This window comes from Pseudofulvibacter geojedonensis, from assembly GCF_042675745.1.
GTDB classification, from domain to species: Bacteria; Bacteroidota; Bacteroidia; order Flavobacteriales; family Flavobacteriaceae; genus Pseudofulvibacter; species Pseudofulvibacter geojedonensis.
In genome coordinates this window covers 57,672-115,342 of the sequence record NZ_JBHTJM010000010.1, presented here as the reverse complement: position 1 = coordinate 115,342, position 57,671 = coordinate 57,672, and the positions used below count along the sequence as shown (strand labels likewise).

The window sequence follows — 57,671 nt, the reverse complement described above, 5'->3', positions numbered from 1 at the left end:
TCCAGCTGGAGACATGAGCGTTATCTCTTCTAATACCAATTATTGGTGTTGGATAGTAGGTATAATTATTTTAGTAATGTTTTTTATCTTTAACAGAAAGAGAAGTAAAAAACTGAGATAAATATCTATGAACAATAATTTGCTAAATTATTGTTTATGGAGTTTCCCTAACTCAAAAAACACTTTAACTAAATATAATAAATAGTTAACTAATTGTTCATTGAATAAACAAGTGTTTGTTTATAAGTTTGGTATAAACAAAAAACATATAGAACTTATGAAAGCACAGAAAAAAAACTTTACAAAAATGAATTTCCTTGGAGTAGTCTTATTCGCTTTGTTTGCATTAAACACTTCTTTCGCACAAACAAACGAAAAAACTATTAGTGGAACCATTAGTGATTCTTATGGCCCTATAGAAGATGTAAACATCGTACTTAAAGGAACTAAAACAGGCACAACTACCAATGAAAAAGGTGAATTTACTTTTCCAAAAAGTTTAGCCAAAGGAGATATTTTAATTGTTAGTTATTTAGGCTATAAAACACAAAACATAACTATTACAGAAAACACTAAAAGTTTAGTTCTCGTTTTAAAAGATGATTTAATCGAAATTGCTGGCGCTTTAAACAACAACACACCATATAAATCTAAACGAAGCAAATAACATTATATCCTTTATAAATGAAAATAATATTATACATACTATTTATCATTTCCATACTCCAATGCAATGCTCAAACAGCAAATATTAATCATCTTAATTTCAAAAAAGCAGATAGTATTGCATTGGTTTATAAAGGAGAAAAATTAGATAACTTGCCCATTCTAACTCATAACCTAACCTCCAATTTATCTTCAGATACTGAAAAATTCAGAGCTATTTACAAATGGGTTTGTACTAACATAGAGAATGATTATAATCTTTACTACAAAAACAGTTTTAAAAGAGGTAAATACAAAGACAACCCTAACAAACTCCTAGAATGGAATAATGGATTTAGAAGGACTCTTTTCAAAACACTTTTAAAGAAAAAAAGAACCATTTGTACTGGTTATGCCTTTATAGTAAAGCAACTTGCTGAGTTAGCAAATATAGATTGTGTTATTGTAAACGGTTATGGAAAAACTAGCAGCACAAGTAAAACAGATTTGAGTATTCCTAACCATTCTTGGAATGCTGTAAAACTAGATAACAAATGGTATTTGTGCGATGCAACTTGGGCTAGCGGAGTACAAAACCCAGAGACTATGAATTTTGAGTTTCATTACAATGACGGTTTCTTTCTTAGTCCACCAGAATTGTTTGCAATTAATCACCTACCTGAAAACCCAAAATGGTTGCTTACTCAAAAAACACCTCCTGAATTTGTTACATTTTTAAACAACCCAGTTTTATACAACGATGCTTATACTTATTTAACCGACCATGTTTCACCTAAAAAAATGCACCATGAGATTCAACTCAACAAAGAGATTAATTTTAAATATTCATTGAAAAAACAAATACTAAAAGAAAATGTTAAGCTATTAATAGATAACGGATCTAGCAGCAAAAAAATCACTCCTAAATCCGTTAGCATTAAAAACAATATATTAAGTTTTACTCAACCATTTCACAAAAAAGGTTTTTATGATGTTCATTTGTTTTTAGACAATTATATTATTGCTACTTATACGGTTAAGGTTCAAAAAGCAGCTATTTAACTTCCAATCCTAAGTAGAAAAAACACCTAAGATGCAATAACAGAACAGAACCCAAAATTAGTAAACTTATCAGCTTAACTTTCAGATTACTATTTTCTTTATAAAACATATAATATAACAAATACATTCCTGAGCTTGCCACCCCTATTAAAAGCATTAAATGAATCCAAGCTAACCCTTGAGAGTCACTTGTTCCTCCTGCAAACAACTTCACCCCTATATCTTGCAATGAAATTAAAAAGCCTATCAAAAAAGTTTTTACACAAGTATTAATCTTCATCTCCATAACAAAAACCGTAATCACACATATCACAATTGGAGAAAACATAATACTAGATGGTGGTAAAAAATGTCCTAAAGCCACATTAATTAAAATTATAATTAATGAGTAAATAAACCACTTACTCTTCCTTAACATAATCCTTAATAGAAACTTCATCTATCATTACATCAGCCAATACCGCTTTTCCATTTTTCACATAAACCACCGCATAAGTATCGTTTTCTGGTATGCTATCTCTTAGAACCGACATTGATGTTATTTCTGCTTCATACGCTTTATTTTCATCCATGTAGTAACGATCAAACTCATAATCAAAATTCAATTTACCACTAGTAAGGTTATACCAGTTTACTTTCGCTTTTACATAATTATCAGAGTTTGCAAACTCGTTTTTGCTAATTTTATCTATAGTGGCATACCCCAAACTATCTTTCAGCTTTACATAAACATCGTCTCCTCTATTCCAAGTACTATCTTTTGTTTTAATAGAAGTTTCTTGATATCTAAGCGTTATATACTTTCCTCTAAAAGGATCTGTTGGATCTACTGGCCTGGTCTTAAACTTGTATTTCTTTCCTTCTTTTAAAACAGCTTCTTTACCCGCAATCATTTGATATGGGATAAACAATTGCACCAGTGCCAAGCTAATAAAAATTAAAAATATATGTATGGTTTTCATGTTATTTCTTTTTAGCGTTTAACTTCATCATGGTATAATTGGCTACAAAGAACCCTACACCAATTAAAACAAATAATATTCCTCTTATTACAAAGCTTATATTGGTATCGAAAAACCTACAAATAATTAATGTTGATATAATCAATAACCCGTAATTCATTATTGCAAAATGGGTTTTATCAACTCCACGTTTTATAGCCATTACTCCTAATAAGAATAATAACACATTTACCAATATAGTTCCTACAACATTGAACTGAAGTCCGATAAAAAATAGTAACACAAACAAACATCCGATATACAAAAACAGGTTAAAACTTTCCTTTTGAGACTTCAATTTATTCATTACCAACAGCCCGATATTTATCAGTAATAAAACAACAACTATCATAAATTCTTGAGATGAATAGTTAATTGAGGCATTCAATTCTTCCCAAATCCATTTAAAACTTGAAATGAGTAATACTACAATCATACCTATAGACCCTAAAACTGCAAAACCGTTTTTTCTTAAGGAATGATTTTTAAATAGAGGCAACATTCCTATTATATACAAAGAACTAAATAGCAATATATACATAACAAGTAACAACTCCCATTCTTTAACTACAAAAGAACCTAAAACACTTATTAAACTAAGCGGTAGTAACCAGTTACTTACGGCTAACACATTTACCAAGCCTTCTTTTTTATACTTTACTAAATAGAAAGGGATAACAGAAATAATTAATAATAAATACATCCAAGGAGTTTTATTATTCCCTAAGCCAAATTGACAAGCATAATAGGTTGAAAAGATAATCGTTAGTAAATACAAGGCATTAGACCTTAATAAATAAATCAGCGGTAAACACAATGCTATCCAAGTTAACAAGTAAGTGCTAAAATTACCTGGTATATTATATATCTGGCTTATTAAAGCCATACCAGATCCTACAGCAAAGAACAGAAAAACACCCGACGATTCTCGCCAACTAGCGCTTTTCTTTTTAAGGATAGAATACCCACACATAACTTGACCTATCAACAAGGGTATAAATGCTAATAATGTCTTTATATATTTAGGCAAGAAATCCCAATTATGAGCTATAATTAATATAATTCCTAGACCTACTAGAATCGATCCTAAAACCCCAAAAACGGTTAATAATTTATTTGGAGATGAGACTTCTTTACTAGAATAATATTGTTTTATTCTATCTGATATTTCTTGAGTAATTACCTCATCTTTTACTAGTTGAGGCAATTCATTTAAAATCTTTGATTTCATATATTCAAATTTTAATGCCTCGACTAATTGAGCCAAGGCATTAGGTTAGCCAACCACATCAAACAACTTCTTGTTGCTTTAATGCTTTTAAAGATATTACTTATTTTCTTTCTCCTCTTCTTTACTTAAAAACTGTACATCTCTAGTGTTTTTTTGCACCGCTATGGCTGCAAATAAACTTAGTAGAAAAGACATGCCATAAAATCCTTTTTCACTTAATAACAAATCTGCATTCCATAATCCAATTACTAATAACACTATAGAAGCTATGGTAACAAACCAACTTATACCATAATACATTTCTGTAACTGCAATTCCTTCTAATTTATCTCTTACTGCTTTTTGAACTGATATTACAGAAAACAACCCGAATAATAATATAGTAAAATAGTAGCCTTTTTCATTTAACTGCATATCAGCATTCCATAATCCAATACAAAAAGAAACTACACCTATTAATAAGGTTGACCATGATGCTCCTATAAAAGCCGAAGTTGGTTTAGCATTAAATACTTCTTTCTTTTTAACTGCTTTTTTTGTTTCTAAATTCTCTTTTGCTGAAACTGTTGTTTGATAATCCATAATTATTGTTTTTTAGTTAGTAATTATCTGTTATGATTTTTCTCAATCACAGTTCAAAATTGCAACAAAGGAAAAAAACCAGCAACACAAAAAACATTAAAAACTTACGATTTAAAATCATTTAAAACACCAATAAATCAATTATTTTAGATACTTTTACTTTAAAACTTACGATTTAAAATGACAAGATTAAATAGTTTAATTAGAAGCTTAACCGTTGATGAGCAGACACGATTTAAAAATTACCTTCAAAATAAAAACAGAAGAGGTGACACCAAAAACATAGAATTATTTAATCTTCTTCTTAATTCTGAACTATCTAATCAAACAATATTTGAATCCTTATACACTCCAAATAAAAGAGGCGCATATCACGCTCTTAGAAAAAGACTTCATGACTCTTTGATTGAGTTTATAGCTCATGAAAATTTAGAGAATGAAAATTCTCTAGAGTCTGGAATCATTAAATTAATTGTAGCTGCAAGATCTTTATTTTTTAAAAAACAATATAAAACCGCCTATTTAGTTTTAGAAAAGGCTGAAAAACTTGCTCAAGAAAATCTGCTGTATCCATTACTAGCAGAGGTTCATCATACACAAATTCAATATGCATACTGCAATCCTGAGATAAACCTGACTGAACTTATTCAAAATTCTGACCTTAACTTAAAGCAATATATTCTTGAAGAAAAACTCAATCATATATATGCACAGTTACGTTTAATAGTTAATCAAACAAGAGAATCGCAATTACATAGTTTTCCTCAATTGATAGAAAATCAATTAAACAAACACAACATTAGTATTGAAAATGACTTATCTTTTAAATCACTTTATCAATTAAGCACTTTAGCTAGTTTAGCAGCTTATACAACTAAAGATTATAATAGTATAGAGTCCTTTTTAACCAATTGCTATCAAAAAATTAAACAACAGACTAATAGATTTAGTCAGAGTTTTTATCACATTCAGGTTTTATACCAATTAGCCAATATGTATTTTAGAAATAAAAAGTTTCAACAAGCTTTCTCCTTTTTAGATTCAATGCATCAAGAAATGTTATCTAATTCAAAAAAACATTACAAAACATTTCTTTTAAAACATCAAAACCTACTAGCCCTATGCTATAATTATACTAATCAAAACAGTTTGGCCATAGAAATAGCTCAAGACAATATTTCTAAAAAGCACCCAGACTCTGAAATTACTTTAGATGTAAAATTATGCTTAAGCATGTATTATTTTCATAAAGAAGATTTTAAATCTTCTTTAAAAACAATTAATTCTTTATATCATTCTGACAATTGGTATCGTAAAAAAACTAATGAAGAATGGATTATAAAAAAAAACTTAATCGAACTATTAATTCATATTGAATTAGATAATTTTAACCTTGTAGAGTCAAGGCTTCTTAGCTTTAAACGAAAACACTTTTCTTATCTAAAAGAACAGCATCAAAACCGAGTTATTACATTTATTTTATTAATAGAAGAGTACTATTTAATAAACAACAATATAGTTACTACTGAGTTAACAGAAAAAATTAAAACTTCTTTTGAATTTAAAGAAGCTAGACTAGAAGACATCTTTGTTATGAGTTTTTACTCCTGGTTAAAATCTAAAATCACCAACTCTAACACTTACACAACCACCCTTGATATGATAAAAAATTGTTAAAGAACATATTCATATTAAACCTTTTAATAATTGGCTAGTCATAAAAGCAAATAAATTTAAAACTTATAAACATGAAAAAAATATTTGTATTAGCCTTTTTAATTATAAGCTCTACTTCTTTTGCACAAGAAAGAAGAGGCCAACATCATAGAAAAGGAAAAATGGAAATGATGAAAGATCTTTCTCCAGAACAGATGGCTACCTTAAAGACTAAAAAAATGACTTTAGCTTTAGACTTAACAGAGTCTCAACAAAAAAAGATTTATGATTTCAACTTAAAAAATGCTACTGTAAGAAAAGCCAAAATAGAAGCCCACAAAGCAGCTATAAAAAAGAACACTGATAAGAAATTAGCATTAAGTGCTGATGAAAAATACAATCGAGCTAATGAAAGACTCGATCAGCAAATAGCTATGAAAAAAGAGCTGTCTGCAATACTTACAAAAGAACAATTAGAAAAGATGGAGCAAATGAGAGAGAGAAGAAAAATGAGGAAGAAAAAAGCTCATATGAGAAAAAAGTTAGAAAAGTAACTTCTAAAGCACCTGAATAATAGGTGCTTTTCTAGTTAGTAAAAGCTTGAATTCATTTTTTTTACTTACTTTTAGCATCAGAAATTATTAATCCACTATTTAAAAATTATAAATTATGAAAAAGTTCATAGCTGTTTTAGCTTTTTTCACTGTAACTTTATTAAGCACAGACGCTGCTTTTGCTCAAGAAGCTAGACAAAACTTTCAAGCAATTGCTAAGCACAAAACACATGAAATAACTAAACAATTTAAGGTAGACGGAAAAAGTCAGAGAGTTATTTACAATGCTTATATGTTACGTGAACGTAAATTAGCTGCCATGCTAAGAAATAACCCTAATACAGCTGCAGATACTAAAGCTATCGATACTGAATTATACTCAAAATTAAAAACTGTTTTAACTGAAGAGCAAATAAAGAAGTTAAAGCAAATGGATATTGAGAAGCCAAAAACAAAAAAGTAAAAACATTAATTTACTTAACAAAGAAAGCCTTGATAATATCAAGGCTTTCTTTATATATACACTTATTTTTACAATACTTTATTGCAAGCTTCTATAGTTTTATCTAAATCTTCATAAGTCAATGCATCACATAAAAACCATGTTTCGTATGCACTTGGTGCTATATAAACCCCTTCTGCTAATAATGCATGAAAGAAATCTTTAAACTGCTGATTATCTCCAGCTTTTGCTGAATTAAAGTCAACAACAGCTTCTTTGGCAAAATGTACAGATATCATAGAACCTACTTGATTGATTGTAAAATCTATTTCTTTACTTTCTAAAACTTTCCTTAAACCTGCGTGTAAATAGTCTGTCTTCTCTTTTAACCTATTAAATATATCAACATCTGTATTTAACTCTTGTAACATTGCCAACCCTGCAGCCATTGCTAAAGGATTTCCAGACAAGGTTCCAGCTTGATAAACTGGACCTAAGGGAGCTAAAAAGTTCATTATTTCGTTTCTTGCTGCAAAAGCTCCTACAGGTAGTCCACCTCCTATTACTTTTCCAAAACAAACAATATCTGCAGCTACATTAAACAACTCTTGTGCTCCACCTTTAGCCAACCTAAAACCAGTCATTACCTCATCAAAAATCAATAAAATATTATTCGCATCGCAAACATTTCTTAACTCTTGCAAAAAGCCTTCCTTTGGAGGAATACATCCCATATTTCCAGCAACTGGCTCTAATATTATACAAGCTATTTCATTAGTATTAGCCGCTATTATATCTTTTACATTTTCAATATCATTATAATTAGCTAAAAGAGTATCTTGAGCAGTTCCTTTGGTTACACCCGGGCTATTAGGAGAGCCGAATGTAATTGCTCCACTACCTGCTTGGATTAAAAAAGAGTCTGAATGACCATGATAACAACCCGCAAACTTGATTATTTTTTCTTTACCGGTAAAGCCTCTTGCTAAACGAACTGCACTCATACAAGCTTCTGTACCAGAATTAACAAATCGAATCTTATCTATATTTGGCACCATTGAAACAGCTAACCTAGCTATTTCTGTTTCTATTTCTGTTGGTGTACCAAATGAAGTTCCTAATTTTGCTTTTTCTATAATTGCATTAATTACTTTTGAATGCGCATGACCTAAAATCATTGGCCCCCAAGAATTGATATAATCTATTAATTCGTTACCATCTTCATCATACAAATAAGCTCCTTTTGCTTCTTTAATATAAATAGGATCGCCTCCTACTGATTTAAAAGCTCTAACAGGCGAGTTAACTCCTCCTGGAATATACTGAGACGCTTCATGAAACAAAGCACTACTTCTTTTATATGCTATCATTCTATTTTAATTTTATTTCTTGACCTACAGACAATTCTGTAGAGTTTAACCCATTTACTCTCTTTAACACTTCAACTGTAGTATTATTACTTCTTGAAATACTATACAGAGTATCACCTTTTTTAACTATATATATAGACTCATCTACTGCTGATGTCAAATCTTCAATAGAATCTTCTACTACAGTAATATCTTTATCATATTTATGTAAATCATATCGTTCTATTAAACTAATTAACTTAGCAGGATATTTAGAATCTGTAGCATAACCAGCTTTTCTCAATCCTTTTGCCCAGCCCTTATAATCTGTCTTTTTTAATTTGAACAAAGATGCATAACGGCCTCTTGAAGTTAAAAATAATGAATGATCTTTAAACGATTCTCTAGGGTCATGATACTTTCTAAAACACTCTTGTTTTTTATCATCATCATGGTATACTTTTTCTCCATTCCATCCATGACATTTAATACCAAAATGATTGTTTGCTCTTTTGGTTAAATCTCCCTCTCCCGCACCAGACTCTAAAATTCCTTGGGCTAAAGTAATACTAGCTGGTATGCCAAATTGCTTCATTTCATACTGTGCTATTGCTGAATATTGGCTAATATAATTAACTACTTTGTTAGACGAGTTTGGATTGACCCCAATAGCAGGCAAATTAGAATCTTGATTCTTTTCCTGACCATGAGTGTTCGTTTTTGGAGCATTACTAACTTCTGGTTTATTTTCACCATATTTTCGTTGTTCTTCTTTTGATGTAATGACTCTACTAGAACCACAGCTAACCAACAAAACAACTAACAATAAACTGCATATTTTATTCATTTCAACTTGTTTATATATTTATTAATGGCATTCCCTTTTTTAAAAGCAGTTTATTCATTCCTTCAATAGCTTGCAAACCACCCGTATGTATGGCTAAAATACTCCTATTTTTAGGAAAGTATTCTTTTTTTATTAAATCGTATATACCAAACATCATTTTACCGTTATATATAGGATCTAATAATATTCCTGTATCCCGTTTAAACTCATTAATAAAATCTACCAACTCTCTATTGATTTTAGCGTAACCTCCAAAATGATAATCTGTTTGTAATTGCCAATTCGTTTTATTGGTTAATTGAGTAATATCTTTTTTTAAAAAATCTCCTTTTAATGCAGAGAATCCAATTATTTCTTGATTTTCTTTACTTGAATTAATAAGGCCCGCCATAGTCCCTCCAGTACCAACTGGACAACAAACATAATCATATTTTTTATCCTCTGTATCTAGAATTTCTTCGCAACCTTTTATTGCCAAACTATTAGTTCCTCCTTCTGGCAACAAATAAAAGCATCCAAATCTTTTTCTCAAAGTATTTATATAAGCCTGATCTTTTCTTCTTCTATACTCTTCTCTGGTAACAAAATGAAATTGCATTCCGTTTTCTTGTGCTTTTAATAATGTTGGATTATCATGAATTTTACTTTTTAACTCTTCTCCCCTTACAACTCCAATAACATCAATCCCATATAATTTCTTAACAAAAGATGCCGCATAAATATGATTTGAATACGCCCCACCAAATGTCAATACCTTACTAATTTTCAATCGATTAACTTCACATAAATTATACTTCAGTTTTCTAAATTTATTACCCGAAATACCTTTTCCTAGCAAATCATCTCTTTTAACGGACAGACGAACAGTATTCAAATTACCGCGAATTACATTATTTACACCTTTAAAACTCAAATAATCCTTTTTTAATAACTTTTTAACGATTTTAATGAAGAATTCTCATTTTTATGGGTAACAAAATAAATTATAACCACTAACTTAGCAGTATCAATAATGAAGTCTAACCCTAATACTTCAAACTATGTACAAAATTACTCAAACACTTCGCAAAAATAACTTTTTAGTTTTATTTTTTTTATCAACCTTTACTTCTATAGGACAAGTAGGAATAGGAACCACTACACCCAGTACAACTTTAGAGATAGTCGCAAATGGCACTAATGACGGGTTGCTAATACCTCGTGTAAACTCTTTCACTGCCTTAGGAGCAGCACAAAACAGCGCTTTAATATATTTAACGACCACGATTGGAACCAATACACCTGGTTTTTATTTCTGGGATAACGGAGCCAGCATATGGAGACCTTTATTAGACAACTATAAAGGCTGGACAACAGAAGGAAATACAGGAACAAACTCAGCAGTCAATTATATTGGAACTACAGATGGGCAAGCCCTTACTTTTAGAACCAATAACACAGAACGATTTAGAATAGCTAATGCAAATCAAGTACACGCATTGGCTAATGGAACTGCAGCAAGACCTTTTTATTCATGGGAAAATGATGATGATGTAGGAATGTATAAAACTGGTAACGATCAATTATCATTAGCCGCTGGAGGACTTGAATTCCTACGATTACGTGAAGCTGGATCGGATCAATTAGTAGTTAATGAAGGAAGCAACGATATTAATTTTAGAGTTGAATCTAACAACAACCAAAATATGCTTTTAGTAGATTCTGGAGCAGATGCCGTTACTGTTGGATACGCAGGAGCTACCACAGAACAATTTGGATCTATTAATTTTGCTTTAGGTTATGACGCCATTGTAGGAATGAATAACGACACTGTTGGAAATGCAGTTTGGGCCGTAAATATTAATAATAACGGTACGGGAATTATTGGAGCTAGTGACGGAAATAGTGTTTATAACCCAACAGGATCTGGAATTGCAGGATCTGGATTAAGCTTAGGAGTATTTGGTTATGCTGGAGCAGGTAACACTTTAGGAAATATGGCGGCAAGATTTTCTTTAGATAGAGACAATAATGTAAATACTCTTAACAATAGATGTCAAGCAGAAATTGCAGCTTATGACACTACTAACTACGGTGGTAACGCCTATTATGGAGGTTACTTTGAAGGTAATGGTTCTTGGGCGTATGTAGGATTAAATTACGGAGGTACCTATTATAAAATTGCAGGAAACGGTAGCGTTTCTTCTATGATAAAAGATAAAGAAAACAAAGAAAGAGTTATTTATTGCCCTGAAGCTCCAGAAATTACATTGCAAGATTCTGGAAATGGTAAACTAATTAACGGTAAAGCAACTATAAACATAGATGAAGTAGTATCAAGGAATATTACAGTTAATAAAAAACATCCATTGAAAGTTTTTATACAGTTAGAAGGAGATTGTAATGGCGTTTATGTAAATAACAAATCAAATAAAAGTTTTACTGTTAATGAGCTAAAAAACGGAAAATCTAACACTAGTTTTTCATGGTTTATCATTGCAAATAGAGCAGATGAATACGAAAACGGAACATTGATCTCTAAAAATGCTGATGTAAGATTACCTTTTGGACCAGGAATGAAATCTCAACATAGAGCAGCTAAAAAAGAAATGAAAAGAAATATTAATTAATCCGATGAATATTGAATCCTAGGTAATTAAAAACTCAAAAAAGAAGCTATCTTTTTTGGGTTTTTTAATTATTTAACTCAATCGGTCTTTACAAAATCTAATAATTCAACATACAATTTTCGCCAACTACCCCATATAGCAGTCCCACTAAAAGTGTAATTATGTACAACCATTGAAAAAACTCCACCTACTTCTTTTACACTATTTACAATTGGCTGTAATTGATTTAAAGCAGATTTTGCTTCTGTATTTCTAAAAATATAATCTAATACGCAAAACGGATATATTTTTAAAGGTGTTTGCATTTCATAGTCTAAATCATAAAAATAAAAAGGAGTACAAGTTCCTGCTCTAAAACCTACCTCAGACACGTAGCCCATAGTATAATCTGACTGAACCCCTAAATCAATCAGATTCCTATAACTGTGAGGTAACTTTAACTTAGAAAAAGAGTTCCTACTACTTTGCAATGGTTTGTTTAAAATTTTTTCAAACCGCAACTTTTCTTTTTTTAAAATCTCTTTATCATCCAAAGCCAAAAAAGAACCTTTTAACCCTATTTCAAAATAATCACCTACATACTTTATAAGTGTTCTAAAATGTTTATTATTATGATTTATACTTTTATCGTAATTAGAATAATCTGCTAATAAAAAAAAGAAAATAGGCTTAAAACCTCTCTTTTTATGATTATTAATCAACCACTTATAAGTATCGAAAGGATCTTTTCTTAATTTAAACAAAACAGAGCTTCTATTGTACAAATCAACAAACCTAAGTCCCAATAAATCTTTTAACCCACCTCCCAAGGTTCTTATAAAACCTTTATGTGCATATTTATAAGCAACCGGAACGTCTATAATTGGTTGAAATTGAAACTTTCTAGCTGTAAACTCAAAATCATGAAAATATGACTGTAATATTTTTTTGAACTCAAATGCCCATATATCGACTACTGGTTGTTTTAAAAAATGATACCTATAAGCTAAACTCTCTTCTGGAGGAAATCTTCCAAAATCATCAGCAACATATGGCATATATTCTTCATATCTGCTCAACAAATAAAAACTAGCAGCAAAAATATCGAAAGGTATACTGCTCTTTTCTCCTACTCTAAAAAAACATTTAGTAGCATTCCAATTTTCTATTTTTATACTTACATCTGTTAAACCTTCTTCAAACAGTAAATAATGTGACTGAACAAATAATTCTTTTCCTAAAGGTTGTTTAGTATACGACATTTTTAACCCTTGATGTGCTATAAACTCCTCTACAACAGTAGTGAATTTAACCTCAACACCTAGTATTCTTACACAAATATGCTTAAACACATAACTTAATCTAGAAGTAATTTTATGAGTATAAACTAACAACATTACAATAGGTTTTGATCTGCAAAACTAGCATAAGCTTGTTCTGTTATTACTAAATGATCTAACAACTGTATATCTAGAGAATTACTAGCTAATTTAATTTTCTGAGTAATTTCTTTATCTGCCTTGCTTATTTTTAATGTTCCAGACGGATGATTATGAACCAGTATTATAGCCACAGAATTTAGCTCTAAAGCTTTCTTTAGAATTAACCTAATGTCTACCAAAGTACCAGTAATGCCTCCTTTACTCAATTGTATTTTAGACAAAACCTTATTAGAGTTATTTAGATATAACACCCAAAATTCTTCATGTTGCAAATCTCCTAAAACCGGTTGCATTAATTTAAAGACAGACTCACTTGAAGTAATTTTATTCAAGTCTTTTTTACGAGTCTCTCTTGTTCTTCTTCCTATTTCTAAAGCTGCAATAATACTTATAGCCTTTGCTTCTCCTATGCCTTTATATTTCTTTAATTGAGCTACCGATAATTTACTTAAAGCATTCAAATCATGATCTACATCTGCAAGCAATCTTCGACACAATCCTACCGCACTTTCTTCTATATTCCCCGAACCTATAAGTATTGCTAATAATTCTGCATCTGTTAAACCACCTTTTCCTTTCGCTAAAAGTTTTTCTCTAGGCCTGTCTGATTCTGACCAATCTTTTATAGAAAATTGTTTTGACATTTTATTCTAACAATTCTTTAACCTCTTTTAAATCTAAGCCTCCATAGTTTCCTGAACTCATTAAAAGCAATGCTGAATTGTCGAAATCTAAATCAAATAAGCTCTTTTTAAAATCATCTGGATTTGTATATATTTTTAAATCATTTCTTTTAAATGCATCAAATATTTGCTGTATACTTACTTCGCTTAATTTTTTTATAGCAACGGCCTTAGGAGAATAAAAAACATAAGCTTCGTCTGCAGCATCTAATGCATTTTCATATTCTTTTAAAAAATCAGCATTTAAACTACTATAAGTATGCAACTCTAAACAAGCTATTAATTTTCTGTTGCTATACTGTTTTGCTACTGCTTGAGTTGTAGCTTTTACTTTACTTGGAGAATGTGCAAAATCTTTATATGCAACTTTTCCTTTTCCCTCGGCTATTTTTTCTAAACGTTTACTCGCCCCTTTAAACGTACTTATTGCTTCATAAAAATCTTCTTCATCTACCCCCATATGTTGACAAATCCACTTAGCTCCAGCTAGATTACTTAAATTATGTTCCCCAAAAACCTCTATAGGTAATGGTCCTTCATTCGTTTCAATAAACGTTTTTCCATCTTCTATAAAATGTCTTGGCACTTGGTAGGGGTAACGCTTCATGATTTGATCTGAATCTTCAACTACTTTTTTTACTAACTCATCTTCCTCATTATAAACCATAATTGCCCCATTAGACAAGCAAGTTAAGAAGGTTTCAAACTGCTCAATATAATTTTCTATTGTTGGAAACACATTGATATGGTCCCAAGCTATACCACTTAATAATGCAATATTTGGTTTATATAAATGAAACTTTGGCCTTCTATCTATCGGAGAAGATAAATATTCATCTCCTTCTAACACTATAAAATCATTTTCCTCTGTTAAATGTACCATAGTATCAAAACCATCTAATTGCGCTCCAACCATGTAATCTACATCTTTATCATGATAATTCATCACATGCAGAATCATAGATGTTATAGTCGTTTTACCGTGAGACCCCCCAATAACTACTCTAGTTTTATTTTTAGATTGCTCATAAAGAAATTCTGGGTAAGAATAAATTGTTATTCCTAATTCTTGAGCTTTTAACAATTCTGGGTTATCTGCCTTAGCATGCATACCTAAAATAATCGCGTCAATGCTAGTGTTTATTTTCTCAGGAAACCAACCAAATTGTAGAGGCAATAATCCTTTCTTTTCTAACCTAGATTTTGATGGTTCAAAAATAGTATCATCACTTCCTGTTACTTCATATCCTTTTTGATGTAATGCCAAGGCTAAATTGTGCATAGCACTCCCTCCTATAGCTATAAAATGTACGCGCATAGTTGTTTTTCTTACTTAAAAGTAAATATACTAATTTGATTTACGATTTTGGCCTTTTGAATTGTGATTTTTCCTCCTTTGATAAATAGCTTATTTACTCCATAAGAAGTATCATTTTTTTTTCTTTTAATGCAGGTTCTAAATCTGGTTTTTCTCTCAGAGCTTTTTCTATAAAATTATAAGCATTCCTCTTATCTTTTTTATAGCGATAAATTTGTGCTATTCTGTAATTGGCCCAAGAAATTGGCACACCATCTTTAGGAGAATGATTTTTAATATATTCATTCAAACATATCAACCCTTTATCTAAATACATATTGTATTGAGCGCATACTTTTCCTATCTGATAATTCAAATGATTTCTTTTGTGTTTTTCGCTTGCCTTTTCATAGTTGGAAATTGCTTTCTTGGGTTGGTTTGTTTTTTCATACAAACCTGACAATTTATCATATGTATGCAATGACCCTCCTAATTCTATAGCTTTTTTATAATTTTCCTCGGCTATTTGAGGTTTATCATTATATTCGGCAACATAACCTAAAGCAAGATAGCCATCTACCGGAGAGATATGCATTAACTCATTGGCGTATTTTTTAGCTTTTTTTTCACTCCCTCCAACTATTCCAGGAAGACTTATATAAACCTCAACCAATGCCCATCTCACTTCAATATGCTGATTATCTAATTCGGCAGCTTTATGAAGATGCTTTTTTATATCACTCACTAAAGTAAGTGCTTTTAGTTTATTAACTGATTGTGCTTTATAAGCTAAAACCCCGCCATATTTATAATTATAAACTGCGTTATTATTATCTATATCTAGTAATTTTTTATAATACCCTAAAGACACATCCCATTTTTTTTGATATGCTGCAATATCTCCTAAATACTCTTGAGCTTTTATATAGTTAGCATTATCTTCTGAAATCTTTTTAAAAACACTTTTTGCCGCTTCAAGCTTTTTAGATTCGAATAAATGAATAGCTTCTTGAAAATTTTGGGTCCAAGAATATAAGGGTATCAATAATATTATTAGAAATAATCTCATACAAGCAATGAAGTTTTAATTGTAATCAACAAACTGTAACTTTAAGTTATCTATGTCTTTACAATTAGCACAAACTTACTGATTACTTTTTAACTTTAGGAGGATACCCTTCTAAAGCTTTTTGTACCATAGCTCTAAAATGAGCTTTTCGAGCTTCTGGGCTAGCTTTTTCCTTCATGGATTTTGTTACCTGAGCTTGCCAAACCAAGGAATGTTTTTCTCCATCTAAAAAATCGATTAACAATTCTTGATTCAAGTCATTTCCTCCTATAGGTATTCCTCCAGAAACACCAACACCTCCACTTCTTCCGCCGCCACCAACGCCAATACCAATTGAATTATTACTAGGATTTTTATAGGTTTTAGTATGTAAATCTATATAGAAATCTGGAGATTCACTTTTAGAAATACCATTAACTGTAAGCAATGAATCTAACTGAAAATACAACCTTTTTTCATCTAACTCACTCAAACCTGTTTTAATTTCTGAAGCATAATTATATGTTTTATACTTTGTAAAATCTACAGCTTTATTATAATCATAATTAACCTTTACAGGTGCACACGCCACAATTAACAATACAACTATTATCAAACCTTTCTTTATCATAATTCACTCAATTATTTCTACTCAAGATACAAAAAAAGGGAAACCATATATAGTTTCCCTTTAATATTAACTCTTTAGTGTGTTAATTTAACATCTTCCATAAGGTATCTTTCAATTCTTGAATTCCTTTTTGAGCTACAGATGAAATAAACAAATAAGGAACTCCTAGTTTCTCATCTAACTCTTCTTTCATCTCTGCTTGTAATTCATCGTCTAACATATCAGATTTCGATATCGCTACAAAACGATCTTTATCAAGCATTTCAGGGTTATACCTTCTTAATTCATCGACCAATATTTCATACTCTTTTACAATGTCCTTAGCATCGGCAGGAACCATAAATAACAGAGTAGAATTACGCTCAATATGTCTTAAAAAATAATGTCCTAACCCTTTTCCTTCTGCAGCTCCTTCTATAATACCAGGTATATCTGCCATTACAAAAGTTTGGTAATCTCTATGCTTTACTATCCCTAAATTAGGTTTTAAGGTTGTAAACTCATAATCGGCAATTTTAGGCTTCGCTGATGTAATTACAGATAATAATGTTGATTTACCTGCATTAGGAAATCCAACCAAACCAACATCTGCCAAAACTTTCAACTCAAACGTTACATCTTTATGCTCTCCTTCTAAACCTGGCTGTGCATAACGAGGTGTTTGATTTGTAGGAGACTTAAAATGCCAATTTCCTCTACCTCCTTTACCTCCTTTACAAAGAATGACTTCTTCATTATTAGCTGTAATTTCAAATAAAACATTTTGAGTTTCAGTATCTCTAACAACTGTACCTAATGGCACATCTAAAAACACATCTCCACCATCTGCTCCAGTACTTCTACCTTTACTTCCGTTGCCTCCTTGTTCTGCTTTATAGTGTCTTTTAAACTTAAAGTGATAAAGAGTCCATAAATTTTCATTTCCTCTAACAATAACATGACCTCCTCGTCCACCATCTCCACCATCAGGGCCTCCCTTTTCTATATATTTCTCTCTATGCAAATGTGTAGATCCCTTTCCTCCTTTTCCAGAAGTAAGGTGCAGTTTTACATAATCAACAAAATTCCCTTCAGTCATGACTTTAAGTTTAAAAAAGGGAATTTCATTTAACCCGAAACTCCCTTTAATTGTATTTATTATTTAATCATCCAATTCTGAATGATGTAATCTTATAATTGATCAATAACTTCAGATAAACGGCTGGTTACTTCTTCTATTTCTCCAATTCCGTTTACCGAGTGAAATTTACCTTGACCTTGGTAAAAATCAATTAATGGAGCGGTTTTTTCATTATACTCCTCATAACGATTTCTTATTTTAGCTTCGTCTTGATCATCTGCTCTACCAGAAGTCTTTCCTCTTTCTAATAAACGCTGTACTAAGACCTCATCGTCTGCTTCTAAAGCGATTGTAGCTGTAACTTTCCATTCTTTAGTAGCCAAAAAAGCATCTAAAGCCTCAGCTTGAGGTGTTGTTCTAGGAAAACCATCAAACAAAAAACCATTTGCATCTGTATGTTTTTCTACCTCAGATTTCAACATATTAATAGTTACTTCGTCAGGTACCAAATCTCCTTTGTTAATATAAGACTTCGCTAACTTTCCTAATTCAGTATCATTTTTCATATTAAATCGGAAAATATCTCCCGTAGATAAATGAATTAAATCATACTTCTCTTTAAGTACTTCTGCTTGTGTTCCTTTTCCCGCTCCTGGTTTTCCAAATAAAACGATATTAGTCATAGTGTTGTGTTTAGTAATAAATAAATTGGCAATACACTTACCGATTTTCTTAAAAAAGCTCATCATCTATAATGCCAAATTTAATTTGAAAGGTGCAAAGATACTGATTAATTGATGATTTACATTTTTTGAAGTGCGATTTCTTTTTAAACTACTAAACTAAATACGTACTTTTGTCGTCTGAAAACAAACAACAACACAACACACAACTAGATGATTAACTATTTTTCATCCGATTTTAAACTAGGTATCTTAGGTGGAGGCCAATTAGGTCGTATGCTTTTAAAAGACACCAATAAGTTCGACGTTCAAACTTATGTTTTAGACCCTAGTAACGAAGCTCCTTGTAGTTTCTATGCAAACAAATTTTTTCAAGGAGATTTAATGGATTTTGACACTGTTTACAATTTTGGTAAGCAAGTAGATGTACTAACTTTTGAAATAGAAGGCGTTAATATTGAAGCGCTTCAAAAATTAGAAGACGAAGGCATTAAAGTATATCCTTCTGCTAAAACATTAGCTAAGATTCAGAACAAAGCTATTCAAAAGTCGTTTTATTTAGAGAACAAAATCCCTACAGCTCCTTTTACTCGTTACAACTCCCTAAACGAGCTTAAAAATGATGCTAATAATTTTCCTTTTGTATGGAAATCTGCTCAATTTGGTTATGATGGTAATGGCGTAAAAGTAGTACGTTCTGCTAACGATTTAGAAGGGTTGCCTAACACAGAATGTATAGCAGAAGAAATGATTCCTTTTAAAAACGAATTAGCTGTAATTGTTTGTAGAAACCCAAAGGGAGAAAGTAAAGCATACCCTGTGGTAGAAATGGAGTTTCACCCAGAAGCTAACCAAGTTGAGTATGTTATTTGCCCTGCAAGAATAGATAAAGCTGTAGCTCAAAAAGCTATTGATGTAGCGCTTAAGGTATCTAATAGTTTTGAACATGTTGGTTTATTAGCCGTAGAAATGTTTCAAACTCAAGATGATGAGATTTTAGTAAACGAAGTAGCGCCAAGGCCACATAATTCTGGACATTATAGCATTGAAGCTTCTTATACTTCTCAGTTTGAACAACATCTTAGAGCTATATTAAATTTACCTTTAGGAAATGCAGAAAGTAAAGTAGCTGGAATTATGGTGAATTTAGTTGGAGCTGAAGGTCATACAGGAAATGTTCTTTATAAAAACATAGACAAAGTTTTAGAATTAGATGGCGTGACCCCCCATATTTACGGAAAAAAGCAAACTCGCCCTTTCAGGAAAATGGGACACGTTACGATAGTAAATGAAGATATTAATAAAGCAAGAGCCATCGCTCAAGAAGTAAAAGAAACAATACAAGTAGTTAGTAGTTAACCTAGACTTAAAGGGCTACACATATTTGATTATAAACACTTTCTTTTTATATAAATCATTTTTAAGTTCATTGTTAAGAGCAAGGATCTAAACTTTAAACTTATAAACTTTAAACTTTTAAACTAAAAATGCCACAAGTAGGAATTATTATGGGTAGTACAAGTGACTTACCTATTATGCAAGAAGCTATCGATATATTAGCTGGTTTTGATATTGAGACAGAAGTAGATATTGTTTCTGCACATAGAACACCAGAAAAATTATTTGAATACGGTAAAACTGCTCATGAAAGAGGTATAAAAGTTATTATAGCTGGAGCAGGTGGTGCAGCTCACTTACCAGGAATGGTTGCCTCTCTATCTCCATTACCTGTTATTGGGGTTCCTGTAAAATCAAGGAATTCGATTGATGGATGGGATTCTGTTCTTTCAATATTACAAATGCCTGGAGGGGTTCCTGTAGCTACAGTAGCACTAGATGGTGCTAAAAATGCTGGCATACTTGCCGCACAAATAATTGGCGCTTCTGACAAATGTGTTTTAGACAAGATTTTAGTTTATAAAGAAGGACTAAAGCAAAAAGTAATAGAAGGAGCAAAAGCTGTTAAGAAATAACACTCTCATTAAAAAAACCTTAGGAATTCCTAAGGTTTTTTTTAGAGTATTTTTATCGAGATTGCAACTCCATAGATGGTTATTTTGGGTGAGAAACCATTTGTTTACACTACAAATATCACTCAGATATTCATTTTTTTTCACAAGATTTACCGACCTTTATCAAAACATCGGTGAAAAGACCTTAAAAACCGATAATCAGTCGCTTTTACAAAAACATAAACAATTGATAATGAATACACTATTAGAAAAATTTGATTTAGCTCCTTTTTCAAAAATAAAAAACGAAGATTTCTTACCTGCTTTTAAAACTGCTATAGAAAATGCCAAAGCAGAAATCAATTCAATTGTTACCAATAAAAACGAACCTACTTTTAAAAATACAATTGAAGCCCTAGATTACTCTGGAGCGCAATTAGATAGGATATCTAGTATTTTCTTTAATTTGAATTCTGCTGAAACTAATGAAGAAATTCAGAAAATAGCTCAAGAAGTTTCCCCTTTACTATCAGAATTTAGCAATGACATCACATTAAACAGAGCGTTATTTGATAAAGTTAAAACCGTTTACAACCAAAAAGATCGACTAACATTAACCCCTGAACAACATACTTTATTAGACAAAAAATACAAAGGTTTTTCTAGAAACGGGGCTAATTTAAATGACAAAGAAAAAGAACAATTAAGAGCAATAGACAAAGAGTTAGCCAAATTAAAACTAACTTTTGGAGAAAATGTATTGGCAGAAACCAATGCTTACGAGCTTCATTTAACCAACAAAGAAGACTTAAAAGGTTTACCAGAAGGAGCTATTGAAGCAGCTTCTCAAACAGCTAAGCAAAAAGAAAAAGAAGGTTGGATTTTCACTTTAGCTTACCCGAGTTACATACCATTTATGAAGTATGCAGATAACCGTGAACTTCGTAAAAAACTATCGCTAGCATTTGGAGCAAAAGGCTTTCAAAAAAATGAATTTAACAACGAAGAAATCGTATTAAAATTAGCCAAGCTCCGCCATGAGAGAGCTAACTTATTAGGGTATAATACACATGCCGATTTTATTTTAGAAGAACGAATGGCTGGCACACCAAATCATGTAAAAACTTTTCTAAATGATTTATTAGATAAGGCTAAACCAGTAGCTTTAAAAGAATTTACAGAGTTAGAAGCTTTTGCTAAAGAATTGGATGGGATTGACCAACTAGAAAAATGGGATAGTGCTTATTATTCTGAAAAATTAAAGAACAAACTTTTTAATTTAGATGACGAAAAACTAAAGCCTTATTTTGAATTAGATAAAGTTTTAAAAGGCGCTTTTACTGTTGCCAATAAACTATTTGGCTTAAACTTTAAAGAAGTTGATTATATAGACACCTACCACGAAGATGTAAAAACCTATGAAGTTTTTAATGATAAAAATGAATTAACATCTATATTTTATGCAGATTTTCACCCAAGACCAGGAAAAAGGAACGGCGCTTGGATGACTTCTTTTAAAGGACAAAAAATTGAGAACGGAATTAACGAAAGACCTCATGTTTCTAATGTCTGTAATTTTACTAAACCTACAGAAACAAAACCATCATTATTAACATTTAATGAGGTAACTACTTTATTCCATGAGTTCGGACATGGTTTACACGGAATGTTAGCAAATACTACTTATCCTAGTCTATCTGGAACTTCTGTTTATTGGGATTTTGTTGAATTACCTAGCCAAATATTAGAAAATTGGTGTTACGAAAAAGAATGTCTAGACATTTTTGCTAAACATTATGAAACAGGCGAATCTATTCCGATGGAATACATTGAAAAAATTAAAGCTTCAGCAAATTTCCAAGAAGGCATGGCTACCTTACGTCAGTTAAGTTTTGGGCTTTTAGATATGGCTTGGCATTCTGGTGAAGCACCCGAAACAATTAACAATGTAAAAGAGTTTGAACAAAAAGCTTTTGCTAGCACCCAATTATATCCCGATGTAGCAGAAAACTGTATGAGTACTGCTTTTGCTCATATTTTTCAAGGAGGATATTCTTCAGGCTATTATAGCTATAAGTGGGCTGAAGTTCTAGATGCTGACGCTTTTGATCAGTTTAAAGAAAATGGAATTTTTGATGCAGAAACAGGTAAGTCTTTTGCAGATCATATTTTAAGTAAAGGTGGCACAGAACACCCTATGGATTTGTACAAACGATTTAGAGGTAAAGAACCTAATAATAAAGCTCTATTGCAGCGAGCTGGCCTAATATAAAAACACTCAATATTAAATTTAACTTCCTAGAATAGTGTTTTGTACTATTCTAGGAAGTTAAATTAGCAGTTCCTCCCAATACATTAAAAAACTGCAGTATGGTTTTTAAATACGCTATACGCAATTCATTCCCCTTAATCTTGGCGTTAAATAATTTTTGCTCTCTCGAATTCACTAGAAACAAACTACTCTCCCCGATTTCAAATCTTTTGTTTTCTGCATTTAACATTCTTTCATAATCGAGTATTAAATCTTTATATAAGTCATTCTGCTCCTGATATGATCGCAATTGTTCTTGCGTAGCAATTATTTTATTTTCAATATTTAATTTTATAATTGATTTCTCTAATTCAATATCAGTTAATTTTAATTTAGATAACTTGAGTTCTGCTCTTTGCTTTCTCATAAAAATGGATTGCTTAAGACTTATAAAACCCTTATAGTTATTGTTATTTATTGCGTTAAAATGATTGGTATTACTATTTAAAAAACTATATGATATTTCTAATTTTGGAAGCATTAAGTTTTTCTTTAACCTATAATCTTGCTCTAGTGCCATAGACTTATATTCTACACTCTTAATTTTAGGATGATTGGCAACTGATATTTCATTACTTAAAAGATTATTAATATTTAAAGCTAATGCTATATCTTCAGTATCAGATGTAACAGGAAAAACCTCTTTGAAAATTTCTAAAGGTAATGAATCAAACCACAGATAATTACTTACTTGAAGTCGAGCTTTAACTTTACTCAAGGATATTTTTTGTAAATCCAATAAAACTGTCTGATAAGCTATTCTAGCTTCGGTTATATCAATTTTAGGCTTATCTCCCAACTCAACACTCCTTTCTATACTCTCTAACCGTATTTTGGAACTCCTAAGATAATCTTGATAAATAAGTTCTTCATTATGATATCTCAACCACGCAAAGTACGCTATACTAGCTTCAAAAATTATTTTATTAACTAATAGTTTTTGATTTTCTAAAGACTGCTTAACAAAATACTTACCCTTTCTTATGTTAGCTAAACGCTCGTTCATTAATAAGCCCCGTGCTAAATCTATTGACACTCCTGCACTATATAAACCATCTTCTGGAACCAACAATTCTGGGTTAACAAAATCACCTCTATTTTGCTGATAATCTACTTTCAGGTCTACTCCTAATATTGTTGGCACTTTAAAAGTTGTGTTAAACTTATTCCAATAATTAGAACTTTTAAATTCTTTATCATCGTAATTAAACTCCAAAGTAGGATCTGTTGCTCCTCTATTTTTAAGTAGCTTAGATTCTGCTTCTGTAACAGTAATATTAGACTGCTTAATAACTGGATGATATTTTTTTACATAAGCTAAAAACTCTTCATAAGTAAGTTCGTTTTTTGTCATATCTTGAGACCAAGAAGAAAAAAAACAACTCACAACTAGTACAAAAAATGCTATTTTATTTTTTATCTGATTCATCTTTACTCTTGTTAGGTTGGTAATAATTTGGAGGAAAACCATTTAACTTTCTCCATAATTCAAACCAAATAGGAACATCTTCTAGCAAAGCCATGGTATAAGCTCCTGAACCGACTCTTAATTTATCTGGCCATTTATCAACATGATCTGGAGCTATTAATATTCTAAACTTCCCATTTTCACTTATAAAATTATCTATTACTACTACTTTTCCAGAGAAGGTTCCGTAAGCAGTATTTGGCCAACCACTAAAGAAAATTGCTGGCCAACCATCAAATTGTACTCTAACATTTTCTCCTTTATGAATTAATGGAAGGTCTATTGGGTCTATATAAGTTTCTACAGCTAACTCATAATTAGCTGGCATTATGCTAACCAATTTATCTCCTTCTTTAAAAGTTTCTCCAATACCAGCCCTTAAAGCTTTATTAATGTAACCTGCTTGTGGGGCTCGCACATAATACATACCCGTTCTAACCTTATAACTTGCCGATTGATTTTTAAGTTTGGCTACTGCTGCCTCGGCTTCAAACTGTGAAGAGCCCGCAGAAGCTTTTTCGCTTTGCGCTTTAGCTATTTTATCTCGGTATTCAGCTTCAATTCTACTAATATCAATTTCAGCATTTATCAATTGGTTTTTACTAGACAATAATTTATTATTTTGAGCTATTTTTTTAGCTTCAGTTTGTTGCATTTTTAACTTTTTTGCCTCTAAATCTGTTTGCGATTTAAGCCCTTCTTCCTTTAATATTTCTGTACGCTTAAATTGGTTTTTAGCAATCTCATAATTGGTTTTTGCAGCCTCTAGATCAACACTATCTGCACTTACTTTAAATTTAAACTGATCTATTTTGTTAATTGCCTGTCTTAACTTTAACTGCTTTTCATTTTGCAAAGCATTAATTCTATTTGTTAACGCTCCTATTTTATCTTTATAAGAAACAACAGAGCGCTCTTTAGCATAAGTTTGTTCATTAGTTCTACTAACCAATTCTGGATCTTGATACTCGGTTTTTATTTCAGATATATAAAGAATAGTATCTCCTTTTTTTACATAATCTCCTTCCTTAACATACCATTTTTCAATTTTACCTGGAATTGGAGATTGAATAGTTTGCGGCCTTTGATCTGGTTTTAACGCAGTAACATACCCTTTCCCGTCAACATTTTGAGTCCATGGAAGAAATAATATTATTAAAAACATGATAAAGAAGCCTATTAAAAACCTATTAAAATATTTAATCGAACTTTTCTTATTGACTTTTCTAAAAGCCGAAAAATCATTTAGATTTTTATTCTTTACTTTATTATTAGATATATTTAACATAGTAATTGCTTGTTAAACAGTTAAACCATTATTTTCTAAATTAATTACTCTAGAACATCTCGAATTCCATTCCTTATTATTACTTGAAACAATTAACAACCAAGGTTGCTTTTTATGAGTTACAAACTCGATTAGTTTTTTAGTCTCTTCTTGATCAAATTGGTTAAATGGATCTTTTAGCAATAATACTTTAGGTTTGTTTACAATTGCTCGAGCAAATACTATACGTCTTGATATAGTATAAGGTATTTGCTGGCCTTCAGGATATAGAACGGTATCTATTCCATTTTGTTGATTCTTTATAAAATCTAACAATCCTGCTATTTTAATAACTTCATTAAGCTGTGTTATCGATATAGTATCATCTCCTAAAGTAATATTATCTCTAATGGTTCCTTCAAAAGGTTTTTGCTCAGGAAGCATTTGACCTACATATGATCTATACGAATTAATTTTTGTTCCTTTTAGTGATGCATTATTTATAAATATATTACCCGAATCTGGTTCTATTAAACCCGATAGCAACTTTAAAAAAGTTGTTTTTCCAGATCCTGGTACACCATTTAATAAAACCCTCTCATCTTTATTAAAACTAGATGTAACTCCATTGAATATATTTTTACCGTTTTCTGCAGTATAACTCACATTATCTAACTCTATTGTTAACTCTTCATTATTGTGAAATGGATTAAGTCCTTCTTGTTTTTCTAATTCTTTATCAACCACTTGTCCAATTTTTTCTAGAGAAGTTAACACATCATAAAAAGTTTCTAGGTTTAGAATAAGCTTTTCTACAGAACTTATTACCAATAGTATTATAATTTCTGAAGCAACAAATTGCCCTATATTCATTTGTTGATTTATAACCAACAAACCACCAATAATTAGTAAACCAGCAGTTATAAAAACTTTAAACCCTATTAGTTGTGCAAATTGTATCAAAAGAATTTTAAAATGTTTCTCTCTATTCTCTAAATAATCATCAGTTAAGGCATTGTTTCTATCCATGGCCATTTTTGTTTTACCAGAAAGCTTAAAACTAATTAATGACCTTGCTATTTCTTGAATCCAATGTGCTACTTTGTATTTAGATTTACTTTCATTCAAACTCGTTTCTAAACCTTTTTTACCAGTATATCTAAACACTAAATAAATCAGTGTTATTAGTAATAATCCGTAAAAAATAAAAAATGGATGGTAAAGACTTAAAAGTATTAACCCTAAGGCGATTTGTACTGCAGCAGAAGGGAAATCTATTAATACTTTAGAAAGACCTTTTTGTACAGTTAGAGTATCGAAAAACCTATTGGCTAACTCGGGAGGGTAGTAATATTTTAAACTACTCATTTTAATTTTAGGAAACCTATAAGCAAATTCAAAAGAAGATCTCGTAAATATTTTCTGCTTAATATTTTCAAGAATTCTAATTTGCATAAGTTGAAGTACGCCTTGAAAAGCCACTCCTAAGGTTACTAAAACTACCAACACAATCCATGAAGTAGTTATTTGTCCCACTTGTATTAAATTAATTATTGCCTGAATACCTAATGGTACTGATAAGGCTACAAAACCTGTAAAAATTGCATACAAAAACACTTGTTTTATATCTCTTTTATCAAGCTGTAAAAGCCCTGTAAAACGCTGCCAAGGCGTCATTTTATTCGTTTTCATTTAACTCAAGATTATATAATAAAAGCAGTAACAATACTGTTTTATAAAATATTATTATTTAAAAATAGACATTAATTAAATTGGTTAAAAACCAACCTTTCTTTTTTGAAGAAATTTAATATTTTGGAGGAGGTATTGTAATACTCAAATATTCTGAACATAAAAAGCCATCCTTATCAATGTAGAAAACATTTGTAAATGAATGGTAGAGTAACAAAAAACAATTATCGACTAATATCTTATCTGTTTTTTCAATTGAATCTTCTAATTCTAATAGAGAATCGCTCACATCAGTTTCTCCTTCTATTAGTTCCATGTCGTATAAATCTAAATTATTAACAACATACAAATTAGAAACACCAATTAACATTACGAATAAAAATAACTTACACAGAAACAATCTAGATGTATTTTTTTCCTGTCTTCTCATTTTTGTAATCTCAATTATCTTGATAGTTATATCGTATAAAATTTCAACAAAGATATAAATACTTTTTTAATTGATAGTAATACTATCAACAATAAATATTTTACTATAAAATATAATTGTATTAATTTTGTTTACGGAATGAGTATTGCTATTAAAATAATATTAAATAAAGGATTATATCTTAAGGATCCGCAAGATTCTGATTTAGGCAGGAAGATTATTAAAAATAGTATTCTTTTAATGAATAAGTTAGGATTTGAGTCTTTTACTTTTAAAAAACTTGCTAAAGAAATTTCATCTACTGAAGCTTCTGTTTACAGGTATTTTGAAAACAAACATTTATTACTCACTTACCTAGTTTCTTGGTATTGGGAATGGATAGGGTATCTTATTAACTCTAACTCTAAAAACATAGTCAATCCTAAAGAAAAGTTATCAATTATAATCAAGTCTTTTGTTACAGCCTCTATGGAAAACCCAAGTGTAAGCTATGTTAACGAAAGTATTTTACACGAAGTTGTTATTGCAGAAGGTTCTAAAGTATATCATACCAAAGAAGTAGATACTGAGAACTCTAAAGGTTTCTTTAAAAACTACAAAGACTTAATAGAGCATATTTCTCAAGTTATTTTACAGATTAACCCTCATTTTAAATATCCTCATGCCTTAGCTACCAATCTATTTGAAATGTCTAACAACCATATTTATTTTGCCAAGCATTTACCAAAACTTACTGATATTAATGAAAAAGAAAATGCTTTAGAAGAAGTAGAAGCTATGCTTAATTATTTTGCAAATAAACTATTAGCATAATTCAGAATATAATATAATTAAGATCTCATTAAGAAGAACTACCAGGCTTATTTTTATTCTTCTCTTCTATCCATTTACTCATGTACTTCGTACTTTGCTGATTATGATGCTGAAGCATACTTCCTATAAAGTTACTGACTCTGTGATTTTCTAATTTATTAGCTATTTCTAACAGCCTATTAAAAAAATCTTCTTTATAATTTTTAACCGTAAATTGTTCTAATAATACTTCTGCATTTTTTTGTTTTGTACCCCATAGTTGCTCATCTTGATGTAATTGAACTGAATAATTAGCAAAATCAATAGGGTTATTGGTTACAAACCCATTCCACTCTTTATATCTAAATCCTTCGGCGCCAATTTTGGTGGTTACACTAGGTGTGCCCGACAACATACCTTCTAATAGTTTAGTTTTTAGTCCCGCTCCAAATCGCAACGGTGCTAAATTAACCCTGCATTTACTTAACTCTTCAAGAGCATTATTGGCCCTTCCAAACACCATAAACCCTTGCTTTTCATTATGCAATTGCATTACTTTTTGAGAGGGATAGGCTCCAAAAACCTTAAGTCTTGCTTGTGGTAATTTCTTTCTAATTAACGGCCATATTTCTTGCTTTAAATACAAAACAGCATCATAATTTGGTTCATGCAAAAAGTTTCCTATACATATAAAATCTTTCCTGTTAATAAATCCAGGTGATTTCTGCAATAACTCATTTCTATTTAATAAAAATGGTAGATGAAATAATATTGATGAATCAATTGAAAATTCATTCATTAATATATCCATTTCATAACTTGATATTAACAACGATAGATCACACCTATACATACTAGCTATTTCTCTTTTAGCTATATCTGATGATTTTAATTTCGGAATAGTGAAAGGAATATCTTTTTTAAATAAATCTTGTCTTACTTTTCGCAAGCAATGTAAATCTTCTGTGTCCAAAATTTTTAAAGCTTTCGGGCAATTTTCAGAAACACGCCAACCGTATTGTTCTTCTGTCATAAAACGATCAAACAATACTATATCTGGATTTTCATTACTTATCCATGAATCAAAAGAAGAGTCGTTTAATGTAATTGGTTGTTCTATTACTCCAGTTTTAATTAAATCATAAGAATATTCTGACTTTTCTGCAGCAGATATAAATATAATTTGATAGTTTTGTTTTTTAAACAAGTTTATCAATTGCAACATTCTAGTACCAGCACCAGTTGAGCTAGGTTCTGGCCAAACCAATCCGATTATGATTACTTTTTTCATTCTCATTTAACGAATTCAAATTTACTACTCATAAACTCAATTATTATATAAATCACTTATCCTATCTTAAAAAAAATAACATGTCAACTTCAATAGACACTTTAAACCAAATTATAACAGACGGAAATCTAAGAAAATTAGTTCACAATTATACTCAAGATGATCATTTTAATCATCATGCAGAAGTTACCATAGATAATGAAAAATTAATCAACTTTGGTTCTTGTAGCTATTTAGGCTTAGAAAATAATGAACAATTAAAAGAAGGAGTAATAGATGCTGTTAAGAAATACGGCACTCAATTTTCTTCTTCTAGGACATACTTGTCTATTGGTTTATATCAAGAGTTAGAACATAAATTACAACGTATTTTTAAAAAACCATTAATTGTTACTGCTAGCACTACCCTAGGTCATTTAGCCACTATTCCGACAATAATAGGAACTAATGATGCTGTTATTTTAGACTTACAAGCTCATTCTAGTATGCAAATGACCGCCCAATTATTAAAAGCCAAGAAAATTCAGCTGTATGTTATTAAACACAACTGTATGGAATCTTTAGAACAGAAATTAAAGGCTTTAAATAATAAGTATGATAAAATATGGTATTTAGCTGATGGTGTTTATTCTATGTATGGTGATTTTGCTCCTTTTAATGAATTAACCCAGCTGTTGAATAAATACAAAAAATTTCACTTGTATATAGATGATGCTCATGGTATGAGCTGGTGTGGAAAAAATGGCGAAGGTGTTGTAAAATCTAACATGCCTCACCATGACAGAATGGTATTAGCTATATCGTTAAATAAATCTTTTGCAGCAGCAGGAGGATGCATTGTTTTTCCTAATACTGAAATGGAAGAATTAGTTAGAAATTGCGGATCTACATATATCTTTTGTGGACCAATTCAACCACCTATGCTAGGAGCAGCTTTAGCTTCTGTTAATCTTCATTTAGACCCAAACTTTTCTCAAAAACAAGAAGAACTCAAGAAGTTGATTGAATACACCAATAACTTATTAGATCAATATCAATTACCTCAGTTTATGAAAACTGAAAGTCCATTGTTTTTTATACCTGTTGGACTTCCAAAGTTTACTTCTGATATAGTTAACAATATGAAAAAAGATGGTTTTTATTTGAATCCCGCTTCTTTTCCTGCCGTACCAATGAAAAAAAGCGGTGTTCGATTTATGATCACTTCAAAATTGACTAAAAAAGATATTTTTAGGATGATAGAATCTTTACATTATCATTTTACTAAGTCTATTGAAGAAAGTGGTAAAACCTTTGATGAAGTTGCCAAAATATTTGGGATTAAAAAATTTAGATCTAACTCCGTAGAACAAAAATACAATAACACCGATTTAACTATTGAAATTAACAATAGTATTGGTGAATTAAACAAAGACCTATGGAGTACTAAATTTTGTAACAACGGAAACTTAAGCTATGATAACTTAGCTCTTTTAGAAAAAACTTTTTCAAATAATGATTTAAAAGAGAACAACTGGCTATTTAAATATATTACTATTAAAGATAATGATGAAATTATTTTACAAACATTTATAACAGTTAGTATTAGTAAAGATGATATGCTCTTACCTAAAAATATTTCAGAAAAAATAGAAGCAGAACGCATATCTAATCCTTATTATTTAACTTCTAAAACAATTCAAACCGGTTCTCCCTTAACGAAAGGGAGTCACATATATATCAATAAAAACTCCAACAATCAATCTGAGGCAATAGAACAATTGATAGCATACCTAAATGGTTTACAAAAAGAAGTAAAAGCTAGTTCTATAATGATCCGTGATTTTTACAATGAACTCGATTCAGAATTAGAAAAATCTATGTTAGATATTGGATTTACTTCTTATCAACTACTTAACAACTTATATGTAGATGAATACAACTGGAACACAAAAGAAGATTATCTAAAAAAATTAAATCAAAAAAACAGATACAGTGTAAAAAAGGAGATTATTAAATATGAAAATTGTTTTGAAATAGAATATTCTAAACCTAATTCTAAATTAGAATTAGAACAGTGTTATTCTTTATACGAACAAGTATATAATAAATCGCTAGACTTAAATGTATTTAAGTTACCGTTCGAGTATTTTGAAAACATGTGCAACCTAAACGAGTATGATTTTATAAAGTTATATTTAAAACCTGAACACTGTAAAAATGAACAAAAAGAGTTAGTAGGTGTTTTATTTAGTCATATTAATGCACAAACTTACAATGCCTTAATAGTTGGATTAAATTATGAATACAACTACAAGTTTAATGTTTACAAGCAAATATTATTTAAATCTATATTACGCTCAAAACAACTTAATTGTAAAAAGTTAGATCTAGCATTTACAGCTGAACTAGAAAAAAGAAAAATTGGAGCCAAAAAACAAAAAGTATATGCATTTGTTCAGGCTCATGAACATTTCAATTTTTCTGTTTTAGAAAATATGTACTAACCAAAATTGAGAATTAAAATGATTCTCAATCTATTTAATTTTCATTTTTTATTGAAAGTTTAAAAATTATTTATACCTTTGACTAAGATTTAGAAATTGAAATATGAATTACACAGAAGCAAAAAAAGAATTTATAGATACATGGGGAAGTTTAGGCTCTTTATGGGGTATAAATAAAACTATGGCTCAAATTCATGCTTTATTATTTGTTTCTCCAGATCCGTTATCTATGGAAGAGATTATGGAAGAGCTAGGGATATCTAGAGGAAATACTAGCATGAACCTAAGACAGTTAATAGATTGGGGAATTGTATTTAAAACTTCTGTTTCTGGAGAACGAAAAGAATACTTTAGATCTGAAAAAAATGTTCAAGAACTAGCTAGAACAGTTGCTAAAGAACGAAGTAGGAGAGAAATAAAACCTACTTTACGAGTATTGAAACAAGTATGTAGTATTGAAGATGATGGTAGTAGAAAAACTCAAGAGTTAATTACTAAAACCAAAGAATTATATGATTTAGCTGATACTGCAGACACTATGATGAACAAAATTGTAAACCAAGAACAAAACTGGATAACTAAGACTTTGGTAAAACTTTTAAAATGATGCATAGCTTTATTCCGAAAAAGGAACGACTGAGGAATCTCTCTTATTTTGAGGCTTCTTATACAATATAAACACAAAAAACCATGACTAGAAAGGATGAAATACTCCTTTTCTTCCTCAAAACAACTTTCAATTTTTACTGAAAGTTTAAAACTTTAAAAACAATGATTATTAAAACAAGCAAGTACTTCTTTTTTTTAGCAAATACTAGTCTTTATTTTATTACCTGTTATGAATATATATTTAGACCAAATAACGGAGCTCTTTTAATGTTTTTTTTAGGCTTAAGTCAATTAGTTCTTATGCTTTTCTTTACGCTCGGTAGTAGTTCAAACAACCATTCTAAATATTTTACTTTTTATTGGAAACTTGTTGGTTTGTACACAGTACTTTTCCTAACCACATTAGCTTGTGGTGATTATATGATTCAGATTCTCGGAAAAGGCATAAGCTTAATTATAGTTATTCCAGCAATGCTTATAGGGCTATACCACCTATGGTGTCAATTCAAAATCCTAAACAATTTACCTGAAAACAAATAATTATGAAAAATTTTATAGAACTACCTAATTGGTTAATTATAGCAGGAGGCATAGGTCAGGTATTTACAGCTTTAATATATCCATATATCAGACACCAAGTTTTTGATTGGTACAATGATGTAAAGCAGTTAAAGCCTCTAAACCAAGAAATAGCAAAAACTTATGGTAGGTACATACAAGGTTTAAACTTTAGTTTTGGTCTAATTGCCATCTTGTTTACATCAGCTTTAAAAAACCAAACAGAACTAGCAGTAGCTCTAACCGGTATAATTGCTATGTATTGGGTTGGTAAAGTAGCCACACAAATTGCATACTACCCTATGTATCAAATCCCTCAAAAACTGCATTTTAAAATAGGTAGTTATTTTATGAACTTTCTATTTACACTTTTTGCTTTAGTCTATACCTTATTATTTATTTCCAACCTTACTGGTTTCTTAAAATAGTTCTATTATGAAAACACTTTGTCCTTCTAATTATTTCAAAAAGATTCTTTCTAGTAAAACCAATAAAGAAAAAGTTATTGATTTTTATAATGAAGCTACAGAAGATTACGAATTCTGGAGTAAAGATTTCAATATGCATTTTGGTTACTATACCTTAAAAACCAATCCGTTTAAACGGGATACGATGCTTAATGAAATGAATCGTCAGATTTTTGATCAGTTTCAGCTTTCTAACACTAAAAAACTAATAGCCGATTTAGGTTGTGGTATGGGAGCTACTATGAGGTATGGATTAAAAAATAATCAAACCCTAAATATGATTGGTCTAACCTTATCAGATTTTCAAGTTCAAGAAGGAAACAAATTATTAAAAAAACATAACGGAGTGATTGTAAAAGGCAACTACAATACAACACCTTTTAAAGACAATAGTCTAGATGGAGTAATAGCTATTGAAAGCTTATGCCATTCTGGCCATAAATACGAATCTTTTAAAGAAGCCTTTAGAGTTTTAAAACCCAATAGTAAATTAGTTATTGCCGATGCTTTTCTAAAAAAAGAAATAACAGACTTATGTATTGGTAGTAAGTATTGTTACGAACAATTATGTAAAGGGTGGAGCTTAGATCGACTAGGTAACATTCACAACATAAAAAAACATTTGAAAAGCATTGGTTTTAAAAATATTGAAGTTAAAGACTTGTCATTTAGAATTGCTCCATCGGTATTACATGTACCATTTGCTATTACTGGTTTTGTTTTAAAGAAACTGCTTAAAAAAGAACCTTTAAAAAAACAAAGTATAGAAAACTTACGCGGTTCTTTATTTGCTCTTTTAGCAGGGTTACACTTAAACAGTTTTGGATATTATATGATAACTGCTACTAAATAAAAACCTATGACTAATAAAATAATTATAGCAGGTGGCACAGGATTTTTAGGTCAAGTTTTAGAAAACCACTTAACTCAAAAAGGGTATCAAGTACAAATTCTTACTAGAAAACCTACTCAACTAAATCAAATTTTATGGGATGCCAAAACAATAGATTATTGGATCGAGGAATTAGAAGGCTCTTTAGCTATTATTAACTTAACAGGAAAATCTGTAGACTGTAGATATAATGACAAAAACAAAGCTTTAATTTATTCTTCTAGAATAGATTCAACTAGAATAATTGGTAAAGCCATAAACTCTTGTAGAACCCCTCCAAAAATCTGGATAAATTCTTCTACAGCTACTATTTATAGGCATTCATTATACAAAGAAATGACCGAAGAAAACGGGGAAATTGGAAATGACTTCTCTATGAATATTGCCAAAGCCTGGGAAAAAGAATTTTACAGTCATCAAACTACTCAAACTAGAAAAGTAGCTATTAGAACCTCTATAGTATTAGGCAAAAAAGGAGGCGCATTATTACCATTAAAAAGCATTACAAAATTACTTTTGGGAGGAAAACAAGGAACCGGAAACCAGAAAGTAAGTTTTATTCATGAACTAGATTTTGCTAGAGCCATAGAATTTATCTTAAATAACAAAAACATATCTGGTAATATTAATGTTACAGCACCTGTACCTACAAACAACTTCATTTTAATGAAGACACTTAGACAATATTTAAAAATTCCTTTTGGTATTTCTCAACCAAAATGGCTGCTAAAAATTGGGGCTTATATTATTGGGACAGAAGCAGAATTGGTATTAAAAAGTAGAAATGTAATCCCACAACGATTAATGAACAATCAATTCGAATTTAAATACCCTAACATTAATTGTACACTAAAAAACTTGGTATGACAACTATCACCCTACAAACAAAAATTAAGGCTCCTATAGACAAAGTCTTTGACTTATCTAGAAACATAGATGTGCATATGAAGACTATGAGTCACACTCAAGAAAAAGCTATTGATGGCAGAACATCTGGCTGTATAGAATTAGGAGAAACAGTTAGATGGCGAGGCAAACATTTTGGTTTTTATGTAGAACATGAAAGTATTATTTCTGCTTTAGAAAAACCCAATCATTTTACCGATGAAATGGTAGATGGTCATTTTAAATGGTTAAAGCACAACCATATTTTTAAAGAAGAAAACGAACAAACTACAATGATAGATCATTTCTCCTATCAAACTCCATTTGGAATTTTTGGTTGGTTATTTGATCAGTTACTACTGAAAAAACACCTAACTACCATCTTAGAAAAAAGAAGTGAACAAATAAAAGAACTAGCAGAAGATGAAATACTATAAAATTATTTCAACCTCAAATAAATTATCCACTTTAATAGTTTCTTTTATAGTTATTGTGGTTACAATAATTTTAGCATTATTATGGAATTCTTTAATATACTATTTAACCATCTATACTTTTATGTGGGGAACTATACCATCATTAATTATCTTTCTAATAACAAATGGTTTGCAAAAAAAATCTAAACAATGAGCTTTTTAACCGCCAACTGGAATAATTTAGCATTAATAAATTATGCTATTGATCCTGAGATATTGAAACCTTATATTCCTAAAGGAACAGAATTAGACTTTTACAACAACACATGTTATGTTAGTTTAGTTGGTTTTCTATTCAACAACACCAAACTCTTAGGTTTACCTATTCCCTTTCACAGAAACTTTGAAGAAGTTAACTTACGTTTTTATGTAAAGTGTAAAGAAGGGAATGAATGGAAACGAGGTGTGGTTTCTATAAAAGAGTTAGTACCCAAATCTGCTTTAACTTTGATAGCTAACACCGTTTACAAAGAACATTACCAAACGGTTCCTATGAAACACGTAATAAAAGAAACGGACTCTTCCTTTTCTTTTAATTATTCCTGGGAAATGAATAATAAATGGCAACATATTAATATCAAAACTTCAAATGAGTTATCACCTATTTTAGCTAATACAGAAGAGGAGTTTATATGCGAACACTATTTTGGTTATACTAAACATAAAGACCAAACTTTTGAATATGAAGTAAAACACCCTAGATGGAACAATTAAAAGTTCTTAACTATGAAATTGATGTTGATTTTCAATTAAATTACGGTCCTAGTTTTAATTTTTTAAACTCTCAAAAGCCTACTTCAGTAATCTTGGCAAAAGGCTCAAAAATATCTGTGGAAAATAAAAAGAAAATTAACTGATATGAGTTTCATAAAAGGCTATCTAACTAAGCACATTTCCAACTCTATTTACTTAGAATCTGACAAAGAATCCATATGGAAAGAAATAACTAATGTTATGGTTGCTGATTTCAATTTTCCGAAGCTTTTCAAACTATTAGGAATACCAAAACCGTTATCTGCACAAGTAATAAAAGAAGGAATTGGCGGTTATAGAGTGGCATCTTTTTCAAATAAAGCTCAATTTCGACAAACTATTCTAGAATGGGAACTTCATAAAAAATACCGTTTTAAATTCAGTCCAACTAAAAACTTTAGAGTTGCACATATCCTGAACTTACAAAAAGGTCCATTTCAAATTTTAACTGGCGGATATGAAATCTTAAATAATAAGAACGAAATAAAACTAGTACTTTCTAGTAATTACAAACTCAATGGCACTATAGGAAAAATAATGCACTTACCATTTAGGTTTATTGTTTATTTATTTCAAAGGCATTTACTTAAAGGAATAAAGAGGAATTTAAGCGTGAAAGTCTCTTCAGCTTAAATACTATTTACTAGCCTTTTTACTGACAATTGCTTATTATTCTCTAATACTATTTTAACTATATAAAGTCCTACACCTAAATTATTATTAGATATTTGTTGACCTAATAGATTATATACATAAATATTTTTAGCAGCTTCATAAGTAAACTTACCTTCGCTAAATAACAATTTACCCGATTCTGCTAAATCCGTATTGGTTACTGATAAATTATTATCTATAATATAACTTTCTTCTAAATTAACAATACCCGCAAAAACATTCCCAGAGGTATCTTCAATATTTTGAGTTGCACTAAAATCCAAATTCAACTCTCCAGTAGCATCAGCTATACCCACAACAGTTAAATCATACGTAGTTCCAGAACCAGTAACATTAATAATTGATGCTGAAATAGACGCATTCCCAGATAATTCAAAATCTGTCGCATTTACATTAACCACATTTTCATTAAACGTAACTCTAAATACAACCACATCATTGCTTGTAGGGCTTGTCATTGGATTTTGGCGTTTAATACTAACTGCCTCAGGAGTAGATAAAACCTCACTTTTGAATATGTGATTTCCTAAAATTGTATTTGAAACAATTAACAAACAAAAAGAAATAATGAACTTCATAACTACTAGACTTTTATTCGTTTGCAAAACTAGCTAAATAACTTATATTTTTATTACATTTGGATTGCTTATAAAATCCAATATGCCAAAACACGAATTGAATCCAAATTTATGGATTGATAAATATGCTGATTATTTATTCAATTACACTATTACTAGAGTTAGTGATAGAGAAATTGCACAAGATTTGGTTCAAGAAACTTTTTTTGCAGGACTTAAATCTGCCACTAACTTTAAAGGTGATGCGTCAGAAAGAACTTGGCTAATTTCTATTTTAAAAAGAAAAATAATTGATCATTACAGAAAAATAAACTCGAATAAAGGAAAAGCCGAAATTAGAATTAATTACAAAGACGATGAATCTGAAGGTGATTGGTTAGAAGAAAGAGTAGCAGATCCTTTTGACAAAAATGCAGAAGGTGATATTGAAAACAAAGAACTTGGTTTAGCAATTCATAATTGTTTAGAAAAATTACCCCAAAAACAAGCAAATATCTTTAAGATGAAAACTATTCAAGAGTTTGACACTGAAGCTATTTGTAATGAATATGGCATTACACCGTCTAATCTTTGGGTAATCATTCATAGAGCAAGAACTTCTTTGGCAGATTGCTTAAAAGATAGTTGGTATAAATAGTAAAGAAACATGTTAGCATTAACAAATCAAACGCATTGGTGGGAATGAATATGGAAGCAAAATCTACAAAACTTTTTATAGATTGTGAAGAGGCAAAACATATTTGCGACAAATCACAATACAGTGAATCTTCTTGGTGGGAGCGTTTTAGGTTAAACCTTCGACTTATTTATTGTAACATAACCAGAGCATATGTTAAACAAAACAGACAACTCACAGATCTAATTACTAAAAAAGAAGTAGACTGTATGGATTCTGAAAAAAAACAAGATTTAAAACAAGCTTTTGAAAAAGAGTTAAATAAATAATATCAACAAAAACCATAAAATAGGTATACCTTCCACCCAAAAACTAGCATAATATTTAGATTGTTTTTCTTTAGATAGAAGAACGGCTAATACACTAATTACAAATACTAAAGGTAATACAAGTAAGTTTTGTTCTAGTAATTCATCTTTAAAAAACTCAAGTAATAAAAAACTAATTAAAAGTATCAGACCAAGCAACTTGGTATTCTTCACTCCTATCTTCTGTGGTATGGTAGCTAAAAAACTTGGATCTGTATCCATATCTCGTATTTCAAAAGGTAAAGTAATAGCTATTACGAAAAAGAATATTTGTAAAGATTTAATATAAATATCAGCCGTCATAATTACCTCAGCCTCAACAATTGGTATTCCTACAATTATTAAAACCCAGCAAATAGCAATAATAAATATCTTCAACCCACTAATAGACCTTAGCGTTTTAGTATTCATCGGATTTGTATAAAAGTATGTAAGTAATGAAGGTAATATCAAAAACAATTGGGTATTGAGCCTCAATTGCAAAAAACTATAAACACTTATCAGCAAACAAACTAAACTAAATAACAAGTTTGCCTTCTTTTTATTAGTTAATACAAGAAACTGTTTCTTTATGGCTAAAAAACTAACTTCTCTTAATTGTCCTTTTTCAAAAAACTTGACAAAGTTGTACCCAAAAATTGTTGATGAAAAAACCAACAGTAGTATCGTAACACTAGGGTTTAATGACAATTCCTTAAAAGTTATATATGTTAGTGATGTTACAGATAATGCAACCCATATACTAGACTCAATAATAAAATCGAATATTCTTTTAAAAACTTTCACTCTGTAAAAATAATACTTTCAAACTGTTAGATTTTTCCTTTTTCAACTCTTTTTTGTATCCAAACCTAACATATTTCGCCTCAAGCGTTTACTATTAACAATTTTAGTTAATAAAACGCATTTTTATAACAACCATATCTATATTTTATCCGTATTTTTGCAGCCATAAAAAACACAACACAATATAACCTCTTAAAAGATGCGTACAGATTTATTTGCATTACGTCATATTGGTCCTAATGAAAAGGAACAACAAAAAATGTTAGAAACAATTGGTTTAGATTCTATTGATCAATTGATTTACGAGACCATTCCTGACGATATTAGATTGAAAAATGATTTAGATTTGGCTCCTGCTTTAAGTGAGTACGAGTACTTAAATCATATTCAAGAATTAGGTAATAAAAACAAAGTTTTTAAAAGCTATATTGGTTTAGGATACCATGAAGCTATTGTACCTAGTGTTATTCAGCGTAATATTTTAGAAAACCCAGGTTGGTACACTGCTTATACTCCTTATCAAGCAGAGATAGCTCAAGGTAGACTAGAAGCTCTGTTAAACTACCAAACTATGGTAGTAGATTTAACAGGTATGGAATTGGCCAACGCTTCTTTATTAGACGAAGGTACTGCTGCTGCAGAAGCAATGGCATTGTTATTTGATGTTAGAGAAAGAGCTCAGAAAAAAGCGAATGTAAATAAGTTCTTTGTTTCTGAAGAAATTTTACCTCAAACTTTATCAGTTTTACAAACTAGAGCTATTCCTATTGGAATTGAATTAGTAATTGGAAATCACCAAGAATTTGATTTTTCTGAAGAATTCTTCGGTGCCATCTTACAATACCCTGGTAAATACGGACAAGTTTATGACTATGCATCATTTGTAGAAAATGCTAACGCAAATAATATAAAAGTAGCTGTTGCTGCAGATATTTTGTCATTAGTAAAATTACAAGCTCCTGGTGAATTTGGTGCAGATGTAGTTGTTGGTACTACACAACGTTTCGGAATTCCGTTAGGTTACGGTGGCCCTCACGCTGGTTACTTTGCTACTAAAGAAAAGTACAAAAGAAGTATTCCTGGTCGTATCATAGGTGTTACTCAAGATATGGATGGTGGTAGAGCTTTACGTATGGCTTTACAAACTAGAGAGCAACACATTAAACGTGAAAAAGCTACTTCTAATATTTGTACTGCTCAGGTATTATTGGCAGTAATGGCTGGTATGTACGCAGTTTACCACGGAAAAGATGGTTTAAGATATATTGCAAATAAAGTACACGCTTCTACTGTTACTTTGGCAAATGCCTTAACCAACTTAGGCATCAAACAAACTAATGAAGGGTTTTTCGATACTATTCAACTAGAAGTTGAAACTCAAAAAATAAAAGCGGTTGCAGAAGCGAAGCAAATCAACTTTAATTATATAGATGACAATAATTTATCTATATCCTTAAATGAAACTGTTAGCTTAAACGATATTAATGCTATCATTAAGGTATTTACTGAAGCATTAAACTTACAAGAAATAACAGTTAGTGGCATTGAAGCTACTACAACTATTCCTACTAATGTTCAACGTTCTACTTCTTTCTTAGACAATGAAGTATTTAACTCATATCGCTCAGAAACAGATATGATGCGTTACATTAAGAAATTAGAGCGTAAAGATTTAGCTTTAAATCACTCTATGATTTCTTTAGGATCTTGTACCATGAAGCTAAATGCAGCTTCAGAAATGCTACCTTTAAGTAACCCACAGTGGGGTAATATTCACCCATTTGTTCCTTTAGATCAAGCTCAAGGATACCAAGAAGTGTTAAACAACTTAGAGCACCAATTAAATGTAGTAACTGGTTTTGCGGGTACTTCATTACAACCAAACTCAGGTGCTCAAGGTGAGTTAGCTGGATTAATGGTTATTAGAGCATACCACGAATCTAGAGGAGATTTTAACAGAAATATTTGTTTAATTCCTTCTTCTGCTCACGGTACTAACCCAGCATCGGCAGTAATGGCCGGTATGAAAGTAGTAGTAACCAAAACAGATGAAAGAGGAAATATAGATGTCGAAGACTTAAGAGAAAAAGCAGAATTACACAAAGAAAACTTATCTGCTTTAATGGTTACTTATCCATCTACTCACGGAGTTTTTGAAAAAGCAATTTGCGAAATTACAGACATCATTCACCAAAATGGTGGTCAAGTTTATATGGATGGTGCTAACATGAATGCTCAAGTAGGGTTAACAAACCCTGCTACTATTGGAGCTGATGTTTGCCACTTAAATTTACACAAAACATTTGCAATCCCTCACGGTGGCGGTGGACCTGGTGTTGGACCAATATGTGTTGCTCCACAATTAGTTCCTTTCTTACCAACTAACCCAGTAGTAGCTACTGGAGGAGAAAAAGCAATTACAGCTATTTCTGCAGCTCCTTGGGGTTCTGCTTTAGCTTGCTTAATTTCTTATGGTTACATTACTATGTTAGGAACTGAAGGACTAACTAACTCTACTAAAAACGCCATATTAAACGCTAACTATATCAAAGAACGTTTATCGGGTCACTTCACTACTTTATATTCTGGAGTTATGGGGCGTGCAGCTCACGAAATGATTTTAGATTGTAGAGAATTTAAACAAAATGGTATTGAGGTAAGTGATATTGCTAAACGTTTAATGGATTACGGATTCCATGCCCCTACTGTTTCTTTCCCAGTTGCAGGAACGATTATGGTAGAGCCTACAGAGTCTGAGAGTATTGCAGAATTAGATCGTTTTTGTGAAGCTTTAATTTCTATTAGAAAAGAAATAGAAGAAGCTAGTGCAGACAACCCTAACAACCCATTAAAAAATGCTCCTCATACTCAAGAAATGCTAACGGCAGACGAATGGAATTTACCATATTCTAGAAAGCAAGCAGCGTTCCCTTTAGAGTACATAGCAGAAAATAAATTCTGGCCATCGGTACGAAGAGTAGATGATGCTTATGGAGATAGAAATTTAATATGCTCTTGTGCTCCAATTGAAGCTTACGCAGAAGCATAATAAAATTATAAAATATCTTTAAAAAAGCCTCTCTTTTATTAAGTGAGGCTTTTTCTTTCATATATCTCTCTATTTCATTATTTTATATATAGTGATAGTTTTCTACATTTTAATTAACTAGATTCGTAAGACCTTAATTAAAACCAACTACGTCCTATGGCAATTAAAATAACAGGAACTGGAAGTTATATACCAGAGAGTATTGAAACAAATGCCGATTTTGAGCAGCACACCTTTTTAAACAATGATGGTTCTCATTTTAAACATGACAACACTGTAATTATTGAAAAATTTAAAAGTATTACCGGAATTGGAGAAAGACGTTATGCTTCTAATCACTTAAACACTTCAGATCTTGGATTCTTCGCAGCGGAAAGAGCTATTGAAAATGCCAACATAGATCCAGAAGAATTAGATTATATTATTGTTGCCCATAACTTTGGAGATGTTAAACATGGCACTATTCAAAGTGATACTGTACCCAGTGTAGCTGCTAGAATAAAACACAACTTACAAATTAAAAACCCTAAGTGTGTTGCTTATGATGTATTATTTGGATGTCCTGGGTGGATAGAAGGAACTATTCAAGCACAAGCATTTATGAAAGCAGGAATGGCTAAAAAATGTTTAGTTATTGGTACTGAAGCTTTATCTAGAGTAGTAGACAAACACGACAGAGACTCTATGATTTATTCTGACGGAGCTGGGGCAACTGTTTTAGAGGTTTCTGAAGACGAAAACGATGGTATTTTATCTCATGAAACAGCTAGTTTCACCTATGATGAAGCTCATTTTTTACGTTTTGGAAAATCGTATAACACAGAGTTATGTCCAGACACCAGATATATTAAAATGGATGGTCGAAAAATATATGAGTTTGCCCTTACAAACGTACCCAAAGCTATGAAAGAGTGTTTAGACAAAAGTGGTAAATCTATAAAAGACTTAAAAAAAATATTTATCCATCAGGCAAATGAAAAAATGGATGAAGCCATTTTAAAACGCTTTTATAGATTGTATAAAACAGAAATACCTGAGCATGTTATGCCTATGAGTATTCATAAGCTAGGTAACAGTTCTGTAGCCACAGTACCCACTTTGTTAGATTTAGTTTTAACTAATAAATTAGATAATCAAGAGTTAAAGAAAGGAGATGTGATTCTATTTGCCAGTGTAGGAGCAGGAATGAATATTAATGCGATTACTTATCAATATTAAAAAAACTATTGACTCAATAGACTTTAATGTAAAATACTGTTTCTTTGCATAATATTTACAACACATCAAAAATGAACATAGCAATAATAGGTGGTGGTAATTTAGGTAAATCTATAGCTCAAGGATTGTTAGCTAACAACTTTAATGCTTCAACTATTACCATAACGAGAAACCGTATTGAACGTTTAGCCGATCTTAAAGATCAAGGCATCAAGGTATCTAACAATAACCTTGAAGCAACTGCTAACGCTGCAGTTGTTATTATTGCTGTAAAACCCTATAAAATTGCTGAAATCCTTCAGGAAATAGATGAAAATATTTCTGATGACAAAATTATTGTTTCTGTAGTAAGTGACTTTACTATTGCAGAAATTGAAAACAATCTAACGAATCAACCAGCAGTAGTTAGAGCAATGCCTAACACCGCTTCTGCTGTTACTGAATCTATAACTTGTTTAGCTAGTAATGGAAATACTTCTGATGAAGATATTACCGTTGTTGCTAACATATTCAATTCTTTAGGTGAAACTATTCAAATAAACGAATCACTTATGGATGCTGCAACTGTTTTAGGTGCTTGTGGTATTGCTTATGTTTTACGTTTTATTAGAGGTATGATCCAAGGAGGAATAGAAATAGGCTTTGATGCACAAACTGCTACTAAGATAGCTACTCAAACCGTTAAAGGAGCTAGCGAATTGTTATTACAAAAAGGCAATCATCCAGAAGCAGAAATAGATAAAGTAACTACCCCTAAAGGATGTACCATTGCCGGATTAAACGAAATGGAACACCAAGGTTTTAGTTCTGCTCTTATAAAGGGAATTAAAACTTCTTACGATAGTATTTCAAAGTAGTTTATTATTAACATACAACAGTTGTCTTAACACATAAAATTGAATACTTTTTAACAAATAAGCTATTTTTTTGAAATAAACTCAAAAAAATAGCTTATTTAAAAATAAAAGACTTATGTTTGCACTGTTCAAGTAGAACACCTTTATAATTTTAAGGTAGTATTTAGTAAGTTAGTTTTTTAAGAGTTCACCTCTTCTTTCCTTTTTATTTCATCAGTACTTTATTTTTTTAATCGTTTAGAAAACATTTTAATTGTTTTTGGTATTTATTTTAAATCCATAAATAATTGATATAGTAGTTCTTCTTAAACAAAAACATATAATAACTTTTAAAATTTAAAAAAGATGCAAGAAGGTACAGTAAAATTTTTCAACAACTCAAAAGGATTCGGATTTATTAAATCATCAGAAACAGGAGAAGATATCTTCGTTCATAACTCTGGTTTAATTGACGAAATAAGAGAAGACGATAAAGTTCAGTTTACTACTGAAGAAGGACGTAAAGGATTAAACGCTGTTAATGTAGAAGTACTAGCATAATCTTTCTATATAACTAAAGTAATAAATGTTTTATAACACACATTTATTACTTTAGTTTTTAAGTCTTACAATCTCGTTATTACTTTATATAAAAAGATATAAGTGATAAATTAAGACTTCCCTACATGTTTGCTTAATTCTAAAGCAAAACCCTCAAATTACACTGTTAAATATTCTAACCAGAATATTATAAAATAGTTTACCCGCACATTCTCTTTAAAAGAGAATTTAATATGTTAATTACTAACTAGTTTAGAAATATGACGCTAGTTTAGTCATTACATGTACACGTTTATTAACTAATTAAACTACCTAAACAATGGCTTCAAAATCACAAGTTACTTATAACAAAAAGCAAAGAGAAAAAGAGAAGGCTTTAAAAAGAAAAATAAAAGATGAAAAACGTTTGTCTAAAAAAGACACTATCAATAAAGGACTTGAAATAAACTGGGAGATAGCTCCTAAAAACAGAACACTTACACAAACTGAACGCGAAAGCAAAGAAGCTAATAGATTAAATCATATAAATATATAACACTATGAAATTTGGAGTATTAAAATTTTACAATCAAAAAAAAAGGTTATGGTTTTATTAAAGACAATGAATCAAACAATCAAATATTTGCTCATGAATCAGAAACTATAGAAACACTAAAAGTTAATGATAAAGTTTCCTTTTTCATTAAAAAAGATTTAAAAGAGTTAAACGCAGCAAAGGTTCGTGTCTGTATTTAAAATAAATCTATCAACAACCTTATTTAGATTCTTTATGTAATGACTTAATTATCAGTTTGTCTTTTTTTTTTACTATTTGTATCATAAAGTTTTTCTAACAATTATTATTATAAATCCAACAAATAAGGTCGCACCTATTATTCCCCAAATCAACCCTTTATTAGACTTAACCTTTAATTCAAATATAGGATTGTTTTTAGTAGTTGAATAATTTTTAGTTATGCTTTCTGAAGTTATGAGTTCATGATGATTTTGCTGGTTATCATACAAATCAAACATCAACTCATTCTTAACTTTCTGATAATTGCCTTCTTGATAAGCAATTAAAAACCTACTTCCATGACCATGTCCTGTTCTAGGTAATTCTTTTATGCTTAAAAGTTTTAACTGATTCTTTTCATGATCAAAAAAAACTAATTTTTCTTTTACATAAGAAAAAAGCACTTCTTCAAAAGCTTCTTTAGTAGTCGCATTTTCCAAGCTCTTATCATACTTCAATAATGCATTCCTAATAGTCCAAGGAAATTCAGCTTCTACTTCAATACTGTTTCTTGAATTTTTGATAACAAAATAAGCTTCATTCGGCTCATGTCCCCAACTTAACGTAGAGATAAGACTCAATATAACAACTATAACTATTTGTCTCATAAACTTATATTACCCTCCTAAAGCAAAACTATTATTAGGTGTTCCTCTGAAATAACGAGGTATACTAGGAAAGTCATCCGTCATAACATAATAGTAAGTGCCCGCAGGATACTCTGGTGTAACCCCTGTTCTACCATTTGCTTCATCTAAAGTCCCTAATCCATTAACATATTCATAATCGTTAGAGTACACACCTGTGTAAACATCGCAAGGAGCAGTTACACCGTCTCCTGGTCTTGTTCCCGTTTTTAATTGATAACTAGAAGTCATTTCTACTACAGTAGAAGTATTATCTCCTGCATTAGAATAAGCATATTTATAATATATAGGAAAACCATCTGCTGCGTACCCTATTAAAGTCATAGCAGATGTGTTAACATTTAAACCATCTAAATATAATGTTGGTTTTCCATGGTAATGATATTTCCCTGTTGGTTGTACATGAGCACTATTACAATCTAATCCTATTTGAACATTAAGCGCTTCTAGGTTCCATTCCCAATTAACATTAGGGTTCATGATTCCTTGATGAGGCCATGGTTCTGCCGCTATAGGATCTAATTCAATTCCATTTAACAATACTCCAAATGAGTAATCTGGCCCGTTAGAACCTAATAATGGAGTTAAACTACTAGCTACTGTAGGGTTAACTGTCATGGTATAATTACTTGATTGTGCTGAGATAGCATTTGGATTTAAAGAACCTTGCCCTCCTCCAAACAAACCAACCATATGATTAGGGATATTATTTGCAGTAATGGTTCTAGTATTTCCATTTACTGTGTTGCTAAATGTAGGTGTTGTATTAAGAGTTTCATTACAAGCCCCCCTAGAAGTATCTAGAGTTATATTTGAAGTACAATTAATCGAATTATTAGTTGAATCGTCACTATCTGAACAAGAGATTAACAAACCTATTCCCGATAACAGCATTAAAGCCAATCTTTTTCTTATCATAGTCTAGTTTTTTTGAGTTTACAAATATTAAGACTATGATTTTAGAAAAGGGTTTAATTCTAAAAACCTAATTTTGATAAAATTATAAATATAAAAGATACTTGCGTTTGTCCAGTTTTATCTTCAAACTACTCATTTACATTAAATAGTTTAGACTATTGTAGTTTTAACTTAAACATCTTATCAAACGCATTATAAACGGCCACATGTAACGCATCTCCATGTGTTTTATCTTCTAAAAACTCATAAAACACCTCTGCATTCCCTTTTTCATTTTCTTTTAGTTTTTTATATAACTCTTTTGCTATTCGCTCCATTACCTCTCCTTCTTTTCCTCCTGCTATATAAATCGATTTTCTAGAATCATATCTTTTCTGCTCAAAGTCTAGTAATTTTTCATCATCCCACCATAAGCTAGGGCTCACAATGATATAATTATCAAAAAGTTCTGGCTTTTTGAATAAAATCTCCGTTGCTAACAACCCGCCTAATGATTGCCCAATAATAGTTCTCTCCTGACTTGTTCTGTAATTAGTATTAATGAATGGCTGCAATTCCTTCTCTATAAAATTTATAAAGTCTCCAGACTTTCCTGAGGTTGGAAATTCTTTTTGATCTAACTTATTTTGAGATGGATAGGTAAAATCTCTTTTTCTATCTACATTTCCAATACCTACAACAATAGACTCAGGAAGCATTTTTATCCAAGAAAAAGAACCAAACTGAACTATTCCAGCAATATGAATAAAATCTTCATCTTTAGAACCATCTAGTAAATAAATTACTGGATAAGATTTTAATTTATCTTGAGAATAACTACTTGGCAAATAAACATTTATCGCCCTTGACTCTTTTAATAATTGAGACTCTATTTCAACTGACTTACCTATCGAAAAATCAACTTCTTTAATCTTTTTGGGCGTCAACTGTCCAAACAAACAATTAGCTATTAAAAGTAATGTTAGAGTTAATATTTTATATTTCATACTTATTAAAATTTATTGAATTGATATTTGGATAGTAGACTTATATTCCAAACCCTAAACCAAACGAAATACGAGTGTCTTCTGTAGAGTTAAATACACCTAACTGAGCAGTAGCCATTTCTGCTATTTTCAACCATAAACCTCCACCTATAGAGTTATGCCATTTATCTGAACCTTCACTTTGCAGCCATACTCTACCTACATCAAATCCAGAATAGAATCCTAAATTCAATGGTGCAAAACCTGATTTAAACTTTCTAAAATTAAAACGGATGTCGGTATTATTATAAAAAGCAGTATTCCCTGTAAATCGTTGAAAACGATACCCTCTCAGTCCATCTTGAGCCCCTATAGTTGCTCCTTGATAAAACTCAAAAGTCTTACTACCTAACATAAGATGAGCTTTGGTTTTATTGGCCAATACCCAACGTTCGTTATTAGACAATTTGTGTATAAAGCTAAAAGCCGGCACTAAATAACCAAAGCTTTGCTTATTATCGTCCGCATTAATTTTCCATCCTGTTTGAAACTCAAAGTTCATTCCCATAGTTGGATAAGTTGGATCATTATAATTCTTAAACTGATAATTAAACTCTCCACCAACAAAATCTTTTCTATCAAAAATGGTACTTCCTGCTCCAGCAAAACTTCCGATAAATCGGTTAGGAGTATCATCTACCCTATTACTCTCATAAGTAAACAATAAACTCATTTTACTTCCTTGTATTCCGTGTTTGACTAATCCTAAATTAGTTTTAAACTGAGCCAATTTAACTCGGTTATATGCTAAGTCAAAATCTTCTTCTAGATTAACTGTTTCGTTTCCCATTCCAAAGAAGTTAGTTGCAAAGTTAGGACTAGTATAGTTCAGGCTTAATTGCACATTCATTCTGTTAAAAACATTAGCATATTCACCCAGATAAGCTAAATCATAACCGTTATTAGAAATAAAGTAATTAGCCTTTAGATTATGTTTATGTGAAAAAGGGTTCTGACGCAAATTTTTAAAGGTCAATGTATTATTCACTCCTATAAAAACACCTTCATCTTTATTTACTCCAAAATTAGGCAACAACTGGTTTACTACTTCTTTTCTCTTGAAGTAATTATAGGTATTGGTATTATATTCATCTATTAAACGAACTCTAGCTTTTTTAGCTTGGCTCACATCATTTTTCTTAGACTTATAATCGTATATTACTACTGCCTTACCATTCTCTACCACAAAAGAGTCATTGTTTTGCCCGCCAACAATCTTTAATCTGATATGGTTATCTCCTTCTCCAGAAACATTGATTTTATCTTCTCCATCTAGGGCATACAACCAAATTTCTTTAGTTACCTCTTTATCATAAACACGTTCAAAATTCAATTTACCTTTATAATAAAACTCAACCTTGGTTTTTCCTCCTGTCATTCTAGTAATTCTTATATCATCATCTTTATCACTAGCTGTTAATACCACTGCTCTATTAACAATAGCATAATAATCTGAAGCTATTTTTTCTACCGAGTTTCTACGTTGTTTCAATACATCTTTAGCATTGGCTACGTTCTTATTTTGAACAGATTCTGGAAACTGACTAAATGCTTTTTCTATCACCTCATCTGTCAAGTTTTCTTTTATAAAACGAGCTTGTTCTAACCAATCTTCTTTATTTAAAGACTTTATCAGTTTCATATCAACAGGTCTTCCGTTGGTATTGTGCCACCTTAAATTTCTAATCTCAGATTTATAGGTTTGCATTTTTCTAATAGTAGGTAACAATCTAGTTACCACTCTTAGTAAAGCTCCATCGTAATTAGAAAACACCTGATCCCTATCTCTAGGTATTGGCTTATAAGTATGCTCATCATCTCCCTCAAATTTACTCCAACGCCATTGATCTTGGTGCCTATCCCAATCTCCTAAAACCATGTCAAATAATCTGGCTCTTATAAAAGCTTTTTCATCGACTTGGTGTTTTGGACTTTTATGCAATTTCTCAAATAAATCTAACGAACTAATAATATCATCAGGCTTACCAAAATTTTCTCTCTTAGTTTGTGAGTCTCCAACATGTTCTTCTATCATATACAAAGCATCACCGTAATCTTCGTTATAAACTCCTAGTGCGTTTTGCTTCGGAACATAAAACAATATAGGTTTGGTATGATATACCTCAACTGCTTGAGACAAAGTTGGCATAATAAACGATGCATACGGATGAGTGGTTGTGTATACATCTTCTATAAACGATTCTACAAACGTTCCTTTTAAATCTTCTTTAATATATTTTTGTTGATAAGCGTTTATCTGTAAAAACTGAACGGCATTTTTCTTTAATGCACGCATTACCCACTGTCTTCCTAGCTTGTCAACCAAACGAAGTGAAACCGACTGATTTCCTCCTCCTCTCTTAACTGGAGTCAAACCTCCGAACAAAGTATCTAAATTAGCTACAGGTGCATCAACAAGTGTACCATATGCTTCCCGATAATGCTCTCCCCATAAGTTCTTATAAAAATTACTTTTTTGAGTTGTTTCTGGCTCATAAACAGTTGCCTTTTGAAGGCTATTTTTTACTTCATCGTAACTAGGAATGCTTTTATTAGTATAAGCGGCATATATTTCTTTAGTAAATACTTCCTTATCTTCATTCTCGTTAGTTTGTATATACCTAGCTTGTGTAGTTCCGTCTTTAAAAACATCTAACACCACATAACCTAATACAGCAGAAGCAAACTGACTTTGTGGAGATCTTTTTACTCCAGAAACTTTACTACCAGATCCTGATACAATTTGTACAACATTATTTTTCTCTATGTACTGAAGACTATGTTCGTGACCTGAAGTAAATATGACTCTATCTGATTCTTGGGCAATTGTATTTAATCGATTGATTAAAAAACGATAATTTTTATTTTGGACATCTTGAGAAGATACTCCTCCTGTTTTTCTAACGAAATTCGCGATTGTCCCTAATATCGGTAATGGAAAACGATTATTGGGCGAAATGTGTTGTTTAGCTGAAAAATTACCTCCGTGTGCTCCATCTGTAAATAACGGATGATGGATAGCCACTACAGTTGTTTTAGTTCTATTCTTTTTTATAAGCGACTCAAATTCTAAGAAAAAGTCCCTTCTTGTTTTAATATCACAATCGTCGTTCATAGTTGGATTTTTATCCCAATTCTCTAAGTACCATTGTGAGTCTACAATTATTAAAACAACCTCATCAGAAATTTTAACTCGCTCTATTGGGCATCCATTTTCTGGTAAAAAACTACCTTTACCTAAAGCATCCTCTACTAACTTTTCTTGTCTTTTTAGTCCTTTAATTCCGTTACTATGATAATCATGGTTTCCCGGTATAAAAATTGTTCGCCCTCTAAATCCCTGTACAGATTCAATCTGAGTCTGTAATCTGTGTTTAGCTAACTCATATCCTTCTGAGTCCTTTTTAGGTATTCCGTGTTGATATACATTATCTCCTAGAAATATCACCGAAGAGTTTTCAGGTGCGTTTTGCAAATGTTTTTGTAAGGATAGTAATGGTAACGTACTTTCATTTAAAGAGGCATTCCCCGCATCTCCTACCAAATAAAAACGATGAGATAGTTCACTTTTAGAATTAGTTAGCTGCTGATTAGCCTGTTTATCTACCTGCTCTTTAAACGTAGTACAAGAAGCCAATAGGACAATTAGTAGTATGATTAGTTTTTTCATATTGAATTTAATTCAGTACTTTATATAATTTTCCACCTTCTGTTTTAGTTGCTTCATCTGTAATAAACAACTCTCCATTTTTAAAACAAATAGCTTCTTTTTGAGATTTATGATGCAATGAAATCTCTTTTATTACTCCATCAAAGAAGTTACCTCCTTTAAAATCACTAAATTTAAATAACTTGTTATGAGTTAATAGAACCAATTCATTCTTATCTTTAGACAATACCGCCGAAGTAATTAAACAATCTGATTGATCTTGGCAAGTAACGAAAGTATCTATTAAAATAGCTTTTTGCTTACCTTCTTGAGCTAATAGTTTATATAATTTAGTAGTTCCGTCAAATTTCGAACTTCTATTTTTTGTGAATAAGTAGAAGTACCCCTCTTTATAAACAAAGGCCTCTACATCAAAATTCCTATCTTTTTTTTTAGGGGGAAACTTTTCCTGGTCTTGAAAATAAAAACTGGTTTTAATTGCAATTACTTTATTATTTTGAATCTGATTGATATTCACCCAGTAAATAGCTAAATCTTTGCGCTTGTTATTATTATTTCCAAAATCTCCAATAAATAATTGGTCGCTCCCGTTACTAGCCAAGTCCTCCCAATCTTTATTTCTAGTATTTACCACCTCAACTACTCTTTTTATCTTTCCTTTTGGGGTAACTTCAAATAACTCATTATCATTACCAGAGTCATTAATCATCCAGAAATTATCTGCCCCGTTCAAGTTTTCAATACCAGAAGATTCTTTTAAACTTTTAGGCAAATCGGCTATTACTTTAATTGTGTCTGATTTCTTACTACCACAAGATAATATTGATAAAAAAAAGAAGAAAATAGAAAAATATGTTAGCTTCACTATGTGCTTTTTATTTTATAAATTAGTCCTAATTATTTTGTTTATGGACAACTTACTCAAAGATATAAAAGAATATGTGTTTAACCTATTGCAAGAAGAGTTACCTCCACATATTATCTATCATAATTTCCCACATACTTTACGTGTTATTGAAAAACTTCAAGAACTAATAAAAGGTGAAAATGTTACCGAAAAAGAAGCTTTATTACTAAATATTGCGGCTTGGTTTCATGATACTGGATTTGTGAAAGGGCCTAAAAATCATGAAGAGTCAGGAGTTGTTATTGCTAAAAAATTTTTAGGCGATCGTATTTCTAAAGAAGATTTCTCTGTTGTAGAAAAGCTCATCTTATCTACTAAAATGGGTACCAAACCTTCAAGCAAGCTTGAACGTATTATAAAAGATGCAGACTGCTCTCATCTGTCTTCTAAAAGTTTTAACCAAACTAGTGAATTATTAAAAGAAGAATTAAGATTAACAGGTGCTGCAGATTATTCTGATTTAGATTGGAAAAAAGGTAATATTAAATTTTTAACCGGACACCAATTCTACACTAACTATGCTATAGAAAATTGGCAAGAACGAAAACAATCTAACTTGTTAGATATTTTTAAAACTGTAAAAAAACTAGAAAAAGAAAGAAAGGCTGATAAACAAAAAAAGAAAACGCAAAAAGAAAAAGATCGAAAAGCAGAGTTGCCTGAAAAAGGGGTTGAAACAATGTTTAGAGTAACCTTAAGAAATCACAACAAACTAAGTCAAATCGCAGATACCAAAGCCAACATCTTACTTTCTGTAAACGCAATACTTATATCTATAGCATTAAGTAATTTAGTTCCTAGATTAGATAATCCATCAAACTCACACTTAATTATTCCGACCGTAATTTTAATTGGATTCAGTGTTGTATCAATCATATTTGCTATTCAATCAACCCGACCAAAGGTAACCGAAGGACAATTCACTAAAGATGATGTTGAAAACAAAAAAGTGAACCTTTTATTTTTTGGTAATTTTCATCAAATGTCATTAAACGAATTTAGTTGGGGAATGAAAGAAGTCATGAAAGACAAAGATTACCTATACAACTCCATGATAAAAGATTTGTATTTTTTAGGCTTAGTTTTAAATAAAAAATATAAATTATTACGTACAACTTATACCATTTTCACTATTGGAATTGTAGTTTCTGTAGTTTCATTTTTCGTAGCATTTATAATGAGGACACAATAAATTTATGTTAAAAAAACTTCTAAATTTTATTCCTAAAACAATTAATCGTAATATTGCAATATACAAATACAAAAAATATGGGAATTACTAAATCCGAAATATTCAAAACAGAACAAAATCAATTAGCTGCATTTGCAAAAGTGATTGGACATCCAGCTAGAGTAGCTATAATTGAACACCTTTTTAAATTAAACTCTTGTGTTTGTGGCGATTTAGTTAATGAAATAGGTTTGGCTCAACCAACTATTTCACAGCATTTAAAAGAATTAAAAAATATTGGACTTATAAAAGGTACTATAAACGGAACCAGTGTTTGCTATTGTATAGATACTGATAATTGGAAAGTTATGAAAAAGACCATGTCAATATTTTTAAATCAAGACTTAACATACACCAAAGAACCTTGTTAAAAACATATATGGACAGATTGGAGGCGTTAAAAAATTATTTAAAACAATTATTAATTTTAAAATCTAAATAAATGAGATTATCTGAAATAAAAAAACATTTAAGCAATTTAGAAACTATTGCTTTTGAATTGCCAGACGGAAGCTTAGTTCCAAATCATTTTCATGTAACAGAAGTGGGTAAAATATCTAAACATTTTATTGATTGTGGCGGAACAGTAAGAAAAGAAGATGTTATTAACTTTCAACTTTGGAATGCTAATGATTACGATCATAGACTGCATCCTGAAAAACTTGTTCATATAATTGAACTATCTGAAAAAACTTTAGGGTTAGATGATTTAGAAATTGAAGTTGAATATCAAAGTGAAACTATTGGAAAATATGGATTAAGTTTTAACGGAAAAAACTTCTTACTTACTAATTTACATACAGATTGTTTAGCTAAGGACAACTGCGGAATTCCTATTGAGAAACCAAAAGTTAAGATTGGTGAATGTCTTCCAAATAGTGGGTGCTGTTAAACAGTAGTGTAATTTAGCTTTACTAAGTAATTGTTACATCGTCTCAAATTATCATATCATACAATAATTAAATATGTATTCAAAAATATCATCATTTATAAATACTTTAGATACACAAACAGTTTCTGAAGAACGGAAAAAAGTTTTACTTCCTTTAATTGACTTCATTAAATCAAAAGTTAGTAAAAATGAAGACATTTCTCTCAACTTTATTTGCACCCATAATTCCAGAAGAAGTCATTTATCTCAGATATGGGCTCAAGTAATGGCACATCATTTCAATATTAAGAATGTATTTAGTTACTCTGGAGGAACAGAAGCTACCGCAATGTTTCCTATGGTAGCGAAAACACTAATTAATACAGGTTTTGAAATAGAAATTATAGCTAATGGTGAAAACCCAGTTTATAGCATTAAGTATGATGATACAAAACACCCTATAGTTGGGTTTTCTAAAAAACTTGATCATCGTTTTAATCCTAATTCAAATTTTGCAGCCATCATGACTTGTTCATCTGCAGACGTAGGTTGCCCTTTTGTTCCTGGTGCAGAAAAACGCATTCCTGTTACTTTTGAAGATCCGAAAGTTTTTGACAACACACCTCAACAAGCAGAAAAATATTTAGAACGAAGTACACAGATAGCTACAGAGTTATTATATGTATTTTCAAAAGTGAACTAAACAACAAAACCCTAGGTACTATATCTAGGGTTAATTTTTATCTAGAAACTCCTTTAAATTTCCATTTATAAAATACTGCCAACCTCCCAAACAACTTTCTCTAGAAAACTCTGGAATATCTTGTGGAAACTCTCCTACCCATTTATTAGTTAAAACTAACCTACTTCCCTCATCAGTTTCTTCTATTTCAAAAAACACTTTTCCTTCTCCTGTATATTCTTTATAGGTCCAGTTATACACTATTTTTTTATTCGGAACAACCTCTTCTATCTTCCATACATGAGTAAATCGTCTTCCTTCATTTTCTATTAAGAACTCTGTACAAAAACCATTCTCTGGTATAAAATCTGGAATATTGATAAAAAACCACTGAATCATTTTTTCATGATTTGTTATAGCATCCCATAAACTATGACCTGACACCAAAAACTCTTGTTGAACAATAACATCTTTCATTTTACTTTCCTATTAAATAATTTATTAAACAGCTTCTTTAAAAACTTATACGTTCCAACTATAATTCCTTCGAATAGAATCTCAATAAAAAACCTCCCAAAAAAATCTAATACTAACTCAAGCACAACCACTTTTTAATTAAATAACAACTTACAAAATAAAACTTATTTTTGTGGCCGTTTTACTTAAAAAGTCATGAAACTAAAACTGTGCTTACTATTTATCGTATTTGTTATTAATCTATCATTTTCTCAAATTGTCAATGTAGAATCTTTAAGGCGTGTTGGTGACAGCTCTAAATGGTCAGGATATACTAGTTTAGCAATAGATCTTACTAAAAATAGGAATCATATATTCAACCTAAAGAATAGAACACACGTTCAATATCTGTTTGAAAAAAATCTAGTGCTGTTTGTTAACGATATTGACTTTAAAGAAGTAAATAATGAAAAGTTAGTAAGTAAAGGTACGCAGCATTTAAGATATAATTATAAGTTCAAACCTAAATTTGCTTGGGAAATTTTTATTCAATCTCAATATGACGAAATATCTGCTATAGACTTTAGAGGCTTAATAGGTACTGGGCCTAGATTAACAGTTTATACATCTAAAAACTACTTATTCTATACTGGTATTTTATCTATGTATGAA

59 protein-coding genes (2 of these 59 cut by a window edge) are annotated in these 57,671 nt (G+C 30.7%); 32 read left to right on the top strand and 27 right to left on the bottom strand.

From position 1 onward, the window contains the following. The 3 genes from ACFQ1O_RS12435 to ACFQ1O_RS12425 all read left to right on the top strand — a co-directional run. A protein-coding gene (locus ACFQ1O_RS12435; protein ID WP_377716356.1) for a CHAT domain-containing protein crosses the window boundary here: on the top strand, nt 1-121 show its 3' portion. It extends 1,850 nt beyond the left edge of the window; only the last 121 of its 1,971 coding nucleotides appear in the window; its start codon lies off the left edge, out of view; its stop codon occupies nt 119-121. 156 nt (nt 122-277) lie between these two features. Next, nucleotides 278-667 carry a carboxypeptidase-like regulatory domain-containing protein gene (locus ACFQ1O_RS12430; protein ID WP_377716355.1) on the top strand — a complete coding sequence of 130 codons (390 nt, stop codon included), beginning with the start codon at nt 278-280 and terminating at the stop codon, nt 665-667. 17 nt (nt 668-684) lie between these two features. Continuing rightward, nucleotides 685-1,707 carry a transglutaminase domain-containing protein gene (locus ACFQ1O_RS12425; RefSeq protein ID WP_377716354.1) on the top strand — a complete coding sequence of 341 codons (1,023 nt, stop codon included), beginning with the start codon at nt 685-687 and terminating at the stop codon, nt 1,705-1,707. Here ACFQ1O_RS12425 and ACFQ1O_RS12420 read toward each other — a convergent pair. The 4 genes from ACFQ1O_RS12420 to yiaA form a co-directional block, all read right to left on the bottom strand. Next, nucleotides 1,700-2,125, bottom strand: coding sequence for a hypothetical protein (locus tag ACFQ1O_RS12420; protein ID WP_377716353.1), 426 nt, complete (start codon nt 2,123-2,125; stop codon nt 1,700-1,702). The two genes, ACFQ1O_RS12425 and ACFQ1O_RS12420, sit on opposite strands and share 8 nt — an antisense overlap. Further along, the gene (locus tag ACFQ1O_RS12415) at nt 2,109-2,669 is read right to left on the bottom strand and encodes a GDYXXLXY domain-containing protein (protein ID WP_377716352.1); all 561 of its coding nucleotides are present in this window, start codon (nt 2,667-2,669) and stop codon (nt 2,109-2,111) included. The genes ACFQ1O_RS12420 and ACFQ1O_RS12415 overlap by 17 nt, the downstream gene beginning before the upstream one ends. 1 nt (nt 2,670) lies before the next feature. Further along, a complete protein-coding gene (locus ACFQ1O_RS12410; protein WP_377716351.1) occupies nt 2,671-3,939 on the bottom strand; it encodes a DUF2157 domain-containing protein in 1,269 nt (422 codons plus the stop codon). A gap of 96 nt (nt 3,940-4,035) precedes the next feature. Continuing rightward, nucleotides 4,036-4,521, bottom strand: a complete 486-nt coding sequence (yiaA, locus tag ACFQ1O_RS12405) for an inner membrane protein YiaA (protein ID WP_377716350.1) — start codon at nt 4,519-4,521, stop codon at nt 4,036-4,038. A 180-nt stretch (nt 4,522-4,701) separates the two neighbouring features. Between yiaA and ACFQ1O_RS12400 the strand changes: the two genes are divergently transcribed. From ACFQ1O_RS12400 to ACFQ1O_RS12390, 3 genes are all read left to right on the top strand, one after another. Beyond that, nucleotides 4,702-6,198, top strand: coding sequence for a tetratricopeptide repeat protein (locus ACFQ1O_RS12400; protein ID WP_377716349.1), 1,497 nt, complete (start codon nt 4,702-4,704; stop codon nt 6,196-6,198). A 71-nt stretch (nt 6,199-6,269) separates the two neighbouring features. Continuing rightward, a complete protein-coding gene (locus tag ACFQ1O_RS12395; RefSeq protein WP_377716348.1) occupies nt 6,270-6,731 on the top strand; it encodes a hypothetical protein in 462 nt (153 codons plus the stop codon). Between the two features lie 115 nt (nt 6,732-6,846). Then, a complete protein-coding gene (locus ACFQ1O_RS12390) occupies nt 6,847-7,194 on the top strand; it encodes a hypothetical protein (RefSeq protein WP_377716347.1) in 348 nt (115 codons plus the stop codon). A 68-nt stretch (nt 7,195-7,262) separates the two neighbouring features. On the opposite strand, the gene hemL is transcribed toward ACFQ1O_RS12390, so the two are convergent. From hemL to ACFQ1O_RS12375, 3 genes are read right to left on the bottom strand one after another with little or no spacing between them, the layout of a single operon-like run. Further along, nucleotides 7,263-8,540, bottom strand: coding sequence for a glutamate-1-semialdehyde 2,1-aminomutase (gene hemL / locus ACFQ1O_RS12385; RefSeq protein ID WP_377716878.1), 1,278 nt, complete (start codon nt 8,538-8,540; stop codon nt 7,263-7,265). A gap of 4 nt (nt 8,541-8,544) precedes the next feature. Further along, a complete protein-coding gene (locus tag ACFQ1O_RS12380; RefSeq protein ID WP_377716346.1) occupies nt 8,545-9,369 on the bottom strand; it encodes a glucosaminidase domain-containing protein in 825 nt (274 codons plus the stop codon). Nucleotides 9,370-9,379: 10 nt separating this feature from the next. Further along, the gene (locus ACFQ1O_RS12375) at nt 9,380-10,282 is read right to left on the bottom strand and encodes a 1-aminocyclopropane-1-carboxylate deaminase/D-cysteine desulfhydrase (protein WP_377716345.1); all 903 of its coding nucleotides are present in this window, start codon (nt 10,280-10,282) and stop codon (nt 9,380-9,382) included. Nucleotides 10,283-10,409: 127 nt separating this feature from the next. Between ACFQ1O_RS12375 and ACFQ1O_RS12370 the strand changes: the two genes are divergently transcribed. Next, the gene (locus tag ACFQ1O_RS12370) at nt 10,410-11,978 is read left to right on the top strand and encodes a hypothetical protein (RefSeq protein ID WP_377716344.1); all 1,569 of its coding nucleotides are present in this window, start codon (nt 10,410-10,412) and stop codon (nt 11,976-11,978) included. Between the two features lie 77 nt (nt 11,979-12,055). Here ACFQ1O_RS12370 and ACFQ1O_RS12365 read toward each other — a convergent pair whose 3' ends face one another. The 7 genes from ACFQ1O_RS12365 to ACFQ1O_RS12335 all read right to left on the bottom strand — a co-directional run bounded on the left by ACFQ1O_RS12365 (nt 12,056) and on the right by ACFQ1O_RS12335 (nt 18,867). Continuing rightward, entirely contained in the window at nt 12,056-13,354 is a 1,299-nt protein-coding gene (locus ACFQ1O_RS12365; RefSeq protein WP_377716343.1) for a polysaccharide deacetylase family protein, read from the bottom strand. Beyond that, complete coding sequence (gene radC, locus ACFQ1O_RS12360; RefSeq protein WP_377716342.1) at nt 13,354-14,043, bottom strand: RadC family protein; 690 nt, start codon at nt 14,041-14,043, stop codon at nt 13,354-13,356. The genes ACFQ1O_RS12365 and radC overlap by 1 nt, the downstream gene beginning before the upstream one ends. Nucleotide 14,044: 1 nt before the next feature. Next, nucleotides 14,045-15,400, bottom strand: coding sequence for a UDP-N-acetylmuramate--L-alanine ligase (locus ACFQ1O_RS12355; protein ID WP_377716341.1), 1,356 nt, complete (start codon nt 15,398-15,400; stop codon nt 14,045-14,047). Between the two features lie 94 nt (nt 15,401-15,494). Continuing rightward, the gene (locus tag ACFQ1O_RS12350; protein ID WP_377716340.1) at nt 15,495-16,448 is read right to left on the bottom strand and encodes a tetratricopeptide repeat protein; all 954 of its coding nucleotides are present in this window, start codon (nt 16,446-16,448) and stop codon (nt 15,495-15,497) included. Between the two features lie 82 nt (nt 16,449-16,530). After that, nucleotides 16,531-17,058, bottom strand: a complete 528-nt coding sequence (locus ACFQ1O_RS12345; RefSeq protein ID WP_377716339.1) for a DUF4136 domain-containing protein — start codon at nt 17,056-17,058, stop codon at nt 16,531-16,533. An 82-nt stretch (nt 17,059-17,140) separates the two neighbouring features. Then, complete coding sequence (obgE, locus tag ACFQ1O_RS12340) at nt 17,141-18,136, bottom strand: GTPase ObgE (RefSeq protein WP_377716338.1); 996 nt, start codon at nt 18,134-18,136, stop codon at nt 17,141-17,143. A gap of 92 nt (nt 18,137-18,228) precedes the next feature. Further along, complete coding sequence (locus ACFQ1O_RS12335) at nt 18,229-18,867, bottom strand: adenylate kinase (RefSeq protein ID WP_377716337.1); 639 nt, start codon at nt 18,865-18,867, stop codon at nt 18,229-18,231. A gap of 150 nt (nt 18,868-19,017) precedes the next feature. On the opposite strand from ACFQ1O_RS12335, the gene ACFQ1O_RS12330 reads away from it, so the two are divergent. The 3 genes from ACFQ1O_RS12330 (at nt 19,018) to ACFQ1O_RS12320 (ending at nt 23,025) form a co-directional block, all read left to right on the top strand. Then, entirely contained in the window at nt 19,018-20,160 is a 1,143-nt protein-coding gene (locus ACFQ1O_RS12330) for a 5-(carboxyamino)imidazole ribonucleotide synthase (RefSeq protein WP_377716876.1), read from the top strand. 128 nt (nt 20,161-20,288) lie between these two features. Next, on the top strand, nt 20,289-20,774 hold the full coding sequence (purE, locus tag ACFQ1O_RS12325) for a 5-(carboxyamino)imidazole ribonucleotide mutase (protein WP_377716336.1): 486 nt from the start codon (nt 20,289-20,291) through the stop codon (nt 20,772-20,774). A gap of 232 nt (nt 20,775-21,006) precedes the next feature. Further along, entirely contained in the window at nt 21,007-23,025 is a 2,019-nt protein-coding gene (locus tag ACFQ1O_RS12320) for a M3 family metallopeptidase (RefSeq protein WP_377716335.1), read from the top strand. A 49-nt stretch (nt 23,026-23,074) separates the two neighbouring features. On the opposite strand, the gene ACFQ1O_RS12315 is transcribed toward ACFQ1O_RS12320, so the two are convergent. From ACFQ1O_RS12315 to ACFQ1O_RS12300, 4 genes are all read right to left on the bottom strand, one after another. After that, a complete protein-coding gene (locus ACFQ1O_RS12315; protein WP_377716334.1) occupies nt 23,075-24,418 on the bottom strand; it encodes a TolC family protein in 1,344 nt (447 codons plus the stop codon). A gap of 55 nt (nt 24,419-24,473) precedes the next feature. After that, on the bottom strand, nt 24,474-25,820 hold the full coding sequence (locus ACFQ1O_RS12310; protein ID WP_377716333.1) for an HlyD family secretion protein: 1,347 nt from the start codon (nt 25,818-25,820) through the stop codon (nt 24,474-24,476). 12 nt (nt 25,821-25,832) lie between these two features. Beyond that, entirely contained in the window at nt 25,833-27,491 is a 1,659-nt protein-coding gene (locus ACFQ1O_RS12305; protein WP_377716332.1) for a peptidase domain-containing ABC transporter, read from the bottom strand. A gap of 115 nt (nt 27,492-27,606) precedes the next feature. Further along, complete coding sequence (locus ACFQ1O_RS12300; RefSeq protein WP_377716331.1) at nt 27,607-27,921, bottom strand: hypothetical protein; 315 nt, start codon at nt 27,919-27,921, stop codon at nt 27,607-27,609. A 138-nt stretch (nt 27,922-28,059) separates the two neighbouring features. On the opposite strand from ACFQ1O_RS12300, the gene ACFQ1O_RS12295 reads away from it, so the two are divergent. Then, nucleotides 28,060-28,734, top strand: a complete 675-nt coding sequence (locus ACFQ1O_RS12295) for a TetR/AcrR family transcriptional regulator (protein ID WP_377716330.1) — start codon at nt 28,060-28,062, stop codon at nt 28,732-28,734. A gap of 28 nt (nt 28,735-28,762) precedes the next feature. Here ACFQ1O_RS12295 and ACFQ1O_RS12290 read toward each other — a convergent pair whose 3' ends face one another. Beyond that, nucleotides 28,763-30,004 (bottom strand): glycosyltransferase, encoded by a 1,242-nt coding sequence (locus ACFQ1O_RS12290; protein ID WP_377716329.1) that lies wholly within the window; start codon nt 30,002-30,004, stop codon nt 28,763-28,765. An 80-nt stretch (nt 30,005-30,084) separates the two neighbouring features. Here ACFQ1O_RS12290 and ACFQ1O_RS12285 point away from each other — a divergent pair, with 80 nt between their 5' ends. The 8 genes from ACFQ1O_RS12285 to ACFQ1O_RS12250 all read left to right on the top strand — a co-directional run bounded on the left by ACFQ1O_RS12285 (nt 30,085) and on the right by ACFQ1O_RS12250 (nt 37,763). Beyond that, nucleotides 30,085-32,490: an aminotransferase class I/II-fold pyridoxal phosphate-dependent enzyme gene (locus ACFQ1O_RS12285; protein WP_377716328.1), complete on the top strand. Its 2,406-nt coding sequence runs from the start codon at nt 30,085-30,087 to the stop codon at nt 32,488-32,490. Between the two features lie 103 nt (nt 32,491-32,593). Then, a complete protein-coding gene (locus ACFQ1O_RS12280; RefSeq protein ID WP_377716327.1) occupies nt 32,594-33,097 on the top strand; it encodes a GbsR/MarR family transcriptional regulator in 504 nt (167 codons plus the stop codon). Nucleotides 33,098-33,641: 544 nt separating this feature from the next. Next, complete coding sequence (locus tag ACFQ1O_RS12275) at nt 33,642-34,085, top strand: hypothetical protein (RefSeq protein ID WP_377716326.1); 444 nt, start codon at nt 33,642-33,644, stop codon at nt 34,083-34,085. A 7-nt stretch (nt 34,086-34,092) separates the two neighbouring features. Further along, nucleotides 34,093-34,977, top strand: coding sequence for a class I SAM-dependent methyltransferase (locus ACFQ1O_RS12270; protein ID WP_377716325.1), 885 nt, complete (start codon nt 34,093-34,095; stop codon nt 34,975-34,977). A 6-nt stretch (nt 34,978-34,983) separates the two neighbouring features. After that, nucleotides 34,984-35,883: a TIGR01777 family oxidoreductase gene (locus ACFQ1O_RS12265; protein ID WP_377716324.1), complete on the top strand. Its 900-nt coding sequence runs from the start codon at nt 34,984-34,986 to the stop codon at nt 35,881-35,883. After that, a complete protein-coding gene (locus ACFQ1O_RS12260) occupies nt 35,880-36,338 on the top strand; it encodes an SRPBCC family protein (protein ID WP_377716323.1) in 459 nt (152 codons plus the stop codon). Before ACFQ1O_RS12265 ends, ACFQ1O_RS12260 begins: the two co-directional genes overlap by 4 nt. Before the next feature lie 189 nt (nt 36,339-36,527). Then, nucleotides 36,528-37,091: a YqjF family protein gene (locus ACFQ1O_RS12255; RefSeq protein WP_377716322.1), complete on the top strand. Its 564-nt coding sequence runs from the start codon at nt 36,528-36,530 to the stop codon at nt 37,089-37,091. 144 nt (nt 37,092-37,235) lie between these two features. Further along, nucleotides 37,236-37,763: a hypothetical protein gene (locus tag ACFQ1O_RS12250; protein WP_377716321.1), complete on the top strand. Its 528-nt coding sequence runs from the start codon at nt 37,236-37,238 to the stop codon at nt 37,761-37,763. On the opposite strand, the gene ACFQ1O_RS12245 is transcribed toward ACFQ1O_RS12250, so the two are convergent. Further along, complete coding sequence (locus ACFQ1O_RS12245) at nt 37,760-38,383, bottom strand: hypothetical protein (protein WP_377716320.1); 624 nt, start codon at nt 38,381-38,383, stop codon at nt 37,760-37,762. The genes ACFQ1O_RS12250 and ACFQ1O_RS12245 overlap by 4 nt on opposite strands. A gap of 82 nt (nt 38,384-38,465) precedes the next feature. Here ACFQ1O_RS12245 and ACFQ1O_RS12240 point away from each other — a divergent pair, with 82 nt between their 5' ends. Next, a complete protein-coding gene (locus tag ACFQ1O_RS12240; RefSeq protein WP_377716319.1) occupies nt 38,466-39,020 on the top strand; it encodes a sigma-70 family RNA polymerase sigma factor in 555 nt (184 codons plus the stop codon). Between the two features lie 44 nt (nt 39,021-39,064). Continuing rightward, nucleotides 39,065-39,328 carry a hypothetical protein gene (locus tag ACFQ1O_RS12235; RefSeq protein ID WP_377716318.1) on the top strand — a complete coding sequence of 88 codons (264 nt, stop codon included), beginning with the start codon at nt 39,065-39,067 and terminating at the stop codon, nt 39,326-39,328. On the opposite strand, the gene ACFQ1O_RS12230 is transcribed toward ACFQ1O_RS12235, so the two are convergent. Further along, a complete protein-coding gene (locus ACFQ1O_RS12230; RefSeq protein ID WP_377716317.1) occupies nt 39,317-39,778 on the bottom strand; it encodes a hypothetical protein in 462 nt (153 codons plus the stop codon). The two genes, ACFQ1O_RS12235 and ACFQ1O_RS12230, sit on opposite strands and share 12 nt — an antisense overlap. 574 nt (nt 39,779-40,352) lie before the next feature. Between ACFQ1O_RS12230 and gcvP the strand changes: the two genes are divergently transcribed. From gcvP to ACFQ1O_RS12200, 6 genes are all read left to right on the top strand, one after another. Continuing rightward, nucleotides 40,353-43,202 carry an aminomethyl-transferring glycine dehydrogenase gene (gcvP, locus tag ACFQ1O_RS12225; RefSeq protein ID WP_377716316.1) on the top strand — a complete coding sequence of 950 codons (2,850 nt, stop codon included), beginning with the start codon at nt 40,353-40,355 and terminating at the stop codon, nt 43,200-43,202. 156 nt (nt 43,203-43,358) lie between these two features. Beyond that, nucleotides 43,359-44,420: a 3-oxoacyl-ACP synthase III family protein gene (locus ACFQ1O_RS12220; RefSeq protein ID WP_377716315.1), complete on the top strand. Its 1,062-nt coding sequence runs from the start codon at nt 43,359-43,361 to the stop codon at nt 44,418-44,420. 71 nt (nt 44,421-44,491) lie between these two features. After that, nucleotides 44,492-45,277: a pyrroline-5-carboxylate reductase gene (proC, locus tag ACFQ1O_RS12215; protein ID WP_377716314.1), complete on the top strand. Its 786-nt coding sequence runs from the start codon at nt 44,492-44,494 to the stop codon at nt 45,275-45,277. Nucleotides 45,278-45,622: 345 nt separating this feature from the next. After that, nucleotides 45,623-45,817, top strand: a complete 195-nt coding sequence (locus tag ACFQ1O_RS12210) for a cold-shock protein (RefSeq protein ID WP_377716313.1) — start codon at nt 45,623-45,625, stop codon at nt 45,815-45,817. A 319-nt stretch (nt 45,818-46,136) separates the two neighbouring features. Next, nucleotides 46,137-46,352, top strand: a complete 216-nt coding sequence (locus ACFQ1O_RS12205; RefSeq protein WP_377716312.1) for a hypothetical protein — start codon at nt 46,137-46,139, stop codon at nt 46,350-46,352. A 32-nt stretch (nt 46,353-46,384) separates the two neighbouring features. Beyond that, on the top strand, nt 46,385-46,552 hold the full coding sequence (locus ACFQ1O_RS12200) for a cold-shock protein (RefSeq protein WP_377716874.1): 168 nt from the start codon (nt 46,385-46,387) through the stop codon (nt 46,550-46,552). Between the two features lie 81 nt (nt 46,553-46,633). Here the strand turns inward: ACFQ1O_RS12200 and ACFQ1O_RS12195 are convergent, their stop codons facing one another. From ACFQ1O_RS12195 to ACFQ1O_RS12175, 5 genes are all read right to left on the bottom strand, one after another. After that, nucleotides 46,634-47,200, bottom strand: a complete 567-nt coding sequence (locus tag ACFQ1O_RS12195; protein ID WP_377716311.1) for a hypothetical protein — start codon at nt 47,198-47,200, stop codon at nt 46,634-46,636. Nucleotides 47,201-47,209: 9 nt separating this feature from the next. Continuing rightward, on the bottom strand, nt 47,210-48,157 hold the full coding sequence (locus tag ACFQ1O_RS12190; RefSeq protein ID WP_377716310.1) for a YHYH protein: 948 nt from the start codon (nt 48,155-48,157) through the stop codon (nt 47,210-47,212). Nucleotides 48,158-48,312: 155 nt separating this feature from the next. After that, the gene (locus ACFQ1O_RS12185; RefSeq protein WP_377716309.1) at nt 48,313-49,143 is read right to left on the bottom strand and encodes an alpha/beta hydrolase; all 831 of its coding nucleotides are present in this window, start codon (nt 49,141-49,143) and stop codon (nt 48,313-48,315) included. A 40-nt stretch (nt 49,144-49,183) separates the two neighbouring features. Further along, nucleotides 49,184-52,852 (bottom strand): metallophosphoesterase, encoded by a 3,669-nt coding sequence (locus ACFQ1O_RS12180; protein WP_377716308.1) that lies wholly within the window; start codon nt 52,850-52,852, stop codon nt 49,184-49,186. Between the two features lie 7 nt (nt 52,853-52,859). After that, nucleotides 52,860-53,717 carry a hypothetical protein gene (locus tag ACFQ1O_RS12175; RefSeq protein WP_377716307.1) on the bottom strand — a complete coding sequence of 286 codons (858 nt, stop codon included), beginning with the start codon at nt 53,715-53,717 and terminating at the stop codon, nt 52,860-52,862. Between the two features lie 43 nt (nt 53,718-53,760). Between ACFQ1O_RS12175 and ACFQ1O_RS12170 the strand changes: the two genes are divergently transcribed. From ACFQ1O_RS12170 to ACFQ1O_RS12155, 4 genes are all read left to right on the top strand, one after another. Next, complete coding sequence (locus ACFQ1O_RS12170) at nt 53,761-54,951, top strand: Pycsar system effector family protein (RefSeq protein ID WP_377716306.1); 1,191 nt, start codon at nt 53,761-53,763, stop codon at nt 54,949-54,951. A gap of 77 nt (nt 54,952-55,028) precedes the next feature. Continuing rightward, the gene (locus tag ACFQ1O_RS12165; RefSeq protein WP_377716305.1) at nt 55,029-55,361 is read left to right on the top strand and encodes an ArsR/SmtB family transcription factor; all 333 of its coding nucleotides are present in this window, start codon (nt 55,029-55,031) and stop codon (nt 55,359-55,361) included. 71 nt (nt 55,362-55,432) lie between these two features. Beyond that, nucleotides 55,433-55,882: a DUF6428 family protein gene (locus ACFQ1O_RS12160; protein WP_377716304.1), complete on the top strand. Its 450-nt coding sequence runs from the start codon at nt 55,433-55,435 to the stop codon at nt 55,880-55,882. A 73-nt stretch (nt 55,883-55,955) separates the two neighbouring features. Then, on the top strand, nt 55,956-56,564 hold the full coding sequence (locus ACFQ1O_RS12155) for an arsenate-mycothiol transferase ArsC (protein WP_377716303.1): 609 nt from the start codon (nt 55,956-55,958) through the stop codon (nt 56,562-56,564). A gap of 30 nt (nt 56,565-56,594) precedes the next feature. On the opposite strand, the gene ACFQ1O_RS12150 is transcribed toward ACFQ1O_RS12155, so the two are convergent. Then, entirely contained in the window at nt 56,595-57,020 is a 426-nt protein-coding gene (locus ACFQ1O_RS12150; RefSeq protein ID WP_377716302.1) for an SRPBCC family protein, read from the bottom strand. A gap of 195 nt (nt 57,021-57,215) precedes the next feature. On the opposite strand from ACFQ1O_RS12150, the gene ACFQ1O_RS12145 reads away from it, so the two are divergent. After that, nucleotides 57,216-57,671 carry the 5' portion of a DUF481 domain-containing protein gene (locus ACFQ1O_RS12145; RefSeq protein WP_377716301.1) on the top strand. It continues 303 nt past the right edge of the window, so only the first 456 of its 759 coding nucleotides appear in the window; the start codon lies at nt 57,216-57,218; its stop codon lies off the right edge, out of view.

Excerpts from the sequence above, each read along its gene's own strand:
- ACFQ1O_RS12245 (WP_377716320.1), bottom strand. The coding sequence starts at position 38,383 with ATGAAGTTCATTATTTCTTTTTGTTTGTTAATTGTTTCAAATACAATT.
- ACFQ1O_RS12205 (WP_377716312.1), top strand. The coding sequence starts at position 46,137 with ATGGCTTCAAAATCACAAGTTACTTATAACAAAAAGCAAAGAGAAAAA.
- ACFQ1O_RS12190 (WP_377716310.1), bottom strand. The coding sequence starts at position 48,157 with ATGATAAGAAAAAGATTGGCTTTAATGCTGTTATCGGGAATAGGTTTG.
- radC (WP_377716342.1), bottom strand. The coding sequence starts at position 14,043 with ATGTCAAAACAATTTTCTATAAAAGATTGGTCAGAATCAGACAGGCCT.
- ACFQ1O_RS12320 (WP_377716335.1), top strand. The coding sequence starts at position 21,007 with ATGAATACACTATTAGAAAAATTTGATTTAGCTCCTTTTTCAAAAATA.
- ACFQ1O_RS12310 (WP_377716333.1), bottom strand. The coding sequence starts at position 25,820 with ATGTTAAATATATCTAATAATAAAGTAAAGAATAAAAATCTAAATGAT.
- ACFQ1O_RS12395 (WP_377716348.1), top strand. The coding sequence starts at position 6,270 with ATGAAAAAAATATTTGTATTAGCCTTTTTAATTATAAGCTCTACTTCT.
- ACFQ1O_RS12425 (WP_377716354.1), top strand. The coding sequence starts at position 685 with ATGAAAATAATATTATACATACTATTTATCATTTCCATACTCCAATGC.
- ACFQ1O_RS12280 (WP_377716327.1), top strand. The coding sequence starts at position 32,594 with ATGAATTACACAGAAGCAAAAAAAGAATTTATAGATACATGGGGAAGT.
- ACFQ1O_RS12240 (WP_377716319.1), top strand. The coding sequence starts at position 38,466 with ATGCCAAAACACGAATTGAATCCAAATTTATGGATTGATAAATATGCT.
- proC (WP_377716314.1), top strand. The coding sequence starts at position 44,492 with ATGAACATAGCAATAATAGGTGGTGGTAATTTAGGTAAATCTATAGCT.
- ACFQ1O_RS12350 (WP_377716340.1), bottom strand. The coding sequence starts at position 16,448 with ATGAGATTATTTCTAATAATATTATTGATACCCTTATATTCTTGGACC.
- ACFQ1O_RS12390 (WP_377716347.1), top strand. The coding sequence starts at position 6,847 with ATGAAAAAGTTCATAGCTGTTTTAGCTTTTTTCACTGTAACTTTATTA.
- ACFQ1O_RS12420 (WP_377716353.1), bottom strand. The coding sequence starts at position 2,125 with ATGTTAAGGAAGAGTAAGTGGTTTATTTACTCATTAATTATAATTTTA.
- ACFQ1O_RS12265 (WP_377716324.1), top strand. The coding sequence starts at position 34,984 with ATGACTAATAAAATAATTATAGCAGGTGGCACAGGATTTTTAGGTCAA.
- ACFQ1O_RS12210 (WP_377716313.1), top strand. The coding sequence starts at position 45,623 with ATGCAAGAAGGTACAGTAAAATTTTTCAACAACTCAAAAGGATTCGGA.
- ACFQ1O_RS12260 (WP_377716323.1), top strand. The coding sequence starts at position 35,880 with ATGACAACTATCACCCTACAAACAAAAATTAAGGCTCCTATAGACAAA.
- purE (WP_377716336.1), top strand. The coding sequence starts at position 20,289 with ATGCCACAAGTAGGAATTATTATGGGTAGTACAAGTGACTTACCTATT.
- obgE (WP_377716338.1), bottom strand. The coding sequence starts at position 18,136 with ATGACTGAAGGGAATTTTGTTGATTATGTAAAACTGCACCTTACTTCT.
- yiaA (WP_377716350.1), bottom strand. The coding sequence starts at position 4,521 with ATGGATTATCAAACAACAGTTTCAGCAAAAGAGAATTTAGAAACAAAA.
- ACFQ1O_RS12160 (WP_377716304.1), top strand. The coding sequence starts at position 55,433 with ATGAGATTATCTGAAATAAAAAAACATTTAAGCAATTTAGAAACTATT.
- ACFQ1O_RS12335 (WP_377716337.1), bottom strand. The coding sequence starts at position 18,867 with ATGATGAGCTTTTTTAAGAAAATCGGTAAGTGTATTGCCAATTTATTT.
- ACFQ1O_RS12300 (WP_377716331.1), bottom strand. The coding sequence starts at position 27,921 with ATGAGAAGACAGGAAAAAAATACATCTAGATTGTTTCTGTGTAAGTTA.
- ACFQ1O_RS12315 (WP_377716334.1), bottom strand. The coding sequence starts at position 24,418 with ATGACAAAAAACGAACTTACTTATGAAGAGTTTTTAGCTTATGTAAAA.
- gcvP (WP_377716316.1), top strand. The coding sequence starts at position 40,353 with ATGCGTACAGATTTATTTGCATTACGTCATATTGGTCCTAATGAAAAG.
- ACFQ1O_RS12195 (WP_377716311.1), bottom strand. The coding sequence starts at position 47,200 with ATGAGACAAATAGTTATAGTTGTTATATTGAGTCTTATCTCTACGTTA.
- ACFQ1O_RS12165 (WP_377716305.1), top strand. The coding sequence starts at position 55,029 with ATGGGAATTACTAAATCCGAAATATTCAAAACAGAACAAAATCAATTA.
- ACFQ1O_RS12235 (WP_377716318.1), top strand. The coding sequence starts at position 39,065 with ATGAATATGGAAGCAAAATCTACAAAACTTTTTATAGATTGTGAAGAG.
- ACFQ1O_RS12400 (WP_377716349.1), top strand. The coding sequence starts at position 4,702 with ATGACAAGATTAAATAGTTTAATTAGAAGCTTAACCGTTGATGAGCAG.
- ACFQ1O_RS12150 (WP_377716302.1), bottom strand. The coding sequence starts at position 57,020 with ATGAAAGATGTTATTGTTCAACAAGAGTTTTTGGTGTCAGGTCATAGT.
- ACFQ1O_RS12415 (WP_377716352.1), bottom strand. The coding sequence starts at position 2,669 with ATGAAAACCATACATATATTTTTAATTTTTATTAGCTTGGCACTGGTG.
- ACFQ1O_RS12250 (WP_377716321.1), top strand. The coding sequence starts at position 37,236 with ATGAGTTTCATAAAAGGCTATCTAACTAAGCACATTTCCAACTCTATT.
- ACFQ1O_RS12220 (WP_377716315.1), top strand. The coding sequence starts at position 43,359 with ATGGCAATTAAAATAACAGGAACTGGAAGTTATATACCAGAGAGTATT.
- ACFQ1O_RS12295 (WP_377716330.1), top strand. The coding sequence starts at position 28,060 with ATGAGTATTGCTATTAAAATAATATTAAATAAAGGATTATATCTTAAG.
- ACFQ1O_RS12275 (WP_377716326.1), top strand. The coding sequence starts at position 33,642 with ATGAAAAATTTTATAGAACTACCTAATTGGTTAATTATAGCAGGAGGC.
- ACFQ1O_RS12185 (WP_377716309.1), bottom strand. The coding sequence starts at position 49,143 with ATGAAATATAAAATATTAACTCTAACATTACTTTTAATAGCTAATTGT.
- ACFQ1O_RS12180 (WP_377716308.1), bottom strand. The coding sequence starts at position 52,852 with ATGAAAAAACTAATCATACTACTAATTGTCCTATTGGCTTCTTGTACT.
- ACFQ1O_RS12305 (WP_377716332.1), bottom strand. The coding sequence starts at position 27,491 with ATGAAAACGAATAAAATGACGCCTTGGCAGCGTTTTACAGGGCTTTTA.
- ACFQ1O_RS12285 (WP_377716328.1), top strand. The coding sequence starts at position 30,085 with ATGTCAACTTCAATAGACACTTTAAACCAAATTATAACAGACGGAAAT.
- ACFQ1O_RS12290 (WP_377716329.1), bottom strand. The coding sequence starts at position 30,004 with ATGAAAAAAGTAATCATAATCGGATTGGTTTGGCCAGAACCTAGCTCA.
- ACFQ1O_RS12345 (WP_377716339.1), bottom strand. The coding sequence starts at position 17,058 with ATGATAAAGAAAGGTTTGATAATAGTTGTATTGTTAATTGTGGCGTGT.
- ACFQ1O_RS12230 (WP_377716317.1), bottom strand. The coding sequence starts at position 39,778 with ATGAATACTAAAACGCTAAGGTCTATTAGTGGGTTGAAGATATTTATT.
- ACFQ1O_RS12380 (WP_377716346.1), bottom strand. The coding sequence starts at position 9,369 with ATGAATAAAATATGCAGTTTATTGTTAGTTGTTTTGTTGGTTAGCTGT.
- ACFQ1O_RS12410 (WP_377716351.1), bottom strand. The coding sequence starts at position 3,939 with ATGAAATCAAAGATTTTAAATGAATTGCCTCAACTAGTAAAAGATGAG.
- ACFQ1O_RS12365 (WP_377716343.1), bottom strand. The coding sequence starts at position 13,354 with ATGTTGTTAGTTTATACTCATAAAATTACTTCTAGATTAAGTTATGTG.
- ACFQ1O_RS12430 (WP_377716355.1), top strand. The coding sequence starts at position 278 with ATGAAAGCACAGAAAAAAAACTTTACAAAAATGAATTTCCTTGGAGTA.
- ACFQ1O_RS12255 (WP_377716322.1), top strand. The coding sequence starts at position 36,528 with ATGAGCTTTTTAACCGCCAACTGGAATAATTTAGCATTAATAAATTAT.
- ACFQ1O_RS12355 (WP_377716341.1), bottom strand. The coding sequence starts at position 15,400 with ATGCGCGTACATTTTATAGCTATAGGAGGGAGTGCTATGCACAATTTA.
- ACFQ1O_RS12270 (WP_377716325.1), top strand. The coding sequence starts at position 34,093 with ATGAAAACACTTTGTCCTTCTAATTATTTCAAAAAGATTCTTTCTAGT.
- ACFQ1O_RS12370 (WP_377716344.1), top strand. The coding sequence starts at position 10,410 with ATGTACAAAATTACTCAAACACTTCGCAAAAATAACTTTTTAGTTTTA.
- ACFQ1O_RS12155 (WP_377716303.1), top strand. The coding sequence starts at position 55,956 with ATGTATTCAAAAATATCATCATTTATAAATACTTTAGATACACAAACA.
- ACFQ1O_RS12170 (WP_377716306.1), top strand. The coding sequence starts at position 53,761 with ATGGACAACTTACTCAAAGATATAAAAGAATATGTGTTTAACCTATTG.